We start from the raw sequence: 55,288 nt of genomic DNA, 5'->3' as shown, positions 1-55,288 counted from the left end.
ATCTCACGCGGGTGAACGAGTCCGTGGAGGGGCTGGACCGGCTGGTGTCGGACATATTGTCGGCGCATCTTGCGCAGATGAGCGTCCGGCAGAACGACGACATGCGGAAGATCTCCGCGTGGGCGGCCATGGCTGCGGTGCCCACGATGATCGCGGGGATCTACGGCATGAACTTCGACCACATGCCCGAGCTGCACTGGGTGTGGTCGTACCCGGCGGTGATCATCGTGATGGTCGGCCTGGTGGTGCTGCTGTACCGGCTGTTCAAGCGGCGGGGCTGGATGTGACGCGCGCGGTGAGCGGGTGCGTGGGGCGCGGTCAGGCGAACTCGGGGGCGGGGGCGCCGCCGAGTGCGTCGCGGTGCTCGGGCATGCGCAGGGACACCATCCGGTGCCAGCCCGCGAACCGCTCCCAGGCGTACACCGCGTGGATGCCGGCGGCGAGCAGCGCCGACCTCGCCCGGGACCAGCCGAGGATGCGGCCCATGTGCGCCATGACGGCGAGGCTGACGTCACGGTAGATGCGGATCTCCGCGAGGGCGCACGCGCGCAGGGAGCGCTGGATGAGCCGGCCGTGCCCGGCGGTCGCGAGGCGCAGCAGTTCCTCGTGCGCGTACGCCAGGTGGTTGTCCTCGTCGGCGGAGATCATCCGGACGGCCCTGCCGACGTCCGGGTGGTCGGCGAAGTACGTGCGCAGCATGGCCATCTGCTCCGCGGCGCGCTGTTCGGTGACCCTGCTGTGCGCGAGGTAGACGACGATGTCCTCCGCCGTGAGCGGCCGGTCGGCCCTGAGCCTGTCGTGCGACAGGCCGATGCCATGCTTCTCCAGCAGCATCGTGTAGTCGGTCTCGGGCGGCACCGGGACGGGGCGCAGGCCGCGCTTCTTCATGAGGGCGTTGAAGATGCGGCCGTGTTTGTCCTCGTCGGCTCCGTGCCGGGCGATCTTGGGGGCCATGGCGCGTTCGCCCGGAGGCACGAGGGCGGCGATCCGGCCGTTCTCCCAGCCCCCCTGCGACTCCCCGCCGGCCGCGATGGAGCAGAACAGCGCGAAGGACTCGTCGTTGTCGAGGATCTCCTGGAACAGACTCTTCGCCGAAACCATCTGAGGTACCTCTCTGCAGGACTCCGCAAAGAACGAGTCAAGTGCGGTGGGAGAGGTCCTGCAACACGGGTGTCGCACCGCTCCGCCGGACGGGTTACGGCACGGCTCACGGAAAGGGCCGTAACCCTGGGACGCCGGGCGCGTTGTTCCGGGTGACGGCCGTGGCGGGGAAGACCCCCGAGCCCCCACCACGGCCGTAGAGACTACGTCGGGCCTACGCCAGGCCGGCCCGCTCCAGGGCCTCGATGCCGGCGCGCAGCGCGGCGACGCGCTCGTCGAGGGTGAAGCCGGCGGGGTTGAGGTTCAGGGTGGTGACGCCGGCCGCCGCGTACGCCTTCATCCGGTCGGCGATCCGGTCCACGGAACCGAGCAGCGTGGTGGCGTCGATCAGCTCGTGCGGTACGGCGGCCGCGGCGCCCTGCTTGTCGCCGGAGAGGTACTTCTCCTGGACGTCGGCGGCGGCCTGCTCGTAGCCCATGCGCCGGGCGAGCTGGTTGTAGAAGTTCTGCTTGGCGCTGCCCATGCCGCCGACGTACAGCGCGGTGTAGGGCCGGAAGGCGTCGGCGAGCCGGGTCACGTCCTTGTCGTCGCCCAGGTGCAGCGGGAGGGTGGGCGCGACGTCGAAGCCGTCCATGGTCTTGCCGGCCTTCTCGCGTCCGGCGCGCAGATACCGGATCGCGGTCTCCTCCAGGTGGTCGGCGGAGGGGAAGATCAGCAGGGCGCCGTCGGCGATCTCTCCGGTCTGCTCCAGGTTCTTCGGGCCGATCGCGGCGATGTACAGCGGGATGTACTCGCGCTCCGGGTGCACGGTCAGCTTGATCGGCTTGCCCGGGCCCCCGGGCAGCGGCAGCGTCCAGTGCTCACCCTCGAACGACAGGCGCTCACGGCTCATCGCCCGGCGCACGATCTCGACGTACTCGCGGGTGCGGGACAACGGCTTGTCGAACTTGACGCCGTACCAGCCCTCGGAGACCTGCGGGCCGGAGACGCCGAGGCCGAGCCGGAAGCGGCCGCCGGACAGGGAGTCCAGGGTCGCGGCGGTCATGGCGGTCATCGCCGGCTGACGGGCCGGGATCTGGAAGATGGCCGAGCCGACGTCGATGCGCTCGGTCTGGGCGGCGACCCAGCTGAGCACGGTGGCCGCGTCCGAGCCGTAGGCCTCGGCGGCCCAGCACACCGCGTAGCCGAGCCGGTCGGCCTCCTGGGCGACGGCGAGGTTGTCCGCGTCCATCCCGGCGCCCCAGTAGCCGAGGTTGATCCCGAGCTGCATACCCGCTCCCTTACCGATCAGTAATGTCCCGTGTGCGCCGACCTTAGCGCGGGGCCCGCCGCCGGGGCAGGGTGGTGTGGTGAGCGTCGCCCCCGCGCGCCGCGCAGCCCCTGTGGAAAGCCCGGATTCTCGTTGTCCACAGGCAACCCACGGCGCATCCCTGGCCAGTAATCTCGGCGTCCATGGAGCAGAGGCATCTCGGCCGCACCGGCCTGCGTGTGTCCCGCGTCGGGCTCGGCACCCTGACCTGGGGCCGGGACACCGAGGAGCACGACGCCGCGGACCTGCTGAAGACGTTCTGGGAGGCGGGCGGCACCCTCGTCGACACCGCGGACGTGTACGGCGACGGGGAGGCCGAGTATCTGCTCGGGCGGCTCATAGAGGGGCTGGTTCCGCGCCGGGAGCTGGTCATCTCGACCAAGGCGGGGGGCGTGCCCGACCCGGACCGCCGGTTCGACGGCTCGCGCGGGCATCTGCTGGCCGCGCTGGACGCCTCGCTGGACCGGCTCGGCACGGACTACGTCGACCTGTGGCACGTGCACGCCTATGACCCGTACACGCCGCTGGAGGAGACCCTTCAGGCGCTCGACATCGCGGTGAGCAGCGGGCGGGCGCGCTATGCCGGCGTCTGCAACTTCTGCGGCTGGCAGCTCGCCAAGGCGGGCACCTGGCAGCTGGCGGCGCCGGGGACGCGGACCCGGCTGGCCGGGACGCAGATGGAGTACTCGCTGCTGCAGCGCGGGGTGGAGCGGGAAGTGCTGCCGGCCGCGCTGGACCTGGGGATCGGGCTGCTGCCGTCCTCGCCGCTGGGCCGCGGGGTGCTCACCGGCAAGTACCGGGGCGACGCCCTGCCGCCGGGCTCCCGCGGCGCCTCGGAGCATCTGGCGCCCTTCGTCGCGCCGTACCTCGACGACACCGCGAGCCGGATCGTGGACGCGGTGGCGACGGCCGCGGACGGGCTCGCCGTGACCCCGCTCCAGGTGGCCCTCGCATGGGTTCGCGACCGGCCCGGCGTGACCGCGCCGATCGTCGGCGCGCGCACGGCGCAGCAGCTCACGGCCGCATTGTCAGTGGAGGCGCTTAGTCTTCCTGACGAGATCTGCCGGGCGCTCGACGATGTGTCGGCGCCCGTGCACCGCTATCCCGATCACGACTGGAGCACGCTGTGAGCACGGAGCCGGAGACCACGGAGGACGCCGGGCCGGGGACGCCGGACACCGGGGCGGAGTCCGGCACTCCGCAGGAGGAGCCGGCCCGGGACACCGGGACCGAGGGCGCGGGGGACGCTGCCGAGGGCGTGCAGGGCGAGGGCGGTGCGGAGAGCGGCGGTGAGGAGGCCGGCGGCGGGGCCGCCGGCAAGGGCGCCGGTGAGCTGTCCGAGGCGGAGGCCGAGCTGCTGGCGCAGCGGCTCGAGCGGGAGCGGATCGAGCGGCGCAAGGCCGAGAAGCAGGGGCCCATCGAGAGCGGCACGAAGCTCAGCGGCACGGCGGCCGACCTGCTCGCCGCCGTACGGGCCGTGGAGAGCGGCCAGAAGCCCGCGCGGACCGCGTTCAGCGAACCGGCCGCCCCCCGCCGCCCGGCCCCGGAGCCGGTACGGCGGCCTGAGCCGGCCCCCGCTCAGCCCTCGCCAGCGGCTCCCACGTCCGCTTCCGCGCAGACCGTCGCCGCCGTGGGACGCGTGCTGGCCGACGGTGGCGCCCCCGAGGCGCTGGCCCCGCAGGCCGCCACGGTGCTCGGCGAGGGCGCGGCCGAGGTGCTGCGCGAGGACCCCTGGCAGTTGCTGCGGGTCACCGGGGTGCGTCCCGAGCAGGCCGACGGCTTCGCGCGGGCCCTGCTCGGCCCGGACTGCGGTCCGGACGACGCGCGGCGGAGCCGCGCGCTGACCGGCTGGCTGCTGGAACAGGCGGCCGTCGCCGGACACACCGCGCTGGAACTGACCGCGCTGACCACCGCGCTGGGGCAGCGCGGGGTGGCCGATCCGGACGCCGCCGTGCAGGACGCGCTGGCCGAGGGTGAGGCGCTGGCCTTCCAGGACGCCCTCGATGAGCAGCCGCCCGCCGTCGCCGGGGAGGAGGGCGACGAGGAGGAGGCCGAGCGCCCGGTGCGCGTCCTGATCGGCCTCGAGCGGTACGCGCTCGCGGAGGAGAGTCTCGCCGACTCTCTCGCCCGCGTGGCCAACTCCCCGGCCGAGGAGGACGGCGCCGACTGGGCGCAGGCCGCCGCGTCGGCGTCCGGCAGCGCGGCGGAGCTGATCCGCGCCGTCGCCGGGCACGGACTGGTGCTGCACACCGGCGGGGAGGCGGCGCGCTCGGAACCGGCTGCACTCGTCTCGGCCGCCCGCACCCTGGGTCTGCGGGCCGTCGCCGCCTGCCACACACCGGACGGCCGGCGCCGCTTCGCCGCGCTGCTCCCGGGCGACGATGCCGAGGCCGCTGCGGGTGTCGTCACCGTCGCCGGGCTGCTCTCCGGTGCCGAGGGCCCCGGCCGGGACGCCGACGGTGCGCTCGATCTTGATCTGCTGGTGGTGCTGGACGCTCCCCAACTCGACGTGGAGAGCGCGGCGATGGTGGTGGAGTCCCTGCCGGACGGGGCGCGGCTGGTGCTGAGCGGGGATCCGGCGGTGCTGTGGTCGGCCGGGCCCGGGCGGGTCTTCGCCGATCTGCTGGCCGCGCGGGTGTGCCCGCACATCGTCTCCCGCACGCCCGACCCCGGACCGATCGGCGAGCTGGTGTCCGGGATCGGCGTCGGCGAGCTGAACCAGGTCGAGGCGCCCGGCAAGGAGATCGTGATCGTGCCGGTGCGGGACGCGGGCGAGGCCGTGCACCGCACCGTGCAGCTGGTCGCGGACTCGGTGCCGCGGGCGCTCGGTGTGCCCCCGGAGCAGACGGTGGTGATCACCCCGGGCCATGGCGGCGCGGTCGGCACACGGGCGCTCAACGCCGCGCTCAAGGAGCGTCTGAACCCCGGACCCGGCCGGTTCGGCGGCTTCGACGCGGGCGACCGGATCGCCTACTCCCCCGGGCCGGGGCGCACGGTGCCGGGGCAGGTGACGGGGGCCGACGCCGACGGACTGCATCTGACGTGCGCGGGCGTCCCCGTCGTCGTACCGCGTGAGCGGGTGGAGCAGAGTGTGCGGCACGGCTGGGCACTGACCGCGCACCAGGCGGTGGGCAGCCGGTGGCCGGCGGCGGTCGTGGTGCTGCCGGGGGATGCGGCGCAGACCCTGAGCCGGCCGTGGGTCTACACGGCGTTCGGCCGCAGCGAGCGCCATCTGTCCGTGGTGCACGGGGTGGAACAGGCGCTCCCGAGAGCGGTCGCCGAGGTCCCGGCCAAGCCGCGCACCACCCGCCTGCCCCTGCTGCTGCGCACGCAGGTCCCGACGGCGGGCTGACCGGGCACCGGCCCTCCCCCGCCCCGGGGCGGGGGCGTACGGCCGGGCATGCGTACGGCCCGGGACATGTCGTCCCGGGCCGGTCGCAGGGTGTGCGGGGTGCTGTCAGCGGTCGGCGTCCAGGGGTTCCAGGTCGTCGTCCGCGTCCGCGGCGAGATCCGGGTGCGGGTCGTCGTCCTCGTCCGCGTCGAGGTCGTCGTCGAACACGGCGCTGACGTCGAAGCGGCAGACCGCCCGCTGCGGATCGATCTGCTCGAACGGCGCCTCCAGCCACTCGCCGGGCTCAGCCGGCTCGTCGGCGGCGACCACCCACAGCGTGGAGTCGCCCTCCTCCAGGCCGAACTCCTTGTGCCGGGAAGCGATCTCGTCCGGTTCGAACTCACCGAACAGGATGCCCAGCGCCCCGTGCACCGTCCCGGAGATTCCCTCGCCCGTGCTCTCCTCGTCCGCCGCCTCGATGCGCTGGGCCTGCGCCCGTAGCCGCTGCGGCTGTGCGACCGCGTAGTCGCGGCGGATCAGCACGCTGAGCGCGTTCGGCTCCTCGGGGCCCGTGTACGGCGGCAGCGAGTCGTCGGCCCCCGGGATCTCGAAGGGCGTGACCTCGTCGTAGCGGTCGTAGAGCAGCTCGTCGTACGCCTCGGCGGCCGCGGCCAGCTGGTTGAAGGCCTCGTAGACATCCGGGTCGTCCTCGCCGGACCTGCGTTCGACCGCGGCCAGGTGGCGGTCGAGCGCGGTCTTGACCGCCTCGGCGGCGGCGCGTACCTCGGCAGCGGTGGGCTGCGCAGCATCAGACATAGTGCAGACGCTATCCGTACCGGGCCCCAGCCCGCACAATAGATGCGATGCCGGAATACGAATTTGTCGACGTGTACGTACCGCGTGGGGTTTCCCGCAAGGAGACGACACGTCTGCTGACCGACCATGCCGAGTACGGACACTGGGAGTTGTACCGCCTGAGTCTGCTGCGCGACGGCAGCCGCAGGGTGCGGCTGCGGCGGCGGATCATCCGCCAGGTGCGCGCCACGTGGTGACGTGAGGCAGACGGAACGGGCCCCGCTGGTGCGGGGCCCGTTCCGTTCGTTGCCGCCGTGGCACCGAGCCGCTCAGATCGATGCGCGCGCCTTGCGGTACATCACCGCACCGACGAGCAGCGCGCCCGCGCCCGCGGGCAGAACGACGCCCATGGGCAGGTCGCTGCCGGTGTGGGCAAGCTGGGCCGAGCCCCCGGCACGGCTGACCGACTGAGTGCCGGGGTGGTTGGAGGCGCCGGTGACGCCGGGCGTCTCCTGCCCCGGAGTGGTCGGGGTGGCCGGCGTACCGGGGGTGCCCGGGGTGGCAGGAGTTCCAGGGGTGCCAGGGTTGCCTGGGGTGCCAGGAGTTCCAGGGGTGCCAGGCTTGCCCGGGGTGCCGGGAGTTCCAGGGGTGCCTGGGGTGCCAGGAGTTCCGGGGGTGCCCGGCGGGGTGTCCCCGCCGCCCGGAGGCGTGGCGGGGCCACTCCCGCCGCCGTTGGCGCAGTTGTTGTCCGTCGCCGGGTTGCCGACGCCGATGACGTCGACGCTGTTGCCGCAGACGTTCACCGGTACGTCGACCGGGACCTCGGCGTGGTTGCCGGAGCCGACACCGGGCGAGTCTCCGGTGTGTCCGCCTGCCTGCGCGCCCCCTGAGCCACCGGAACCGTCGTCGCCGCCGGAGCCGCCTTGCGCGCCCTGGTCGGCGCAGGAGTCGCCCATCGCCGGGTTGAGCACCCCGACGACGTTGACCGTGTTGCCGCACACGTTCACCGGGATGTGCACCGGCGCCTGGACCAAGTTGCCGGACAACACGCCCGGCGAGTTGGAGGCGAAGCCGCTCGCGCCCGAGTCGGCGTGGGCGTAACCGCCGGCGGCGGCGAGCACGCCGGTCGCTGCCGCCACCGTCATGAGGCCTTTGCGGGTGACCTGTCGCATTGCTGAATTCCTGCCTTCCGCGATGTCTCGTACATCAACTCGCAGATCAAGTCGCATCATTGAAATGCGCAAGAGACCGAACGACCCGGAGCGCATGGCGCGCGCTCCGCGGCCGACGGTGCGGACGTCCCTCAGAGGACCGACCCGCGAAGGACCAACCCCAAAAAGGGGAGGTCAGTTGTTGACGCAGGGGTTGCCGGAGGCGGGGTTCAGAAGCCCGACCACGCTGACAGTGTTGCCGCACACGTTCACCGGGACGTGCACCGGCGCCTGGATGACGTTGCCGGACACGACGCCCGGGGACTGCACGGCGGCACCCTGGGCACCGGACTCGGCGACGGCCAGGCCCGCGCCCGCGAGAACCAGCCCACCGGTGGCAGCCGCAGCAGCGACGACCTTCTTGATCATTATTCCTCCTCGTTGGCAAAAGCGATCCCAGCGTTGCGGATCGCATCACCTGTAACGAGGAAGGAGTAATGGGGCTACGAGCATATGGTCGCATTCACTCTTCTCGGTGGTTGCCGCACACACGCCCGAATTCAGCGAACGTCATTCAGGACGCGTCGATGAAACGGTCGAGCACCCGCACGCCGAACTTCAGCCCGTCCACCGGCACACGCTCGTCGACGCCGTGGAACATCCCGGCGAAGTCCAGCTCCGGCGGCAGCTTCAGCGGCGCGAAGCCGAAGCCGCGGATGCCGAGGTCGTCGAAGGACTTGGCGTCGGTGCCGCCGGAGAGCATGTACGGGATCGCCTTGGCAGCCGGGTCCTCGGCGACCAGCGCGGACTGCATGGCCTCCACCAGCGCGCCGTCGAAGGAGGTCTCGACGGCCTTGTCGGCGTGCACGTCCTCGCGGCGGACGTTCGGGCCGAGGAGCCGGTCGAGGTCGGCGAGGAACTCCTCCTCGTGACCGGGCAGGAAGCGGCCGTCGATGTGCGCCGTGGCCTCGCCGGGGATGACGTTGACCTTGTAACCGGCGTTCAGCTGGGTGGGGTTGGCGGTGTTGCTGAGGGTCGCGCCGATCAGCTTGGCGATGCCGCCCAGGCGGACGAGGGTGGACTCCATGTCCTCCGGGTCCAGCTCGGTGCCCAGGGCGTCGCCCAGCTCGTCGAGGAAGGCCCGGGTGGTCTTGGTCACCCGCACCGGGAACTTGTGCCGGCCGACCCGGGCCACGGCCTCGCTCAGCTCGGTGATCGCGTTGTCCCGGTGGATCATCGAACCGTGCCCGGCGGTGCCGGCCACGGTGAGCTTCATCCAGTGCATGCCCTTCTCGGCCGCCTGGATCAGATACAGCCGCCGCTGCTCGCTGACGGTGAAGGAGAAGCCGCCGACCTCGCTGATGGCCTCGGTGACGCCCTCGAAGAGGTCCGGGTGGTGGTCGACGAGGTGACGGGCGCCGTAGGTGCCGCCCGCCTCCTCGTCTGCGAGGAAGGCCACCACGATGTCGCGCGGGGGCCGGCGCCCGGAGCGCAGCCGGTCGCGCACGACGGCGAGCGTCATGGCGTCCATGTCCTTCATGTCGACGGCGCCGCGGCCCCAGACACAGCCGTCGGCGACCTCGCCGGAGAACGGGTCGTGGGTCCAGTCGGCGGCGTTGGCCGGGACGACGTCGAGGTGGCCGTGGATCAGCAGCGCGGGCCGGGACGGGTCCTCGCCCTCGATACGGGCCACCGTGGACGCGCGGCCGGGGTGGGACTCGAAGATCTTCGGCTCCAGGCCGACCTCGGCGAGCTTCTCGGCCACGTACTCGGCCGCCTTGCGTTCACCGGGGCCGGAGTGGTCGCCGTAGTTGCTGGTGTCGAACCGGATCAGCTCGCGGCAGAGGTCCACGACCTCGTCCTCGCCGGTGACGCCCCTGGCCGTGTCCGTCTCGCTCACGCTGCTTCCTCCCGGTGTCACTGCGGTGTCCCTGGTGTCCCTGCGAGTGTCCCCGCTGATGGGTCCCCCTCATCCTCCCCCCGCTCCCCTCCGCGGCCCAAGACCGGTCCCGGCCCGTCACACGCCGTTCACGTGACGACGGCCGCACCGGGGGGTGATCGGCCACCCCGGAAAGCCTGGTAATGTTTATGTCGTCGCCGCGAGGGAAACCCCGCACGACAGACACCTTGTCCGGGTGGCGGAATGGCAGACGCGCTAGCTTGAGGTGCTAGTGCCCTTTATCGGGCGTGGGGGTTCAAGTCCCCCCTCGGACACAGCGAGAAGGCCCCTGCTCAGCAGGGGCCTTCGGCGTTTTCCCGCCACCTCGGCGACCGGGCACAATGGCGGACATGACGACGCGTGCCTGCCCCTGCGGCCTGCCGGAGCCGTACCCCGCGTGCTGCGGCCGCTACCACCGCGGCGAGGCGGCTGCGCCGACCGCGGAGGCGCTGATGCGCTCGCGCTACAGCGCCTTCGTGAAGGGCGACACGGACTACCTGCTGCGCACCTGGCACCCGCGGACCCGGCCCGCGCGGCTGGATCCGGATCCCCGGATGCGCTGGACGGGCCTGGAGATCCTCGGCACGAGCGACGGCTCGGCGTTCCACTCCACCGGGACCGTGACGTTCCGCGCCTCCTACCGGGGCGGTGCGCTGCAGGAGCACAGCCGCTTCGAGCGGGTCGGCGGGGCCTGGGTGTACGTCGACGGGGACTTCCCCGACGCCCAGCCCCCTCTGGACGGGCCCTCCTGAGAACCTGCACTGCCCCTCAGGGCGCCAGGATGTCCAGTTCCTGCAGCGCGCCCACCGTGATCTCCCGGGTCAGCTGTTCCGCGCGCTCGGCGTCGCGGGCCCGGACCGCCTCCGCGACCCGGACGTGGAGCGTGACGGCGGCCGGGTCCGGGTCCTCGAACATGACCTCGTGCTCCGTACGGCCCGTGAGGACCTCCGCGACGACGTCGCCGAGGCGGGCGAACATCTCGTTGCCCGAGGCGTTGAGGATCACCCGGTGGAAGGCCACGTCGTGCAAGAGGTAGCCCTCCAGCTGGTGGCCTCGGGAGTTGGCGACCATGCCGAGGGCGCACTCGGTGAGTTCGGCGCACTGTTCGGCGGTGGCGTTGCGGGCGGCGAGGCCGGCCGCGACCGGTTCGACGGCCGAGCGCAGCACGGTCAGTGAGCGCAGCTGGTGCGGCCGGTCCGCGCCGGCCAGCCGCCAGCGGATGACCTGCGGGTCGTAGACGTTCCACTCGGCCTTCGGGCGCACGGTGACGCCCACCCGACGGCGTGACTCCACCAGGTGCATCGACTCCAGGACCCGTACCGCCTCGCGCATCACGGAGCGTGACACCTCGAAGCGCTGCGCGAGCTCGTCGGTGCGCAGCACGCTGCCCGGCGGGTACTCGCCCGCGGTGATGGCGGGGCCGAGGGTGTCCAGTACATGGCCGTGCAGCCCCCGGCCCGGAGTGGTCATGCACACAGAGTACGGGCCGGATCACGGGACCAAAAAGTCAGACTTATTTGTCACACACTCTTGAATTCGTCGTACCTAATGGGTTTCAGTAGCCCGGCATCAACGTGTCGACGAAGACAGCGAGGCAGCGATGAACACCCCCCACGTCGTCGTGGTCATGGGCGTGGCAGGCACCGGGAAGACGACCATCGGTCCCCTGCTGGCCGCCCGGCTCGGCGTCCCGTACGCCGAAGGCGACGACTTCCACCCCGCGGCCAACATCACCAAGATGTCGGCCGGAGTTCCGCTCACCGACGAGGACCGGTGGCCGTGGCTCGACGCCATCGGCGACTGGGCGGACGGCCGGGCGGGGCTCGGCGGGGTGGTCAGCTGCTCGGCGCTGAAGCGGTCGTACCGCGACCGGCTGCGGGCCGCCGCGCCCGGGCTGGTGTTCGTCCACCTGAGCGGTGACCGCGCCCTCATCGCCGACCGGATGTCACACCGCCAGGGTCACTTCATGCCCACGGCACTGCTCGACTCCCAGTTCGCCACGCTGCAGCCGCTCGGGGCGGACGAGGCGGGCGTCGAGGTGGACGTCGAGGGCAGCCCGGAGCAGATCACCGAGCGGGCCGTGTCCGCTCTGGCCACGCTGCCCGAGCCGACGACCCGGTAACCCCCCTCCCCCCCGGGGTCCTGTCCCGGCCCTTCCCCGAGGGCCGGGACGGGACCCCGTTCCCTCCCCCGTCCCCGTAACCGCAAGGGAAAACCCCGTGACCGGACTCAGCGTCGAGATGCTGGCAGCGGAAAAAGTCGAGCCGATCACCTCGGCCGGCCACGCCCAGCTGGGCATCGCCGTGCTGGCGGGCATCGCCGTCATCGTCCTGCTGATCACCAAGTTCAAGCTTCACGCGTTCCTGTCCCTGACGCTCGGCACGCTCGTCCTCGGCGCGGTCGCCGGGGCGCCGCTCGACAAGGCCATCACCAGCTTCACCACCGGGCTCGGCACCACGGTGGCCGGTGTGGGCGTCCTGATCGCCCTCGGCGCGATCCTCGGCAAGATGCTCGCCGACTCCGGCGGCGCCGATCAGATCGTGGACACCATCCTGGCCAAGGCCGGCGGGCGCGCGATGCCGTGGGCGATGGTGCTGATCGCCTCGGTGATCGGCCTGCCGCTGTTCTTCGAGGTCGGCGTCGTACTGCTGATCCCGGTCGTGCTGATGGTCGCCAGGCGCGGCAACTACTCCCTGATGCGGATCGGCATCCCGGCCCTGGCCGGCCTGTCGGTGATGCACGGCCTGGTCCCGCCGCACCCCGGTCCGCTGGTCGCGATCGACGCGGTGAAGGCCAACCTCGGCGTCACGCTGGCGCTCGGCGTGCTGATCGCCATCCCGACGGTGATCATCGCCGGTCCGCTGTTCTCCAAGGTCGCGGCCCGCTGGGTGGACGTCCAGGCGCCCGACCGGATGATCCCGCAGCGCGCCTCGCAGGAGTTGGAGACCCGGCCGGGCTTCGGCCCGACGCTGGCCACGATCCTGCTCCCGGTCGTTCTGATGCTCTCCAAGGCGCTGGTCGACATCACCGTCGACGACCCCGACAAGACCGTGCAGCGGATCTTCGACGTCGTCGGCTCGCCGCTGATCGCCCTGCTCGCCGCCGTCCTCGTCGGCATCTTCACGCTGCTGCGGCCCGCCGGGTTCGGCAAGGACCGCGTCTCACCGCTGGTCGAGAAGGGTCTCGCACCCATCGCCGGCATCCTGCTCATCGTCGGCGCGGGCGGTGGCTTCAAGCAGACGCTGATCGACACCGGCGTGGGCCAGATGATCCTGGACATCTCCAAGGACTGGAACATCCCGGCGCTGCTGCTGGCCTGGCTGATCGCGGTGGCGATCCGGCTGGCGACCGGCTCCGCGACCGTCGCCACCGTCTCGGCGGCCGGTCTGGTCGCGCCGCTCGCGGCCGGCATGTCGACCACGCACGCGGCCCTGCTCGTCCTCGCCATCGGTTCCGGCTCCCTGTTCTTCAGCCATGTCAACGACGCCGGCTTCTGGCTGGTGAAGGAGTACTTCGGACTGAGCGTCGGCCAGACCGTCAAGAGCTGGTCGATCATGGAGACGATCATCTCGGTGGTCGGGGGCGGCCTGGTGCTGCTGCTCTCCCTGGTCATATAGGAAGACAGCGATGACCGTGCACCCGCTGTGGCCTACGGCCGCCACAGCGGGTGTTCGCGTTCCGCCCACCCCCTGCTGACCAGGCCGGTGCGCAGTCCGCGGCGGGCCTCCGGGTCGCCCAGCGCCATGCCGATGTGGCCGGCCAGCACGACGCCGATGGTCAGAGCCAGCCAGTCGTGGACGAAGGTCGCGCTGGTACGCCACTTCAGCGGGGTGAGATGGGTGAACCACATCAGCAGCCCCGTGCCGAGCATCACCAGCGTGGCTCCGGCGATCCAGGCGGCGTAGACCTTCTGCCCGGCGTTGAACTTGCCCGCCGGACGCGAGGAAGGCCGCTTGTCGCGGCGGAGGGCGGCGCGCAGCCAGCGCCGGTCGTGCGGGCCGAAGCGGTTGAGCCGGCCGAGGTCGGCGCGGAAGGTCCTGGAGGCGAGGCCCAGCAGTACGGGCACCGGCAGCGCGAGGCCGGCGCACTCGTGGACCCGGACCACCAGCTCGCGGCGGCCGACGAGTTCGGCGAGCTGCGGGACGTACAGGCAGGCCGCGGTCACCACGCAGACGCCCATCAGCACGGCCGTGGTGCGGTGGATCCAGCGTTCGGCCGGGCCGAAGCGCCGCACCTGCCCCGTGGCGGGGGCCGCCGGGGCGTCAGCTCGTAGGCTCATCGTCACGTCCGTTCGAGCGGCCCACCCAGGCGTCGACGTCGTAGCCGCGCTCCTCCCAGTAGCCCGGCTGGACCTCATCGGTGACGGTGATGCCGGAGAGCCACTTGGCGGACTTGTAGAAGTACATGGGGGCGACGTAGAGGCGGACCGGGCCGCCGTGGGCGTGGCCCAGGTCCTTGTCCTGCATGCGCAGCGCCACCAGGACATCGGGGCGGCGGGCCTGGTCGAGGGTGAGGGACTCGCTGTAGGTACCGTCGAAGCAGGTCAAGCGGATCGCCCGGGCGCCCGGCCGCACTCCTGCCGCGTCCAGCAGCCGGGACAGGCGTACGCCCTGGAAGGCGGTGCCGGGGACGCGCCAGCCGGTGACGCACTGGACGTCCTTGACGAGCCGGGTCTGCGGCAGGGCCCGCAGCTCGGCGAGGGTGTAGCCGCGGGGGTGGTCGACCAGGCCGTCCACGGTGAGGCGGTAGTCCCGTGCGCCGCGGTGCGGGACCGAGGAGGCGACGGAGTAGTACCGGAAGCCGCCGCCGTTGGGCAGCAGTCCGGTCAGGCCGGTCGGGTCGCTGCTGAAGAGTGACTCCAGGCCGGGTTGCAGCGTCGGCGCGGCGAGCACGCCGAGCGCGCCCAGGCCCAGGGTGCCGAGCAGGACGCGGCGGCCGATCGGGCGGCCCTCCTCGTCGGGTGGTGGTCCGGGCGAGGGTGGTGGTTCGGGGTTCACCCCTTCATTCGAGCACCCGCGAACCCCAGGAGGAAGGGTTCACGGGTACGCGTCAGCTTTCCGTAATCACAGCTCGTCGGGTACGGCTGTGGCGGCCGCCTTGTCCAGCTGGAACGCCTCGTTGCCGAGGCCGATGCGGGCGTGCGCCCCAGGGTTGCGGGAGCGCAGCAGCAGGCCCTGCGCCAGGCCGGCGACCAGGGCGAGGCCGATGACGGCGGGCAGCGCCCGGCTGAGGGCGGAGCCGGGGCCGGCGCCGACCAGGACGTCGAAGTCCTTGACGGTGTAGCCGGCGAGCACCAGCAGGGCGAGGCCGGCCAGCGCGGAGGTGAGCAGCCGCCAGGCCTGGGCGCGGGCGGCGCCGCGGCGTACGAAGAAGACGATGACGGACAGGGAGGCGGCGGCCATCAGCAGGATCACGCCGAGCGCGCCGAGGTTGCCGCACCAGGTGAACAGGTGCAGGACGGGTGCGGTGGGGTCGCCCGTGGGCTTGCCGTCGGTGACGGCGAAGACGATCACGACGGCCGCGGACACGGCGGTCTGCAGCAGCGAGCCGGTGCCGGGTGCGCCGCTCGCGCCGCTCGTGCGGCCGAAGGCGCGCGGCAGCAGGCCCTCACGGCCCATGGCGAAGGCGTAGCGGGCGACGACGTTGTGGAAGCTGAGGGTGGCGGCGAACATGCCGGTCACGAACAGCACGTGCAGAACGTCGGTGAAGGTGGCGCCGAGCCGGGACTCGGTGAGGGTGAACAGCAGGCCGGCGCTCTCCTTCTGCGCGGTGGCGACGATCGCGGAGGGGCCGGTGGCGACGGTGAGCGCCCAGGAGCTGATCGCGAAGAACACGGCGACGGAGCCGACGGCGAGGAACATCACGCGCGGCACCAGCAGGTGTGGACGGCTGGTCTCCTCGGCGTAGACGGGGGCCTGCTCGAAGCCGGTGAAGGCGGCGATGCAGAAGCACAGGGCGGTGGAGACACCGGCGCCGGTGAGGGTGCCGGGGTCGAAGGCGTGCAGGGAGAGGCCCTCCTTGCCCGGGTCGGAGATCGCCGCGATGTCGAAGATCACGACGAGGGCGACCTCGACGACGAGGAGAACGCCGAGCACGCGCGCGTTGACGTCGATCTTCAGCCAGCCCAGCGCGCCGACGGCGGCGACCGCCAGCAGCGCCGGGATCCACCAGGCGACGGTGAGGTCGGCGTAGGTGGCGAGCAGCCCGGAGACCTCGAAGCCGAAGATGCCGTAGATGCCGACCTGGAGGGCGCTGTAGGCGACGAGGGCGAGCAGGGCGGCGCCGGCGCCGGCGGTGCCGCCGAGGCCGCGGGCGATGTAGGCGTAGAAGGCGCCCGCGTTGTGGACGTGCCGGCTCATCTCGGCGTAGCCGACGCTGAACAGGACCAGGACCGCGCCGAGCGCGACGAACAGCAGCGGCTGGCCGACGATGCCCATCACCGCGTACGTCGTCGGCATGACACCGGCGACGACCATGAGCGGCGCGGTCGCGGCGAGTACGGAGAGCAGCAGACCGGAGGTGCCGAGGCGGTCGGCGCGCAGGGCCCGGTCGGGGCCGAGGTAGGTGCTGATGCCGTCGGCGGAGGGTCTGCTGGTGCGGGAACTGCCGGTCGTCATGCGGGGTCCTTTCGGGGGCGGGGGCCTCGCGGGGCGGGGGCCTTGGGACGTCAGCCGGTTCCGAGGGCGCGGTCGCGGGCTGCCCGGAAGGCGGCGTAGGGGTCGCGGTCGGGGTAGGACCAGGGCGCCGGGGTGGGGTGCTCGCCGATGCGGTGGAAGAGGGCGGCGGCCTCGGCGCCGCGGCCCTCGCAGACCTTGGCGTGGGCGAGGTGGTTGAGGTCGACCAGGCGCCGGGGGTGGCCCTCGTGCTCCCACTCCAGCCACCAGTCGAAGGCGGCCTTCATCACCTGCCGGGCGCGGCGGTCGGTCCAGTGGCCCGAACCCTGCGGGTCTGCGGAGAGGCGGCCGGCGGTGGCGAGCACGCGGTAGCGCTCGGCGTGCGCGATGACCGGGAGCATCGCGAGCGGGGAGTCGGCGGGTGCCTGTTCGGCGGCCCAGGCGGCGAAGTCGTAGACCTCGTGCAGGGGGTCGGGGCCGACGTCGGCGCGGCGCTCGGCCAGCCGGGCGACCATCAGATGGTGGGCGTGGTGGTGGTCGGAGTGGCGGGCGCGCACGTGCTCGAACGTGCGGACGACCGCGGTGTCGTCCCCGTGGGTGCGTTCCAGCAGGAGCAGGGCCAGCCAGGGGGTGGGGTCGGCCGGGGCGAGCGCGGCGGCGGCGTGGCAGGCCTCGCGGGCGGCGGCGGGCTTGTCCTTGCCGCGCAGGGCGCGCTGGACGCGGGCGGCGGCGAGCAGCACGGCGGCGTCGACGGAGTCGGGTTCGGCGAGGAGCCAGTCCTTGGCCCAGGCGGTGCTGTAGGACTCGGCGGCCAGGACGACGACGCGGTGGCCGCGGCGGTCGTGGTCGTCACCGGTACGGGCCAGCAGCGAGCGCGCGGACTGCCACCGGCCCTGCGCCAGCGCGGCGCGGGCGGCGGTGAGTTCGGCGTCGTCGAGGGCGGCGTCGAAGGCGTGGGCGGCGCGTCTGCGGGCGCGGCCCAGGGGAGGCGGGGGTGGGGGCACCGCGGGGCTACCTCGTGTTCCGTGTTTCTGGTGCGTGATGGCGGTCCGCTGCCGGAGGGCTGGTCGGGCTCCTCCGCGGACGGCATGCACCTGCCACCGTGCGATCACGCACAGCCAACCGTCAGCGGGTGACGCACGTCAAGGGCCGACGGGCCGATGACACGCTTCAACTGACGCGTGCTTGGCGGGATTTGAGCGCTCAGCGGGCACATGGGCACGGTCGCCGCGGTCGCGGGCACCGGGGGTGGTGTGGCGTGGGCCATGGCGGCGCCGGGTGGCGCGGCCGAGCATGGCGCAGGGGCCGGACCGGGACCGGCCGGGCGGGGTGTCCGCAAGGGACCGTTCCGCGCACTCCGAGGGCGCCCTGGAGGCCAGGGCATTAGAGTCGGGCCTCACGACCCGTGACCCGACCGGACGATCGAGGGACGCAGTGTGTCGGTTCTGGTTCTTGTTCTCGCCGTGAGTGCCGCGTGCTGTGTGGGTTTCGGTTTCGTCCTGCAGCAGAGCGCCGCGCAGCGGGCCCCGCTCGGTGACTTCCTCTCTCCCCGGCTGCTGCTGGATCTGCTGCGGGTGCCCAGCTGGCTGGGCGGTCTCGCTCTGATGGTGGCCGGAATGGTCCTCGGCGCGATCGCGCTCGGCCGGGGCGAGGTGTCGCTGGTCGAGCCGCTGCTGGCGACCAATCTGCTCTTCGCGCTCGCCCTCTCCCGGCACCGCACCCGGCAGTCGCTGGGCCGGCAGGGGTGGGCGGGACTGACTCTGCTGGCGGGCGGGGTGAGCGCGTTCATCCTGGCGGGTGAGCCGCGCGGCGGCAGCGCGGTGACCGATCCCGTGCGTCACTGGGTGATCATCGGCGCGATGACCGGCTCGGCCCTGTTGCTGACCACCTGTGCCAAGCGGTCACGGCTCAACTGGGGTCCGGTTCTGCTCGCCCTCGCGGCCGGTCTGCTCTACGGCGTCCAGGACGCCCTGACGCGCGTCAGCGGGCAGCGCTTCTCCGACGGGGGCCTCGCCGAACTGCTCACCGGCTGGCAGCCGTACGGGGTGCTGGTGCTCGGGATCACCGGACTGGTCCTGGTGCAGAGCGCGTTCGAGACGGCTCCGCTGCGCAAGTCGCTGCCCGCGCTCACCGCCGCCCAGCCACTCGCCGGGATCGCCTGCGGCGTCGGCTTCCTCGGCGACCGGCTGCACACCGACACCGGGGCGCTGGCCTGGGAGGCGGCGGGCCTGGCGGCGATCGTCGCGGGCATCGTGCTGCTGGGCCGGCACCCGTGCCTGCCCCACGGCACGGCGGGCGGCGAACGGGTGGACGCACTCCAGCGCCGGTGACAGTCCCTGCGGACGGTTCGGCGGACAGTGGGGCGCTTGACGGACCGCCGGGGCGCTCGCGGGGACCGTGGGGGCGCTTCGGACCGCGCGGGCGCCCGACGGACCGCGCCGGGATCGAAAGCCTCCGCCCGCTGAGGGCTCTGCCGGGGGAAGACGAGAACCTGCCGTCGGCCCAAGAACCCCGCGGGAAGACGAGGACGTTGCCGCCTGCCCGAGCCCCCGCCGGGAGACGAGAACCTGCCGCCCTCTCAAGACCCCGCCGGGCTGCGCGCCGGGGTCGCCGGGGGGGGACGGGTGCCGGGTACTGCTGGGGTGTCGGCGGCCCTGCTTGGATGGCCTCATGAACCCTGCTGACGAGATCCTCGACATCGTCGACGAGAACGACCAGGTCGTCGGTCGGTCGCCGCGCGGCGAGGCGTACGCGCGCGGGCTGCGCCACCGGTGTGTCTTCATCCAGGCCCGGGACGCGGACGGCCGCGTCTTCGTCCACCGCCGGACCCCGACCAAGCTGGTCTTCCCCTCCCGGTACGACATGTTCGTCGGCGGAGTTGTCGGCGCGGGCGAGTCCTACGACGACGCCGCCCTGCGTGAGGCGGAGGAGGAGCTGGGCGTGACGGGGCTGCCCCGCCCGACGTACCTGTTCAAGTTCCTGTACGACGACGGGGCGGGGCAGAGCTGGTGGTCGGCGGTGTACGAGGTCCGCTGCGAGCTGCCGGTGCGGCCGCAGGCGGAGGAGGTCGCCTGGCACACCTTCCTCACGGAGGACGAACTGCGCGGGCGGCTCGCCGAGTGGGAGTGGGTACCGGACGGCATGGCGGCCTACGAGCGGCTGGCGGACCATCGCCCGGCGGGCTGAGCGGGTGGCACGGGCCGTGGGGATAGGGTCCTGACCGTGATCGAACTCGTGCGGAACGTCCGGTTGTGGTTCGCACCGGAGCGGGTGCGGGAGGAGGGCGGGACGCCCGACTACCGGTTCTCGCTGGCCAACGAGCGCACCTTCCTGGCCTGGCTGCGCACCGCGCTCGCGCTGATCGGCGGCGGGTTCGCGGTGGACCAGTTCCTGCCCGACCTGCGCTGGGGCTGGCGCGTGGGGCTCGCGCTCGCGCTGCTCGCGGCGGGCGTGCTGTGCGCGCTGCGGGCCGTCAACCACTGGGTGCGCTGCGAGCGGGCGATGCGGCGCGGGGAGGACCTGCCCGTGTCCCGGTTCCCCGTCGTGCTGAGCCTCGTCATCGCCGTGGTCGCGGTGGCGATGGTCGTCGTCGTGCTCATCGGGTGGGAGGGGTGAGCGGTGCTCGCCGTGCGGGCCAGGTGAGCGACGAGCGGGACCCGGGGCTGCAGCCCGAGCGGACCCGGCTCGCCTGGCGCCGTACGACGCTGGCGTGGACGGTCGCGGCCGTGCTCGCCGTGAAGGCCGCGGCGCACGGCGGCACTTCGGCGGCCGGTGTCGTCGCGGGGGCCCTGTGCTGCGTGCTGTGGGTGGCCTTCCTGCTCGTCGCCCATCACCGCATCCGCCTGCTGGCGGCGACGGGCCGCCCCCGGCCGATGCCGGCGCGGCTGGCCACGGCGGCGGTGCTGTGCACGGTGGCGATGGCGGTGTGCGCGACGGCACTGGTGCTGTGAGCGGGCGTCTGCACTGGTGCTGTGGGCGGGCGACGCCCTTCTTCGGCCCCGCGCGGGTGCCAGCCCTCTTCCGCTCTGCGCGGGCGTCAGCCCTCCGCGGCCACCGTCACCACGACCTTGCCGCGGGTGCGGCCCTCCTGGCTGTGCCGGTGGGCGTCCGCCGCGCGCTCCAGCGGGTAGGCCGCGTCGACGTGCACGGAGAGCGCACCCTGGTCGGCCAGCTCCGACAGTTTGCGCAAGTCCTCGGCGTCGGGCCGCACCCACGTGTAGCGGCCGCCGTAGGTCAGCACATCCGGGTCGGCGATCGAGGCGAGCCGGCCGCCGGCGCTCAGCAGGGCCACGGAGGCCTGGAGGGCGTCGCCGCCGACGGTGTCGAAGGCCGCGTCCACGCCCTCGGGGGCCAGCCCCCGCACCCGGTCGGCCAGTCCCTCGCCGTAGCTCACCGGTTCGCCGCCCAGCTTGCGCACGTAGTCGTGGTTGCGCTCGCTCGCCGTGCCGATCACGCGGGCGCCGAAGTGCCGGGCGAGCTGGACGGCGATCGAGCCGACGCCGCCGGCCGCGGCGTGCACCAGCACCGTCTCACCGCGCTTGACCCCGAGCGCCTTGACCAGCACCTGGTAGGCGGTCAGCCCGGCCAGCGGCAGCCCGGCGGCCTCCTCGAAGGAGAGGCTGCGCGGCTTGCGCGCGAGGGTGCGCACGGGCGCGGCCACGTACTCGGCGAACGTGCCGCGGCAGAGGAAGTCCTCGCGGACGTACCCGATGACCTCGTCGCCCTCCGCGTACTCGGTGACGGACACGCCGGGCCTGACGACCACGCCGGAGACGTCCCAGCCGGGCACCACCGGGAAGACGGTCTCGAACATGCCGTCCAGATAGCCCTCGCGGCACTTCCAGTCCACCGGGTTCACGGCCGCCGCCCGCACTCTCACCAGCACGGAGTCGGGGCCGACCTTGGGCTCGGGCACCTCCCCGTACTCCAGCACCTCGGGTCCGCCGTACCGGCTGTAGCTGATCGCCTTCATGGCACCGACCCTCCGGGGTCCCCGGGCGGCGCGCAAGCCCGGATGGACCACGCGGGCGTGGGTCCTCGGCGGGGAGCGTTGGCTATCGTGGCACCGATCACGTTGCGCTGGGACACTGGACGACATACCGACCGGTCGGCATGATGGAGGGAAGTCCCGTTCACCGGCCTGTAGGAGCGACGATGCGACCCGACCACCCGCCCGGCCTCGATCTCGACCGGTTGCGCGGTCTGCTGGAGCGCGAGCGGCCCGGCCTGGTGACCGGTCCCCTGACCGGCCGGCTGGTCGAGGGCGGACGGTCGAACCTCACGTATCTGGTCGGCGACGGCGAGCGGCAGTGGGTCGTGCGCCGGCCCCCGCTCGGCCACGTCCTGGCCACCGCGCACGACATGAAACGCGAGCACCGGGTGATCAGCGCCCTGCACCCGACGAAGGTGCCGGTGCCGGAGCCGCTGCTGCTGTGCGAGGACGAGGAGGTGCTCGGCTCGCCCTTCTACGTCATGGAGTTCGTGGAGGGCACCCCGTACCGCACCGCCGAACAGCTCGCGCTGCTCGGCCCGGAGCGCACCCGGCAGGCGGTGCTGTCGCTCGTCGACACCCTCGTCGACCTGCACGCCGTGGACCCCGACGAGGTCGGCCTCGGCGACTTCGGCCGCCCGGAAGGGTTCCTGGACCGGCAGTTGCGCCGCTGGGGCAAGCAGCTGGACGCCTCCCGCAACCGTGAGCTGCCCGGCATCGACGAGCTGCACGCCGCGCTCGGCCGGGAGCTGCCCCGCTCCCCCGCGCCGACGGTCGTGCACGGCGACTACCGGCTGGACAACGTCCTGATCGGCGCCGACGACACGATCAAGGCGGTCCTGGACTGGGAGATGTCCACGCTCGGCGACCCGCTCACCGACGTCGGCCTGCTGGTGATGTACAGCCAACCGCTGGGGATGCCGGACTCGCCCGTCTCCACCACCGCGCAGGCCCCGGGTCACCCGGCCCCGCGGGAGCTGATCGAACGGTACGCCGCCCGCTCGGGGCGCGACGTGTCGGCGGTGGACTGGTACACCGCGTTCGCGTGGTTCAAGCTCGCCGTGATCCTCGAGGGCATCCACTACCGCTACACCCTGGGCCAGACCGTCGGCCGCGGCTTCGACCGCATCGGCGAGCTGGTCCCGGTCTTCATCGAGCACGGACTGACGACTCTGCGGAAGGGCGAGTAGGCCATGGACTTCGCGTTCGACGCGCGTACCGAGGAACTGCGCGCCAAACTGCTCGCCTTCATGGACGAGCACGTCTACCCGGCCGAGGCGGTGGCCGAGGAGCAGCGGGCCGCGCTCGCCTCGCCGTGGGACACGCCGCAGGTCGTCGAGGACCTCAAGGCCGAGGCCCGCCGCCAGGGCCTGTGGAACCTCTTCCTGCCGGACACCGAGTACGGCGCCGGCCTGACCAACCTCCAGTACGCGCCGCTCGCCGAGATCACCGGCCGCTCCCCGCAGCTCGCGCCCACCGCGACCAACTGCGCCGCGCCGGACACCGGCAACATGGAGGTGCTCGCGCAGTTCGGCGACGAGCAGCAGAAGAAGCAGTGGCTGGAGCCGCTCCTCTCCGGGGAGATCCGCTCGGCGTTCGCGATGACCGAGCCGGACGTGGCCTCCTCCGACGCCACCAACATCACCACGCACATCCAGCGGGACGGCGACGAGTACGTCATCACGGGCCGCAAGTGGTACATCTCCGGCGCGATGAACCCGGACTGCAAGATCTTCATCGTGATGGGCAAGACCGATCCGGACGGCGCGGACATCCGCCGCCAGCAGTCCATGGTCCTGGTCCCGCGCGACACCCCCGGTGTCACCGTCAAGCGCGCGATGCAGGTCTTCGGGTACGAGGACCACTCGCACGGCGGCCACGCCGAGGTGATCTTCGACCACGCGCGCGTGCCGGTGACGAACCTGATCGGTGAGGAGGGCGGTGGCTTCGCGATCGCCCAGGCCCGGCTCGGCCCCGGCCGTATCCATCACTGCATGCGGCTGATCGGCATGGCCGAGCGGGCCATCGAGCTGATGTGCAGGCGGGCCGTCGGCCGCACCGCCTTCGGCAAGCCGCTGGCGCAGCAGGGCGTGATCCAGAACTGGATCGCCGATGCCCGGGTGACCGTGGAGCAGCTGCGGCTGCTGGTGCTGAAGACCGCCTGGCTGATGGACACCGTCGGCAACCGGGGCGCGCACGCGGAGATCCAGGCCATCAAGATCGCCACGCCGCGTGCGGTCGTCGGCATCCTGGACCGGGCGATCCAGCTGCACGGCGCGGGCGGGGTGAGCCAGGACTTCCCGCTGGCCGAGCTGTACGCCGGCGCCCGCACCCTGATGCTCGCCGACGGCCCGGACGAGGTGCACCAGCGCTCGCTGGCCCGGCGCGAGCTGAAGAAGTACGTCTAGTAACCGCCGGAGTAATGGTGGTCCTCGCGGGCCAGCGCGCGGAGGAACGTGAGGAGCCGGTGGACGAGAGGTCTGCGTGTCATGCGTCCAGCGTGGCGCGCGGAACTCCCACCGGTCCAACAGATGGTTTCGCTGGCGCCCATCTCTAGAATAGATGGATGGAGATCCGCCAGCTCCGCCACTTCATGGCGGTGGTGACCGAAGGCAGTTTCACGGCCGCCGCCCGGTCCGAACTCATCGTGCAGTCGGCGCTCAGCACCTCGGTCAGAAACCTCGAACGGGAGCTGGGCGCCGACCTGTTCGAGCGGACGGGCCGCCGCGTGGTGCTCACGGAGGCCGGGCGCGCCCTGCTCCCGCAGGCGCGTGCGCTGCTCGCCGGGGCCGAGGCCGCGCGGGACGCGGTCGCCGCGGTGTCGGGCCTCGCCGCCGGCCGGGTGTCCGTCGGCACCGTCCAAACGCTGACCTGCGTCGACCTGCCCGCCGAACTGGCCGCCTTTCACCAGGAGTTCCCCGGCGTGCAGGTGTCCGTCCGCGACGCTCCGGTCGGTGAACTGACCGACGCGCTGCGGGCCGGGGAACTGGACCTGGCGTTCCTGGCACCGGACGCGCGGGAGCTGCCCGAGGGGCTCGACGCGTACGCCGCCTGGCAGGAGGAGCTGGTGCTGATCACCGCGCCGGGGCATCCGCTCGCCCGGGCCGGCCGCACGCTCATCAAGGACCTCGCCGACGAGCCGTTCGTCGACTTCCGCGCCGGGACGGGCCTGGAGACGGCCGTACGGCGCCTGGCCGCCCACTGCGGCCTCGACCGTCGCATCACCTGTGACGTCACCCAGATGGGGCTGCTCGTGGATCTGGTGCGGGCCGGGATCGGGGTCGCCTTCGTGCCCCGGGCCATCGGGGAGCGGGCCGGGCTGCCGTGTGTGCGGATACGGCAGCCCGAGCCCGGCCGTACGGTCGTGCTGGCGGGGCGGGGGCAGCAGCCGCGCAATCCGGCGGCCGCGGCCCTCGTCCGTCACCTCACGAGAGAAGCGCCCGAGCCGGGGCGTCTCAGGGGCGCAGCGCCCGCAGCAGCAGGTCGGCCAGGTGGTCGGCGACCTCCTGCGGGGTGAGCGGGCCGTCGGGGCGGTACCACGTCGACAGGTGGTGGACCGAGCCGAAGTGGTAGTCCACGACGAGGTCGGCCGGGGTCGCCGTGGAGAAGACGCCCTCGCGCTGACCCTCCTCGATGAGCGCGCGGAAGCGTTCGTGGTAGCGGCGGCGTTCGGCGCGCACCTGCTTGTTCTTCTCCGGGCTGAGGTGGTGCATCGACCGGAAGAAGATCGACGCGTCGTCGAGGTTCTCGATGGTGGTCACCACGACGTCCGCCGCCGCGCCGCGCACACGCTCGTCCACCGGCGCGTCCAGCCCCGCGAAGTGGTCCAGACGCTCCTGCTGGACGCGCAGCACGCGCGCGTACACCTCCTGCAGCAGGTCGTCCTTGGAGCCGAAGTAGTGGTACAGCGCCCCCTTCGTGACGCCGGCCGCCTCGACGATCTCCTGCACCGAGGTGCGGTCGTAGCCCTGCTCGGCGAAGAGCCGGGTGGCGGCGGCCAGGAGCCGCTGCGGCACCGGGGTGCCGTCTTTGTCCGTCGTCCTGGGCACTGCCGCCACCTGCCTTTCCGTGTGTCTACTGGCTGTCTCGCGCGCGGGAACGCAGTTCCCGACGGAGGATCTTGCCACTTGCCGTCTTGGGCAAGTCGGGCAGGATATCGACCTGCCGAGGGTATTTGTAGGCAGCCAGTCTCTCCTTGCAGTACGCGGCGAGTTCACCCGGGTCGGTCTCGGCGCCCGGGCGCAGGCTGATGTAGGCCCGTACGGTCTCACCGCGGTAGCCGTCGGGCACACCGACCACGGCGGCCTCGCGGACCGCTGGATGGGTGTACAGCACGTCCTCGACCTCGCGCGGCCACACCTTGAACCCGGACGCGTTGATCATGTCCTTCTTGCGGTCGACGACGTACAGCCAGCCCTGTTCGTCCATGAAGCCGATGTCGCCGGTGCGCAGCTCGCCGCCGGGGAAGGTCTCGGCGGTGGCGTCGGGGCGGCGCCAGTAGCCGGGGACGACCTGCGGGCCGCGGACGGCGATCTCGCCCTGTTCGCCGAACGGCACGTCCGCGCCGCGCTCGTCGACGATCCGCACGACGGTGTCGGGGCCGGGCAGACCGACCGCGAGGGTGCCGGAGGCCGGGTCGACGGGCGCCTCGAGGCCGGGCGGCACGGAGGCGCAGGGAGCGGTGCACTCGGTGAGGCCGTAGCCGTTGCGGATGTACGGCCCGTAGCCCGCCCGGAACTTCTCCACCAGGGCCGGCGGCAGCGGGGCGCCGCCGGAGGAGATGACGGTGAAGGACGCGAAGTGCTCCCGGGTGCAGGAGGGGTGGGCGGCCAGCGCCATGAACGCGGTGGCCGGGCCGACGGTGTAGTGCGGGCGGTGCGCGGCGAACGCGTCGAGGACGACGCCCGCCTCGAAGCGGTAGGCCAGCACCAGAGTGCCCGCGCTGTTCAGGCAGGCGCCGAACTCGCAGACCATGCCGGTGATGTGAAACAGCGGCGCCAGCGCGAAGTAGACGGGCTGCTCGGGCAGAGCGAGCCCGCTGCTCTGCCGCTCGGCGTTGTACATGATGTTGCCGTGCGTGTTGGTGGCGCCCTTGGGGGTGCCGCTGGTGCCCGATGTGTAACTGATCAGGGCGATGCCGTCGGGCACGGGGTCGCGGCCGTCGGGCGCCCGGTGGCCGGCGCGGGCGACCGCGGTCAGGTCGTCGGCGTCCGGGGCCTGCGGCCGCCGCTCGAAGGAGAGCACGCGCGCGTCGTTCTGCGTCTGGAAGTCCAGCTCGCAGGCCGTCAGCGCGATCCGCACAGGCGAGTCGGCCGCCGTGTCGCGCAGATACGTCTCCCACGCGCGGTCGGCGCACACCAGGGCGCTCACCTCGGCGTCCCGCAGGATGTGGGACACCTCGCCCGACTTGTACATCGGGTTGACGGGGACGACGACCGCCCCGGCCTTCCAGGCGCCCAGCACGGCGAGCACGAAGTGCGGGGAGTTCTGCAGCAGGACCGCCACCCGCTCGCCCGGCTCCAGGCCGCGCGCGGCGAGGTGCCCGGCGACGGAGTCGCTGAGCGCGTCGGCCTCGCGGTAGGTGAGCCGGCCGTCGAAGTAGGCGAGGAAGGTGCGCTCCGGCGTCTCGGCGACGGCCCGGCGCAGGGCGTGCACGAGGGAGTCGGCGGGCTGGACCGGGGCCTTCTGGGCGTCGGTGAGGAGGGCCAGCCAGGGTTTGTCCGCGTACCGCGAGCCGGTCACAGGGACTCCTCCCACTTGCGCTGAAGGTGGTTCATGTTCGTCAGCCAGCGGTCGGGGTCGGTGGCCCGGGCCTGGTAGTACCCGGCGACCTCGGGGTGCGGCAGGATCAGGAAGCGGTCCTCCTCGATGCCCTTGAACAGTGCGTCGGCCACGTCGTCCGGTTCGATCGCGGTCGGCTTCAGGACCAGGTCGCCGGCGCTGCCGGTGGCGGACAGCATGTCGGTGCGCACGCCCTGCGGGCAGATGGCGTGCACCTTGATCCCCCGGTGGCGGTAGGTCAGCGACAGCCACTCGGCGAAGGCGTAGGCGCCGTGCTTGGTGACGCTGTAGGGGGCGGCGCCGATCATGGTGAGCAGTCCGGCGGCCGAAACGGTGGAGACGAAGCGGCCGCTGCCGCGCTCCAGCCAGCCCGGGAGGAGGGCGCGGGCCGCGCGGACGTGCGCCATGACGTTGACGTCCCAGGCGAGCTCCCAGACGCTCTCCTCGGCCGCCTCCGAGCCGCCGGAGCCGACGCCGGCGTTGGCGCAGTAGACGTCGACCGTGCCGAGGGCGTCCAGGGCCGCCTCGACGATCGCGGAGGCGTCGCCCGGCAGGGCGGTGCCGCCGATCTCGTCGGCGACGGCCTGCGCCTTCCCGGCGTCCAGGTCGTTCACGACGACGCGGGCCCCCTCGGCGGCGAAGCGGCGGGCCAGCGCGGCCCCGATCCCGCCTCCGGCCCCCGTGACGACCACTCCAGCACCCTGAACGGCTTCCACCATCGGTCTCCTTCGACGCGACGCGATACGGCTCCCGCCTTGCGAACGGCCACACTAACCAGTCGGTATGTTGCGGCGGAAGACCTGTTCGCGTCGGCTTCGTTCCTCGCGGGCCGTCGGAGCGCTAGCGTGCGTGGGCATGACACGCCGGGTCACGGAGGTCGTCGTATGAAGCTGTCCAGACGAAGCGTGCTCGCGAGCGCCGCCGCGGTGGCGGCGTCGGCGGCCCCGGCGCAGGCGGCTCCGCCGGGCGCAGGCCGCCGGCTGCGCACGGGCTTCGAGCGCCTCGCCGACGACGGCTACGCACTGCTGGCCGGCCGGCGGGTCGGGATCGTCACGAACCCGACCGGCGTCACCCGCGACGCCCGCCACATCGTCGACGTCCTGCACGCCGATCCTCGCGTCGACCTGCGGGCGGTCTTCGGCCCCGAGCACGGCTTCCGCGGCACCGCGCAGGCCGGCGGCTCCGAGGGCCGCTACGACGACCCGGCGACCGGTCTGCCGGTGTACGACACCTACCTCAAGAGCGGCGGGCCGCTCGCCGACGTGTTCACCGCCTCCGGCGTGGACACGGTCGTCTTCGACATCCAGGACGCGGGCGCCCGCTTCTACACGTACATCTGGACGCTCTACGACTGCATGGAGGCCGCCGCCGCGGCGGGCAAGCGGTTCGTGGTGCTGGACCGGCCCAACCCGGTCACCGGACGCGCCGCCCTCGGCCCGGTGCTGCACAAGGAGTTCGCGACCTTCGTCGGCCGGCAGCCGATCGCGCAGGCGCACGGCATGACGGTCGCGGAGCTGGCCCGGCTGTTCAACGGGGAGTTCCTGAGCACGCCGGTGCCGCTGGAGACGGTGACGATGACCGGCTGGAAGCGGACGGAGTTCTACGACGCCTCGGGCCTGCCGTGGGTGCCGCCGAGCCCGAACATGCCGACGCCGGACACCGCGCTCGTCTACTCCGGCACCTGCCTGTTCGAGGGCACCAACCTGTCCGAGGGGCGCGGCACGACCCGTCCCTTCGAACTGCTGGGCGCGGAAGGCGTCGACGGGCGCTGGGCGGCGGCCGCGAACGCGCTCGGCCTGCCCGGAGTGCGCTTCCGGGAGGCGTACTTCGCGCCGACCTTCTCCAAGTTCCAGGGCAAGACGATCGGTGGCGTGCAGATCCATGTGAACGACCGGGCGGCCTACGACCCGGTGCGCACCGGAATCGCCCTGCTGGTGACCGCCAAGCAGGTCTGGAGCGGCTTCGCCTGGCGCTCCGACAACTGGATCGACAAGCTGACCGGTTCCACCGCGGTGCGCACGGCGATCGACGCGGGCGCGGACACGGACGAGGTCGTCAGGGGCTGGCAGGGCGAGCTGGCGGCCTTCCGGCGGGTGCGGGAGCGGTATCTGCTGTACCGGTGACCAAGCCGTACCCGTGACGAAGGGCGCGCCGAAACACCCGTACCCGGGGAAGACCCGTCGTACCGGTGCTGCCGCGACGTATGGCCAATCTCCCCCGCTCGCAGGACGATGCGCCACAACGCGCAGCACGTCGGGGGACGAAGGAGTCCGTCATGGCAGAGCCGGCGATGAGTGTGACGCCGTACTGGGAGCTGACCTTCGACGCGGACGGCGACGTCGACCGCGCGGAGCGGGACCGGCTGCTGGCCGAGGTGGCCGGGCGCCACGTGCGCGACCTGGTGGTGTTCGCCCACGGCTGGAACGAGGACCGCTCGGCCGCAACCCGGATCTACAGCCGCTTCTTCGCACCCTTCCCCGAGCTGACGCCGGGCGCGCGGATCGGGTACGTGGGGGTGATCTGGCCGTCGATGCGGTTCTCCGACGAGCCGATCCCCGACTTCCCGCGGGCACTCGCCGCCGAGCCGACGCGCGGCCCGGCGCTCGACAAGGACACCCGGCACGCGCTGCTGGAGAGCTTCCCCGGGCGGGCGCCGGTCGTCGAGCAGATCGGGCGGCTGCTGGAGCAGCAGCCGGGCGAGGAGGCCGAACTGGCCGAGTTCGGGCGGCTGGTGCGGCTGCTGGTGGAGGTCGTGGCGCCCGGCCCGCAGGCGCTGTTCGCCGCCGACACGGTGGCGGAGGGCGTGCCGCAGGACGAGCCGGCGATGTTCACGCGGCCGACTGCGGAGGTGTGCGGCGAATTCACGGGGGCGCTGGCGGGCACGGAGGGTTTTGGACTGCCCAACCCCTGGGACGGGGCCCATGAGCTGCTGCGGCAGGCGGCGTACTACGCGATGAAGCGGCGCGCGGGGACCGTCGGCGAGCGCGGGCTCGGGCGGGTCGTCGGCGAGCTGGCCGCCGCCGTGCCCGGGGTGCGGGTGCATCTGGTGGGTCACAGCTTCGGCGCTCGGCTGGTGTCGTTCGCACTGCGCGGACTGCCCGACGGGGTGCGCGCGGTGGCCTCGGTGACGCTGCTGCAGGGCGCCTTCTCGCACTACGCGTTCGCCTCCCGGCTGCCGTACGACCCGCGCGCGGGAGGGGTGCTCCAGGGCCAGCAGCACCGGGTGGACGGCCCGGTGGTGTGCTGTCACTCGCGGCACGACACGGCGCTCGGCACGTTCTACCCGCTGGCGTCGAGGATGGCGGGTGACGCGCAGGGGGCGGTGGAGGAGTTCGGCGTCGGGCAGCTGCTCGGCGTGAAGTGGGGCGCGATGGGCTACGACGGGGTGCAGGCGGTGCCCGGCACGCGCGCGATGACGCTCGCCGAAGCGCTGCGCGGGCCGCTTCCCGCGTCGGGCTGTGTGAACGTGGACGCGGCGGCTGTGGTCTGCCACGGCGGCCCGCCGGCCGGGGCGCACGGCGACATCCTGCACCCCGAGCTGGCGCGGGTCGTGGCGGCGGCGGGCCGGATCGCCCGGCCCGCCGCCTGAACGTCACCGGTGTGAGGTGAACTCCACCACCTGCTGGTAGGTCGGCCGGTTCTGCCAGCTGATCCTCCCGTGCTTGATGCCGCCCAGCGTGCGCTGGACGATCGCGTCCGCGCACCACTGGTCGCCCGCGGAGCACTGGTCGTCGCCCGGGTAGACCTGGGCGGCGGACTTGCCGGCGGCCTCCTTCAGCGTGCTGACGAGCAGGTCGCGGCAGGCTGCGAGGTTGCCGCCGCCGCAGAACTTGTGCGCCAGCGGGCCCCGCACCGGCTCCCCGAGCACCGCGCGGACGTCCTTGTCGACATAGCTCCACCAGCCGTACTGGAAGGAGCTTCCGGCGTGCGCCCCGGTGGGGCCGTGGCCGGCCGACGGGGCCTCGTCGATCGGCAGGTTGCGGCTGATGGCGGTGTACAGGCCGGTGCCGAGGCCCGGCTCGAACTCGGCCTTCACCAGCAGCGGCCACCACGCGTCCAGGACGCGGATCGCGTCGGCGTCGGCGTACGTCTTCGACCCGGCCGAGGTCTCGGTGCGCCGGGCGCCCGCGGCGAGCCAGCCCTGCAGCTTCTCGACGGCCGCCGCGGCCGTCGGGTCGGTCACCGGGGCGCTGTTGATGACCTTCAGCAGGTCCGCCGCGACGTCCTCCGCGCGCAGGTCGGTCAGGCCCGCCTCGGCCATCGCCCGCGTCAGGGACGCGCGGGTGACGCCGCCGGCCGCGACCAGCTTCTTCACCCGGTCGTCGAGGAGGTTGCCGCGGTGCACGGACCCCTCGCCCCAGGGTGCGGCCGCGTAGTCCTCGGCCTGCTTGTTGTTCCAGGAGATGTAGTAGTCCTGGTCGACGGAGTTGGGGTGCGCGGACGGCGGGGTGTAGGAGGCGGTGTTGTACGCCGGGTCCCAGTCGCGCCACTCGTACGCGGCCCGCGCCCACACCGGGAAGTCGGCGTCGACGCCGCCCGCACGGACCGGGTTGTCGCCGCTGTTGTAGTACGCGGTGTGCGCGGCGTCGGCGTAGAACCAGTTGAAGGTGTAGTTGATGTGCTGCACCGCGCTCTGGAAGTCCTTCGGCCCCTTGACGTAGTCCGGGTCGTTGAGCATCTGGAAGCCGATGATGGAGTCGGCCTCGTGCAGGTAGGACGAGCGCAGAGTGGTGTAGGCGACCTTCTTGCCGCCCACGGTGGCCCGGTACTGCACGGGGCCGTACTTGGTGCGCCACACCCGCATCGCGTAGGAGCCGGCCGCGGTGCCGTCGGCGACGGTCGGCTTCCACGCGTTCTTCCGCTCGACCTGGTCCATCGGCGTGCAGGTGCCGCGGTAGAGGTAGTGGTGGTCGTCCTGGCACAGCTCGACGGCGTAGGTGTCGATGATGTCCTGGCCGGACGTGGTGGCGCTCCAGGCGTAGTCCTGGCCGCGGCCGAGTTCGACGTACATGCTCAGCCCGGCGAAGGAGGCGCCGCGGGCGCTCAGGCCCGGGCCCTGGATCTCCTGGAGCATCAGCAGCTGGGGCGCGAAGTAGCCGGTCTGCGGGCCGAACACGGCCACGGGGTGACCACTCGCGGTGTGCGCGCCGCTGACGACGAGGGCGTTGGACATACCGCGCCGGGCCGAGGACACCGCGCTGCTCGCGGCCGTCCTGGACGTCGTGCGCGCGCCGGCCGTGGCCGCGCTGCCGGTGCGGTCGAAGACGAGCGGTTCCTCGGTGACCGAACCGGCGTCCGGCAGGGCCTCGCCCTGCGGGTCCTCGGGCCGGGTGGCGTAGGGGAAGCGCTCGCCGTCGTGCAGGGTGAGGACGGCCTCGGGGTCGTTGCGCTCGCGGAAGGACTCCCAGACCCGGGTGCCCTCCGTCACGCCGTACTTCTGCTGGGCGGCGAGCAGGGAGAGGGCGTTGTTCACCTCACCGCCGCCGCCGGAACCGAACAGCGAGCCGATCACGGAGGCCAGCGCGACCATGTCGGTGACCTTGAAGTGCTCGATGGTGCCGGCGTTGGTGATGGAGTCCTTGTGGCCGGTCAGGACGTACTCGCCGGGGAAGTAGCGGCCGCTGTCGGAGGCGTCGATGTAGGCGTTGACGCCGTCGAGGTAGGCGCCCACGTCGGCCAGCGCCTGCTGCCCGCGGGCGCTGGCGGTGGCGACGGCCCGGTCGATCTGGGCCTGCAGTTCGGCCTCGGTGTAGGGAGCGTTGCGCCAGAACTGTTGTTCCAGGCCCTGGTTGGAGGGCGCGCCGCCCGCGAAGGAGGTCAGCTGACCGCGTCCGACGTGCCGGAAGACGTCCATCAGCCACAGCCGGTCCTGGGCCGCGGCGTAGCCGGCGCCGAACTCGGTGCCGTAGCGGGTGGTGCCGGTGATGTGCGGCACGCCCGTCTTCTTGTCGCGGACGATCGTGACGTCGCCGCGGCCCGCGGGTTTGAGCGCGGACGCGACCTGGTCGGCGGCCACGCCGAAGGAGGCGTCGTTGAAGAAGGTGTTGATCTTGTCGGTGGTCAGCGACGGGTAGCCGCCGGCCAGGTTCGCGTAGGGGCCGAGCTGGTCCTCGGCGTGGCCCGGCTGGGTGCCGAAGGCCTGGTTGAGCAGGATCTGGGCGAGGGTGGCGTTGCCGTTCTCACCGGGCGGCAGGATGTCCGAACACTGCCCCGTGCAGTGGTCGTTGGCGGCGGTAGCCTCGGTGGCTGCCGCCGCGGTTTGGGAAAAGGGTGACAAAAGCCCGGCAACAAGGACGCATACCGAGGCGGTCTTCAGGAACCCGGGGAATCTGCGGGGAGTTCTCAGTCTGTCCAGCGGGCTTCGTGCGGTGCGCCAAGACATGGGCGGCTCCTACCGACGTGGGGGCTGGCCGGATGTTACCGGCGGTATCCCCGCGTTTGAAGATGAACATGCGTCAAGTTTGGAGGTCAACTCCTGTTGGTGCGGGGGAAGTCGGGCGTCAAGCGGGGGGCGCTTATGGACGGCATCGGAAAACGGATGGAGCCGAATCGCGTGTCGATACGTCTATTCGGCGACGTCCGCACGACGACGCCGACGTGACCGAAGTACAGGTGCAGGTGTGACGGAGGTGCAAGGCGATGGCCGGTTTCCGGAGTCTGGCGAGACAGGTACGTGATCCGCGGAGCGATCTGGCGCTACGCCGCTACTCGTTGCGCAAGTGCCTCGAACGGTTCGCGCCCTACGGGCACAGGGCGACCTGGGACCACTTGTGCACCCGGTGGGGGTTCGGACCCGAGGACAGGTCGGCCGACCCGGCGCGGCTCGTGGCCGCGCTGGGCGAGCTGGAGGAGGCGCGGTCGGTGTGGCTCGCCTATGAGGTGGAGTTCGCCGAGCGGCGCAGGAAGGAGAAGCACGACGGGCTGCGCAGGCCGGGCAGCGTGGACGACTGGCACCGGATGACCTGGGGCGGATTCGGGGTCGCCTGGTGCGACGACCCACGGGTGCATCCGCGCGAGCCGCTGGCGGAGGTGCTGCGCCGGATCATCGCGGCGCTGGAGCGCGAGCCGGGCGCGACCTGCCCGGTGTGCGACGGCTCCCGCCTGGTGTGGCGCTACGGCCTGGACCACGAGCCCTCCGCGGGGCCGGTTTGTGTTCACTGCGGGATCCTGGTGCCGCGGCCGGTGCTCACTCCGGAGGCGTTGGCGTACGCGCGGAGCGGGAGGGTGCTGGTGTCGGCGTGACCCGGCGTGCATGCCTGCGGCGGCGTGGCCCGGCGTGAATGCCTTCGGCGGCCCGTGCGGGTGCGTCGTGGTTGCCCGCGCCGTTCCCCGCACCCCTTGGGTGCTGCGGCGGCCCGTCGCTGTCCGGTGGCCGGTTGCTGTGGCGCCTGCGGTGCGTTGCGAGTCGGGGCCGGGGCGGACACCCCCCGCCCCGGCACCTTCCCGCTGTACGCGGGTGCGCCGACGCCGTGGCGCGCAGGACGTTAGCAGGCGGTAATCCGTTCGATCCAGCGGTTTGGCTCGTGGAGAGTCAGAGGTGATGAACACCGCTGATCGAGCAGGGAGTTACCGATGTCGACGCTCCGCGTCACCGCCGAAGTGCTGACCGTGCACGAGCATCCCGACGCCGACGCGCTGGAGCTGGCCCAGGTGGGCCTGTACCGCGCGGTGGTCGCCAAGGGCGCGTATCGCACGGGTGAGGCCGCCGTCTACATCCCCGAGCAGGCCGTGCTGCCCGCGGACCTGATCGAGGAGCTGGGGCTGACCGGGCGTCTGGCGGGTGGCGCGGCGAACCGGGTCAAGGCGGTGCGGCTGCGCGGGGAGTTGTCGCAGGGCATCGTGTGCCGGCCGAAGGCGCTGGCCGGTGTCGACCTGGCGCAGGCCGCGAAGGACGGCACCGACTTCGCGGCGCTGCTCGGCATCACCAAGTGGGTGCCGCCGGTGCCGCCCACGATGGACGGTGAGGTGGAGTCCGCGCCCGAGCTGCTGCCGTGGGTCGACATCGAGAACATCCAGCGGTACCCGGACGTCTTCGCGCCGGGCGAGCCGGTGGTGCTCACGGAGAAACTGCACGGGTCCGCGTGCCTGGTGACGTATGTGGCCGACGACGACCGCGTGTACGTGTCGTCCAAGGGCTTCGGCGCCAAGTCGCTGGCGCTGAAGGAGGACGCGCGCAACCTGTACTGGCGGGCCGTGCGGGCGCACGGTGTCGCCGAGGCGGCGGCCCGGCTCGCGCGGCGGCTGGGCGCGCGCCGGGTCGGTATCTTCGGCGAGGTCTACGGGGCGGGCGTACAGGACCTGGCGTACGGGGCCGACGGGCGCCGGGACCACGCGCTGGGGTACGCCGTGTTCGACGTGTCCGCGGAGATCGACGGGTCGGTGCGGTGGCTGGACGCGGCCACGCTGCTCGACGGGGAGCTGCCGCTGGTGCCGCGGCTGTACGAGGGGCCGTTCGCCATCGAGCGGGTGCTGGAGTGGGCCAGTGGGCGGGAGACCGTCTCCGGGCGCGGGCTGCATCTGCGGGAGGGCGTGGTCGTACGGCCCGCCCGCGAGCGGTACAGCCCGGTGACCGGGGGCCGGGCGATCGCCAAGGCGGTGAGCCCGGCGTATCTGACCCGCAAGGGCGGCACCGAGTTCGAGTAGGGCCCGGGCGGGAGCCGGAGCGTCAGCGCTTCGGCTCCGCCATGAGCCGGGATCCGGTCAGGCGCTCACCGAACACGTCGTCGGGGTTGGACAGCACGCAGTTCTCCAGGGACAGGCAGCCGCAGCCGATGCAGTCGGTGAGGTGGTCGCGCAGCCGGTTGAGCTGCTTGATGCGCTCGTCCAGTTCCGAGCGCCAGGTCTCCGACAGCCGCGCCCAGTCCTCGCGGGTCGGCGTGCGCTCCTCGGGGAGCTGGGCGAGGGCGTCACGGATCGTGGCCAGCGGGATGCCGACGCGCTGGGCGGCGCGGATGAAGGCGACCCGGCGCAGGGTGTCGCGGGTGTAGCGGCGCTGGTTGCCCGAGGTGCGGCGACTGCTGATCAGCCCCTTGGCCTCGTAGAAGTGCAGGGCTGAGACGGCGGCGCCGCTGCGGGCGGACAGCTGCCCGACGGTGAGCTCATGGATCTTCTCGGGAATCTGAGGCACTCCTCGAAGCCTACCGACCGCACCGCGGGGACTGTGCGCCGTTGACAGCGGCCGCTCGCGCGACCATGCTAAGCAGTTGCTTAGACATTGTGGGGTCGATTCCCCGACAGGCGACGCGAGAGGCCGGACCATGGCAGAGCCGAGGATCTTCACGTCCACCGACGAGCTCAAGGCGGCGGTGGGCGAGCAGCTGGGGTACACCGACTGGCTGGAGATCGACCAGAAGCGGATCGATCTGTTCGCTGACGCCACCGGCGACCACCAGTGGATCCACGTCGACCCGGAGAAGGCCGCCTCCGGCCCGTTCGGGACCACCATCGCGCACGGCTACCTCACCCTGTCGCTGCTGCCCCTCTTCGGCCCCCAGCTGATCGCGGTCGAGGGCGTGAAGATGGGCGTCAACTACGGCACCAACAAGGTCCGCTTCCCCGCCCCCGTCCCGGTCGGCTCCCGGCTACGCGCCACGGCGGCGATCACGGGCGTGGAGGACGTGCCGGGCGGGGTGCAGGTGAGCATCGCCTTCACCGTGGAGCGCGAGGGCGGCGACAAGCCGGTGTGCGTCGCGGAGTCGGTGGCCCGGTACTACGTCTAGAGCCCGCGCGGCGCGGCCTACTTGGCTCCCACCATCCGGAGCACGAGGTCGGCGTAGAGCGCGCCGACCTCCTCCGGCGTGCGGGGGCCGTCCACGTTGAACCAGCGCGCGACGTCGATGCACAGCGAGAGCACGGCGAGGGTGGTGCCGTGCACGTCCAGCACGTCGAACTCGCCGCTCGCCACGCCCTCCTCGATGATGCCCCGCACCTCGGCGTCGACCTGGCGGCGCAGCGCGAGGATCTCGGCGCGGGCCTCGGGGCCGAGCGCGTCGAGTTCGTACTGCACGACCCGGGCGGTGGTGCGCCGGCCCGCGTGCCAGCGGACGAACGAGCTGACGCCCTCGGCGAGCCGCTCGGTCGCACTGCCCTCGCCGCGGGCCGCCGTGCGCAGAATGCTCAGCGCGCGGTCGTGGCCGATGCGGCTGATGCGGTGGAGGAGCTCCTCCTTGGTCTTGTAGTGGATGTAGAGCGCTGCCGGGCTCATGCCGGCGCGGCCCGCGATGTCGCGGGTGGTCGTCGCGTGGTAGCCCCGCTCGGCGAAGGCATCCACGGCGGCGACCAGCAGCCGCCGGGCCGCTTCAGGGGTGACCTCGTCCCACGGCTCACTCTCGCCGCCGGCCGTCTCCTCCGCCGTACTCATCTGCTGCTCGCCCCTTCCGGTGACAGGGACACCACCATACCGCCGAAGCTGAGCGGCCGCTTAGAGCAGGCGGCGGATCGGGGCGGAAAGACTCGCGGCCCGGCGCCGGGCTGCGACGTCAGAGCTTTTCGAAGGGGTCGTGGTCGGCGAGCAGTTTCTCCAGCCGGGCCTGGTCGACGCGGCTGACGATCTGCCCGGCCTCCTGCCGGTCCCGGATCACCTTGGCCAGGGTGAAGGCGGAGGTGACGAGGTAGAGGACGGCGATGGCGAGGAAGCCGCGCACCCAGGCGTCGGCGTTCAGCCGGAAGATGCCGACGGCGGTGGCGGCCATGGCCACGGCGAAGGAGGCGACGGCCTGGCCGTAGAAGGCTGCCGTGCTCTGCTGCTTGACCGGTGTGTCACTCATGGGACAAGCCTCGGCGGACGTGGCGCCCGCCACATCCGCCGAGATACTCAGGACGTACTCAAAGCCGCTCAGAACGCCGACACGCCGGTCAGCGCCCGCCCGATCACCAGCTTCTGGATCTGGCTGGTGCCCTCGTAGAGGGTCATCACACGAGCGTCGCGCAGCAGCTTGCCCGCCGGGTACTCGTCGATGTAGCCGTAGCCGCCGAAGACCTGCAGGGCGTTGTTGGCGGCGCGCACCGCGGCCTCGGAGGCGAACAGTTTTGCCTTGGAGGACTCCACGGCGAACGGCTGCCCGCGGTCGATGAGGTCGGCGACGCGCCAGGTCAGCAGCCGGGCCGCGTCGACGTCGACGGCGATGTCGCTGATCAGCTCCTGCACCAGCTGATGGCGGGCGATGGTCTTGCCGAACTGCTCGCGCTCACCGGCGTAGCGCACGGCGACGTCCAGCGCGGCCTGGGCGATGCCGACGCAGCCGGCCGCCACCGACATCCGGCCCTTGGCGAGGGCGGACATGGCGACCTTGAAGCCCTGCCCCTCCTCGCCCAGCATCGCCGACGCCGGGACGCGCACGTCCTCGAGGACCAGCTCGGCGGTGGCCTGGCCGCGCAGGCCGAGCTTGCCGTGGATGGTGCGGCGGGTCAGGCCGGGCGTGTCGGTGGGGACGAGGAAGGCGGTCACGCCCTTGTGGCCGGGGGCGTCGGTGGAGCGGGCGAAGAGCAGCACGACGTCGGCCCAGGTGCCGTTGGTGATGAACATCTTGGTGCCGTTGAGGACGTAGTCGCCGCCGTCGCGCACCGCCCGGGTGGCGAGGTTGCCCGCGTCGGAGCCGGTGCCGGGCTCCGTGAGGCCGAAGCAGCCGACGAGTTCGCCGGCGGTGAGCCCGGGCAGCCACCGCCGCTTGTGCTCCTCGCTCCCCCAGGCGGCGATCGTCTTGGCGACCAGGCCGAGGGAGACGGAGACGATCCCGCGCACGGAGGAGTCACCGCGGCCCAGCTCCTCGGTGACCAGGCAGTACGCGAGGTGGTCGCCGCCGGAGCCGCCGTACTCCTCGTCGATCGTCAGGCCCAGGAAGCCGAGCTCGCCGAGCTTCTTCACGATGGCCCGGTCGACCTCCTCGGCTCGGTCCCACGCGACGACGTTGGGGGCGATCTCCCGCTCCACGAAGTCCCGCGCGAGCCGGCGGACTGCCACCTGCTCCTCGCTCAGCTCCAGGTTCACCACGCGATCACCCCACAGACAAAGGACCTTGAAAACTGCACATTTAAATTAGCACTGCTAGTTTCGATGTGCAGCCCTACTATGTGCGCCATGGCCCGACCGCGCAAGCCCCTGCTGAGCACCGACCGCATCGTCGACACGGCGCGGGAACTCGTCGACACCGAGGGGCTCGCGGCGGTCTCCACCCGCCGCCTCGCCGCCGAGCTGGGAGTGAGCGGGCCGTCGCTGTACAACCACTTCCGCACCAAGGACGAGATCCTGGAGGCGGTCGCGGACTCGGTGAGCGCCCAGGTCGACCTGTCGATGTTCGAGGACGGCAGGGACTGGCGGACCGCGCTGCACGACTGGGCCGTCTCCTACCGGGCCGCCCTGCGCGACCATCCGAACATCGTCCCGGTCCTGGCCCGCGGCCCCGGCCGCCGCCCGGCGGGCCTGCGGCTCGCCGACGCGGTCTACGGCGCCATGGTGGACGCGGGCTGGCCACCGGCCCAGGCGACCAGCATCGGCGCGCTGATGCGGTACTTCATCATGGGCTCCGCGCTCGGCTCGTTCGCGGCCGGCTTCGTCGAGGACCCGAGCGCCTACGACCCCGCCGACTACCCGCACCTCGGCCAGGCCCATCTGCTCGCCGAGCAGCAGGAGAAGATCGACGAGCGGGCCTTCGAGACCGGTCTGACGGCACTGCTCGACGGACTGGCCCAGCAGTACGCGCTGCTGTAACGACACTTCGGTGGGCGCCGAAGCATCGGTGCCTCATGCTGGAGCGCATGACCACCAGGGATCCCCAAGCCCCGGGCCTGGCCCGGCTGGCCGCGCTGATCGCGGACGAGACCCGGGCCGCCTGCCTGCTCGCGCTGCTCGACGGACGGGCGTGGACCGCGGGTGAGCTGGCCCGGCACGCCGGGGTCGCCGCGTCCACGCTCAGCGAGCACCTCGGCAAGCTCGTCGCGGGCGGCCTGCTCGCCGAGGAACGCCAGGGCCGCCACCGGTACGTACGGCTCGCCGACGCCCGGGTCGCGCAGCTCGTGGAGGACCTGGCCGGGCAGGTCGCGCAGGACGCCGTCGTACGGCCGCGGTCGCTGCGCGCGGTGAGCGCCGGGTCGGCCATGGCCCGCGGGCGCACCTGCTACGACCATCTCGCCGGCCGGCTCGGCATCGCGGTCACGGACGCCCTCACCGCGCGCGGACTGCTGCGGCAGGACACGGGATTCGCGCTCACGGACGCGGGGGTGACCTGGTTCGGATGCGCCGGCATCGGCCTGAAGCGCTCGGCGCGCCGTCCGCTCGCCCGGGCCTGCCTCGACTGGACCGAGCGCCGGCCGCACCTGGCCGGAATCGCGGGCGCCGCCCTGTGCCGGCACGCCCTGGACGCCGGCTGGTGCGTACGGATCGGCTCCGAGCGGGCGGTGAAGGTGACGGCGAGCGGCGAGCGCGCCTTGTCGGAACTGCTGGGCATCGAGCCCGCCGCGCTGCGCTGACCGTCCCTCCTGCACGGCACCCACCGTCAGGCCCGAAAACCGCGAGCCCCCTCACCTCGGTCCTCCTAGCCTCGGGAGCATGATGAGCACCTCCCCGTCCCGCCGCACCGAACTGCTCGCCACGGGCGCGGCCACGGTGACCGTGGTCCTGTGGGCCTCCGCCTTCGTCTCCATCCGCAGCGCGGGCGCCGCCTACTCCCCCGGCGCCCTGGCCCTCGGGCGCCTGCTGTCGGGCGCGCCGGCGCTCGGCCTGATCTGCCTGATACGGCGCGAGGGGTGGCCACCGCGGGCCGCCTGGCGCGGGATCGTGATTTCCGGGGTGCTGTGGTTCGGCTTGTACATGGTCGTGCTGAACTGGGGCGAGCAGCAGGTGGACGCCGGTACGGCCGCCCTGGTGGTGAACATCGGGCCGATCCTGATCGCGCTGCTCGGCTCCCGGCTGCTCGGCGACCCGATGCCGCCGCGGCTGCTGGCGGGGATGGCGGTGTCCTTCGCGGGCGCGGTGACCGTGGGTCTGTCGATGTCCGGCGGCGGTGGCTCCTCGGTGCTCGGAGTGGCGTTGTGCCTGCTGGCCGCCATCGCCTACGCGGGCGGTGTCGTCGCGCAGAAGCCGGCGCTGGGGAAGGCGACCCCGCTGCAGGCGACCACGTTCGGTTCTCTGATCGGTGCGGTGGTGTGCCTGCCGTTCGCCGGGCAGCTGGTGCACGAGGCGGCCGGCGCCCCGGTGTCGGCCACGCTGAACATGGTCTACCTGGGCGTGTTCCCGACCGCGCTGGCCTTCACGACGTGGGCGTACGCGCTGGCCCGGACGACGGCGAGCCGGATGGGCGCGACGACGTACGCGGTGCCCGCGCTGGTGGTGCTGATGTCGTGGCTGGCGCTCGGTGAGGTGCCGGGGCTGTTCACGCTGGTGGGCGGTGTGCTGTGCCTGGCCGGAGTGGCGGTCTCCCGCTCCCGGTCGCGGGCCGCCCGGGTCGTGACGGCAGGGTCGTCACGACCCGAGAAGGCCCGCGAGTCAGCGTGAACGCGCGCGTGAGGCGAGCACCTTGATGGACAGCAGGGCGATGACCGACAGGCCGATGATGTAGCCGGCGACGGACATCGAGGTGCCGGTCGCCTCCAGCAGCAGCACCATCACGAAGGGCGCCAGACCACCGCCGGCCACCGCGGCGATCTGGTAGCCGAGGGAGGCACCGGTGTAGCGCATCTCCGGCGTGAACAGTTCGGCGAAGAGGGCGGCCTGCGGGCCGTACATGATGCTGAGGAAGCAGCTGGCGACGAAGGTACCGACGGCGAGCCACAGCAGCGAACCGGTGTCGATCAGCAGGAACAGCGGTACGGCCCACAGAGCGATGCCGACCGCGCCGAAGGCGTAGATCCGGATGCGGCCGACCCGGTCGGACAGCGCGGCGGAGGCGGGGATCAGCACCAGCTGGGTGAGGCTGACGCACAGGGAGACGGTGAGCACGGCGCCGCGGTTCATGTGCAGTTCGCGGGTCGTGTAGTCGAGGACGCCGGTGATGAGGATGTAGAAGGTCGCGGTGTTCACGGCGAAGGAGCCGCCGGCCAGCAGCACCGTGCCGAGGTGGTGGCGCAGGATCGCGCGCAGCGGTGAGGCGGTCTCGGTCTTCTCCCGTTGGGCGAGCGCCTGTTCGGCCTGCCGGAACTCGGGAGTCTCCTCGACGCGGGTGTGGATGTACCAGGCGAGGACCAGCACGAGCAGGCCCGCCAGGAACGGGATGCGCCAGGCCCAGGACGCGAAGGCGGCGTCGGAGGTGAAGGCGCCGGCCAGCAGGAAGACGGTGTTGGCGGTCACCACGCCGATGGGGACGCCGAGTTGGACGACGCTGCCGTAGATGCCGCGCTTGCCCTCGGGGGCGTACTCGGTGGCGAGCAGCATGGCTCCGCCCCACTGCGCGCCCACGGCCACGCCCTGCACGACGCGCAGGACGACCAGCAGGACGGGGGCGGCGACACCGATCGTGTCGTACGTCGGGAGCAGGCCGATGCCGGTCGTGGCCAGGCCCATGAGGGTGAGCGCGAGGACCAGCATGGGCTTGCGGCCCCGCTTGTCGCCGAGGTGTCCGGCGACGATGCCGCCGAGGGGGCGGGCGAGGAAGCCGACGGCGAAGGTGGCGAAGGAGGCGAGGACCCCGGCGGAGGGGCTGCCGGCGGGGAAGTAGAGGTCGCCGAGGACGAGCGCGGCGGCGATGCCGAAGACGAAGTAGTCGTACCACTCCACCGCCGAGGCGAGGGCCGCGGCGGTGGCGACGCGGCGGCGGTTGCCGGTGGCGGGTGCGGTGGTGGTGAGCGGCTGAGCGGAAGGTGCCGTGTCCATGCGTGCACACTCCGGTGGGTGCGGGGGACGGAATGGGGGGCGGCTCGAATTCCCGGGACCGTACTGACCGGACGGTATGGCCGTCAACGGGTCGCGCACCCCGACTTTTACCTGTACGTGGCACTCGTTCCGGCAGCGCGCACGCCGGCGTCCCCGGCCGCCGCCGACGGCCGGGGACGGGGTGCGCGCGGGGTCAGAACACGACCAGGGCGCGGCCTCCCTTGCCCGCGAGCATGTTCTCGAAGGCCGCCGGGATGCCGTCCAGCGCGATGCGTTCGGTCACCAGCGCCGACAGGTCCAGGCGGCCGGCCCGCACATGTTCGGCGAGCACCGGCAGGTCGGCGGCCGGGTCGCAGTTGCCGTAGACGCAGCCGGACAGCGTGCGGCCCCAGTGGAAGATCTCCAGGGCGCTGAAGGTGACCTGCTGGTCCTTGCCGCCGATGCCGACGACCGTGGTGCGGCCGCCGCGCCGGGTGGAGTCCCAGGCGGCCCGGATCGACACCGCGCGGCCCACGCACTCCACGGCCGCGTCGACGCCCTGCTTGCCGGTCAGGGCGCGGATCTCACGGGCGGTGTCCTCGGAGGCGACGACGTAGTGCGTGGCGCCCGCGGCGCGGGCCAGCTCCTCCTTCTCGGGCGAGACGTCGACCGCGACGATCGTCGACGCCCCGGCGATCCGGGCGGACTGGAGGGTGGCCAGCCCCACTCCCCCGACGCCGAACACGGCGACGCTCTCGCCCGGCCGCACCTGCGCGGAGTGGTGGACGGCGCCGTAGCCGGTGAGGACCGCGCAGCCCAGCAGGGCCGCGTCAGTGAGCGGGACGCCCGCCGGCAGCGGCAGCACGCAGGAGGCGGCGACGACGGTCTCCTCGGCGAAGGCGGCGACGTTGAGCCCGGGGTGCAGCTCGGTGCCGTCGGCGGTGCGGGCGTGGATGTCCGCGGCACCGTTGAGGGCGTTGGCGCACAGCCACACCTCGCCGCGCGCACACGCGGGACAGCCTCCGCAGGCCGGGGCCCAGTTGAGGACGACTCCGTCACCGGGCGACACATGCGTGACACCCTCGCCGACGGCGACGACCGTGCCGGCGCCCTCGTGGCCGAGCACGGCGGGCACCGGCACGCGCATGGTGCCGTTGGACAGCGACAGGTCGGAGTGGCAGACACCGGCGGCGGCGAGACGGACCCGGACCTGACCGGGGCCGGGGTCGGGCAGCTGGATGTCCGTGATCTCCAGCGGGGCACCCACGGCGGGCAGGACGGCAGCGCGAACCACGTGAACTCTCCTAGAACTGCAGGGACTTGGTCTGGAGGTACTCGGTGAGGCCGTGGGCCCCCAGCTCGCGGCCGACGCCGGACTGCTTGTAGCCGCCGAAGGGGGCGAGGGGGTTGAAGCGGCCGCCGTTGATGTCGACCTGGCCGGTGTCCATGCGGCGCGCGAAGGCCACCGCCTCCGCCTCGTCGCCCGCCCACACCGCGCCGGCCAGGCCGTAGACCGTGCCGTTGGCGATGCGCAGGGCGTCGTCCTCGTCGTCGTAGCACAGAATCGACAGGACCGGGCCGAAGATCTCCTCCTGCGCGATCGTCATGTCGGGGGTGACGTCGGCGAAGACGGTGGGGCTGACGAAGCAGCCGCGCTCGCGCGGGGATTCGGGGCCGCCGACGACGAGCCGGGCGCCCTCGGTGATGCCCTTCTCGATGTAGCCGAGCACCCGCTCCTGCTGCTTGGCGTTGACGAGCGGCCCGATGCGGTCGCCGTACTTCGCGGCGGCGGCAGCGGCGAGCGCGACGGCCTCGTCGTACTGGTCGCGGTGGACCAGCATGCGCGTCCAGGCGCTGCACGTCTGCCCGGAGTTGGACATCACGTTGGCCACCCCGACGTTGACGGCCTTGGCGAGGTCGGCGGAGGGCAGGACGACGTTGGCGGACTTGCCGCCCAGCTCCAGGGCGACCTTCTTGATCGCGGCACCGGCCAGCGCGCCGATACGGCGGCCGACGGCGGTGGAGCCGGTGAAGGAGACCATGTCGACGCCGGGGTGCTCGGCGAGGGCCTGGCCGGCGACCGGGCCGAGGCCGGTGACCAGGTTGAACACACCGGCCGGGAGTCCCGCCTCGTGCACCGCCTCGGCGAACAGCTGGGCGGTCAGCGGGGTGTCCTCGGCGGGCTTGAGGACGACCGTGCAGCCGGCGGCGAGGGCCGGGGCGACCTTGGCGACGATCTGGTGCAGCGGGTAGTTCCACGGCGTGATCGCGCCGACGACGCCGATCGGCTCGTGGTACACGGTGGAGTTGCCGGCCTTCTCCTCGAAGGGGTACGTCGCGGCCAGCTCCGCGTAGGAACCGGCGACGGCGATCGGCACGGCCGCGTGCACGTTCTGCGAGAAGGGCAGCGGGGAGCCGAGTTCGGCGGTGACCGTCTCGGCGATCTCGTCCTTGCGCGCCGCGAGTGCGTCCCGCAGGGCGGCCAGGCGTGCGGCGCGCTCGGCGGGCGGGGTGGCGGCCCAGGCCGGCAGGGCGGCGCGCGCGGCCCGTACGGCGTTGTCGACGTCCGCGGCGTCGCCGGCCGGGACCTGTGCGATGACCTGCTGGTCGGCCGGGTTCACCACCTCGATCACGCCGTCGCCGGCGGCGGGGCGCCAGGCGCCGTCGAGGTACATGCCGTCGTGTGCCTTCATCGTGTTCCTCCGCGCGGGTCTCGTCGTCCGACACACAAACTAGCGGCGATAGTTTTACTGCGCCAGACGCCGCCTTGTGACATCACGTCGTGGGAGTCGGCGTGGGTGCCTGCGGCGGCCTGTGCGGCGTTCGTTGTGGCTGGTCACGCGGTTCCCCGCGCCCCTTCGTGCCTGCGGCGGCCCGTTGCGGTGCGTCGTGGCGTGCCCAGCGCCCGCGGTTCGTCGTGAGCCGGGGCCGGGGTGGGGGTGGCCGTCCTCGGTCCGGCCGCCCGTTCCCGAGGAGGGGAGCCCTGCGCCGGTGCCGGCCGCTGCGGGCGGACGCCCCCCCACCCGGTCCCCTTCCCGCCGTACGCGGGTGCGGGCTGCCTGAGCCCGTCGTACTGGTGGGGTTCCTACTCGTCGAGGTCCGGGAGGTCGGAGGGGGACGGGCAGATGCGTTCGCCGTGCTGGTCGAAGACGAAGAGGTGGGCCAGGTCGACCAGGAGCGGGACCTGCATGCCGTGGCGCAGCCGCAGGTCGGGCGTGGTGCGGACGACCAGGTCGCCGGGGACGCGGGCGGTCGGCGCGGGGTCGGTCTCGGGCTCGGCCGGGTGGTCCAGGACCACGACCGGCCCGGCCCGCAGCGCCCCCGCCCGCTCGCGCAGCCGCTCCAGGACGGATCCCTCACGCCGGCGCCGCCGCGCCGGACGCGACGCCGGGCGCGGGGCCTCCAGCTCCGGTACGACGGCGGGGCGGGAGCCGGTGTTGAAGTGGACCAGGCTCTCGTGGCCCTGGAACTCGACGTGTTCCACGAGCCCGGTGAGCGGCACCTCCCCGGGCCGGGCGGCGCTGTGCTTGGCGATGCGCACGGCCTCCGAACGCAGGCCCACGATGACCTCGCGGCCCTGCTGGACACGGAGCAACTGGTGGTCCAGGGACAGCGGCTCCGGCAGCCGCAGGAACTGCTTGCCCAGGCTGATCGTCATCGCACCGTCGAGCGGGGCGCGCACCAGACCGCGCAGCAGATTGATGCGCGGGGTGCCGATGAACGCGGCGACGAAGATGTTGCGCGGCAGGGCGTACACGTCGCGCGGGCTGCCGACCTGCTGGAGCACACCGCCGCGCAGGACGGCGACCCGGTCGCCGAGGGACATGGCCTCGCCCTGGTCGTGGGTGACGTACACCGTGGTGACGCCCAGTTCCCGGGTGAGCGTGGAGATCTCGGCGCGCAGGTGGTTGCGGAGCTTGGCGTCGAGGTTGGACAGCGGTTCGTCCATGAGGAACGCCGACGGGTGGCGGGCGATGGCCCGCCCCATCGCGACGCGCTGCCGTTCGCCGCCGGAGAGCTGGGCGGGGAAGCGGTCGAGGAGTTCCTCGATGCCGAGCATCCGGGCGGTGGCGTCCACCCGGGGGCTCGGGTCGGCGCCGGGGGACTCGATCCGCAGCGGGAAGCCGATGTTGTCGCGGCTGGTCATGCTCGGGTACAGGGCGAAGTTCTGGAACACCATCGCGATGTCCCGGGCGGACGGCGGCAGGTCGTTGGCCCACTCGCCGTCGAGCAGCAGCGTGCCGTCGGTGATCTCCTCCAGGCCGGCGATCATGCGCAGCACGGTGGACTTGCCGCATCCGGAGGGGCCGAGCAGGACGAGGAACTCGCCGGGCGCGATGTCCAGCGTGAGCCGGTCCACCACGCGGGCGCCTTTGGCGTAGACCTTGCTGATGTCGTGCAGGGAGATGGCGCGTGTCATGAGTGTCGTCCCTGAGGCCAGACGGGGGCGCAGGTGCTCCGCGGTCGGACGCCCCGTCCGGGATGCACGGGGCGTGTGAGTCACGGAAGTTAACGGAACGCACTCGGCCGAGGGAAGACACCGGGCGGCATCACGCGCTCCCGTCCAGCAGATGAGAAAGCGGAAGGGAGCATTCAGATTCGCCGGGGGCCGGGGTTGCCGCACCGGCCGACCCGCGGCACGGGTGGGACGCCGTCACCGCAGGTCACTTGATGCCGGTCAGATGGGCGAAGACGACCACATTGCTGGTGTACCCGGTGCGCCGGCTGAACAGGCCCCCGCAGGTGATCACGCGCAGCTCAGGGCGCCGGGACGGGCCGTACACCTCCTTGTCCGGGAAGCCGGACTTGTCGAACACCCGCACCCGGTCCACGGTGTAGACGGCGGTACGGCCGTCCGCGCGCCGCACCTCGATGGTCCTGCCGGGCTTGACCAGGGCGAGCCCGGCGAAGACGGCGGGGCCCTTGGTGGTGTCGCGGTGCCCGACGGCGATCGCGGTGCCCGGCTCACCGGGCGTGGGCCCGCCCTGGTACCAGCCGACGAGTTTGGGCCGGTCGACCGGGGGCGTCTGCAGTTCCCGGTCCCCGTCCAGCCGCAGTCCGGTGACCGGTGCGTCGATCCCGAGCGACGGGACGCGGAACGTGGTGGGCCGGGATCGGGGCAGCGGGCCGGTCGGGGGTGTGGGGCGGGCCCGGACGCGGGCCACCTTGTGACTGGGCCGGGGCCGCAGGGCCGGAGGACTGCTGCGGGGCCGGGGCTGCAGGGCCGCTGAGCTGCTGCGGGGCCGGGCCGTCCCGGCGCCCTCCCGGTCCACGTGGGGTGCGTCGGCGCCAACGGGCCGCGCGCCGGCGACCGCCACCACGCCCGGTGCGCCCGCCTGGGTCGGCGCGGCCGACTGGTCGTCTCCCGAGCACCGGATCCCCACCGTCGCCAGGACGACCGTCAGCACGGCCGTCCTGGCGAGGCGGTAGGCACGGGTCCGGTACCAGGGCCTGCGGGTGCGCCTAGGCCGCACCATGGTTGCGCCGGCGCATCATCCGGAAGTACACGGCGGCGCCGATGGCGACCACGCCGACGCCCGCCGACGCGGTCACCGGCGTGTAGGCGGCCGCCGTGTCGACGAGCCCGCCGCCGCCCGCGTGCACGCCACCGCGCGGCCCGTTCTGGTCGCGGCCCCAGGCCGCGTCACCGCGCTGCTCGCGGTCCTCGATCCGGCCGGGGCCGGGCGCCCGGTTGCCCCTCTCGGGGCACCTGACACGGAACACCTTCTCCTTGAGTGTGCCGGCGGTCCAGGTCAGCTTGTACTGGCCGTCCGCCAGCCCGAGGACCTCGGTGTGTCCGGCACCGCCGGCCAGTGGGATGGTGCCCGTGGTGGTGGCGGCGGTGGGCAGCGGCGGCTGCGGCACGATCGTGTAGGCGACGCTCGGCAGCCCGTCGAAGTTGACCGCGTCGAGATAGAACCTGCAGACCACGGAGTCTTCCCGGGAGCCGTCGTAGCGCGTTTCGTGGTCGCGCCCGCGCTCGCGATGGATCCGGATGTCGCCGTTCTCGCCCTGAGCCACCGCGGCGGGCGCCGCGACCCATGACGCGCCGGACGCCGCCAGGGCGGTGAGGACGACGGCGGCGGCGCCTGCGCGGGAGCCGAAGGGACGTGGAAGTGTCAGGGTGGGCATGGGGTTCCTCCGAGTCAGGACGATTTTCATACAATCGCTCTTTCGTCCTGGACTCTGCGACACGTGATCGACGGCTCCTGGCACCGCACCCGGCGCGTCGTCAGATATCGCTCGTACGGCGCAGCCCGGACCGCTTCCGCCCCTTCCCGCCGGTCTCCCCGGCTCCGTCACCCCCGGCCTCCCCGCCCCCGCCGGACCGGCCACCACCGTCCGGCGCCCGCAGCGCGACCCCCGCCGACACCAGCAGCAACGCCCCGAGCATCACGAACGGCGCCGCCACCCCGGCGACCCCGGCGACCAGGCCCGCCGCGGCGGGCGCGGCCACCTGGCCCAGCCGGTTGCCCGTCAGCCGCAGGGCGAGCGCGGTGGAGCGCGCGTCGCCGGGCGCCGCCTGCACGACGGTCGTCATGGACAGCGGCTGCCCCACCCCGAGGCAGAACCCGAGCACGACGAGCGTCACGCCGAGCGCCCACACCGGCAGCGGCAGCGCGATCCCGGCGCACAGCACGCCCGCCAGCAGACAGGTCACCGTCAGCAGCAGCGTGCGGCCGAGCAGCCGCAGCAGCGGTGTGAGCACCAGACGGCAGGCGATGGTGGCCGCCGCCCGCAGCGAGAGCAGGACGCCGATGACGCTCGGCGCGATGCCGCGGTGCTCGCCGACCACCGGGAGGTAGGCGGTGAGGACGTCGGTCGCGGACAGCACCGCGAGGCTGACGAGGATGCCCGCCGGAACGCCCCGCGTGCGCAGGATGCCCCGCACCGGCACCGGCTCCCCCCGCTCGATACGGGACGTGGGCGCGGTACGCCGGTGCTCGATGCGCCACAACGACGTGAACGCGGCCGCCGCACCCGCGCCCGCGACGAGCAGCGCGCGGGCGCTGCCGCCGGCCATGTCCGCGCCGCCGATCAGGGCGCCGGCGGCGACCGGGCCGACGAGCTGGCCGAGGGAGGCCCCGATGGTGAAGTGGCCGAAGTTGCGGTCCTGTTCGTGCGGGGCGGACTGGCGGGCGACGAGCGACTGGGCGCCGATGACGAAGCAGAGGTGGCCGAGGCCCATCACCCCGCTCCACACCGCCATCGCCCACAGCGACCCGGCGAGCCCGCTGAGGGCGCAGCCGCCGGCGATCAGGACCACGCCGGCCGGCAGCAGCGGTGCGCACCGGCCGTGGTCGGTGCGGCGGCCGAGCGGTACGGCGGCGAAGAGCGGCAGCAGCGCGTACACGCCCGCGATGACGCCGACCGCCCGCTCGTCGGCGCCCAGTGCGAGGGCCCGGTAGGAGACGGCGGGCCGGGCCATCGACACCGCCCCCTGCGCGAAGCCGAAGGCGATGACGAGGCGGAGCAGCCAGCCGCGGTTCCCACCGGGCGCCATGGGTTCTTCCTCCGTGAGGGGTCAGATGATGCCGAACAGGACGGCCGCGCCGAGCACCACCAGCGAGGTCAGCGCGGCCCACTTCACGACGAACCGGGTGTGGTCGCCGAACTCGACCTTGGCCATGCCGACCAGGACGTAGACGGCCGGGACGAGCGGGCTGGACATGTGCAGCGGCTGGCCGATGATCGAGGCGCGGGCGACCTCCACCGCGGAGACCCCGTGCGCCTGTCCCGCCTCGGCGAGGACCGGCAGGATGCCGAAGTAGAAGCCGTCGTTGGACATGAAGTACGTCAGCGGGATGCTCAACAGGCCGGTGACGAAGGCCATGTGCGGGCCCATGCCGTCGGGGATGTTGTGCACCAGCCACTTGGCCATGTGGTCGACCATGCCGGTGCCCTGCAGGACGCCGGTGAACACGGCGGCGGCGAAGACCATGCCGGAGACGTTGAGGACGTTCTCGGCGTGCGCGGCGATCCGGGCCTTCTGGTCGGGCATGTGCGGGAAGTTGACGGTCAGCGCGAGCGCGGCGCCGAGCAGGAACAGCACCGGGATCGGCAGCAACTCCATGATCATGGCGGTGAGCAGCGCGACCGTGAGGAGTGCGTTGAACCAGTACAGCTTGGGGCGCAGGGTGGCGCGGTGCGGGTCGAGGCCCTGGAAGCCGTCAAACTCCTCGGGAAGGTCCACGCCGCCGCCCGGGCCACCGGTGACGGCCTTGGTGCCCTTGGTGCCCTTGCCGGTGCCGGTGCCCGCGCCCACGAGGACCGTCTCCGGCTCGGCGGGCTCCTCGACCAGCACCTCGTCCAGCGTCAGCACGCCGAGCCGCTTGCGCTCGCGGCGGCCGAGGACGTAGGCGAGGGCGAAGACGAACAGCAGGCCCATGGCCAGGGCCGGGATCATCGGTACGAAGATGTCACTGGCGTCGAGCTTCAGCGCGGTCGCCGCGCGGGCGGTGGGGCCGCCCCACGGCAGCGTGTTCATCACGCCGTTGGCCATGGCGGCCACGCCGGTCATCACGACCAGGCTCATCTTCAGGCGCTTGTACAGCGGGTACATCGCCGAGACGGTGATCATGAAGGTGGTCGAGCCGTCGCCGTCCAGCGAGACGATCGCCGCGAGCACGGCGGTGCCCACGACGATCCGCAGCGGGTCTGCTTTGCAGAACTTGAGAATCCCGCGCACGATCGGGTCGAAGAGACCGACGTCGATCATCACACCGAAGTAGACGATCGCGAACATCAGCATCGCCGCGGTGGGGGCGAGGCCGGTGACTCCGTCGATGACGTAGTCGCCGAGCTTGGCGCCCTTGCCCACGAAGACACAGAACAGTGCCGGTATGAGCACGAGCGCCGCGATCGGCGACATCTTCTTCAGCATGATCAGGACCAGGAAGGTCGCGATCATGGCGAAGCCGAGGATGGTCAGCATGAGTGGATACCTAACGTTCGCCCTTGAACATCCCACCAGGGGCCGGCGGTGCGGACGACGTTAGGTCGCGTCAAACAGCGTTAACAAGACGTTGACACGCGAGCAATAAGCGCAAAACTCCAGGTCACAGCTTTGCTCAGGTCAGCTGGGTGAGCTTTTCGGTCACGGCGGACACCTCGACGGGCACGCCGTTGAGGACCGCGTTGCCGGACAGCGGGTCGAGCAGGCTGCCGTCGAGGAGCTGGTTGACGTTGGCGCCGGGGTCGGCGGCGGCGTGGCTCTGCCGGGTGCCGGGGCGGTCGTGTCCCCAGCCGTGCGGCAGGCTGACGACGCCGGGGCGGACCGCGTCGGTGACCTCGGCGGGCGCGGTGACCTCTCCCCCGGCGCCCTTGATGCGCACGGCCGCTCCGTCCCGCAGTCCCAGGCGTTCGGCGTCCTCGGGGTTCAGGTGCAGGGTGCAGCGGTTGGAGCCGCCGGTCAGGGCCGGGATGTTGTGCATCCAGCTGTTGTTGGACCGCAGATGGCGCCGGCCGACCAGGACCAGCCCGGTGGCGCGCTCGCGCAGGGCCGCCCGGAGCCGGGGCAGGTCGCCGGCGATCGGCGCGGGCAGCAACTCGACCTTGCCGCTGACCGTCTTCAGCGGCTGCGGCAGGCGGGGCCGCAGCGGGCCGAGATCAATGCCGTGCGGGTGGGCGAGCAGCTTCTCCAGGGTCAGCCCCTCGGGCTGTGCGCCGAAGCCGTCGCCGTAGGGGCCGAGGCGCAGCATCAGGTCGAGCCGGCGCTCGGGGCCGTTGTCGCCGGTGAGCAGTGCGGCCAGTTCCTTCGGGTCGCCGCCGTGCACGGGCGAGTGCGGGTCGCGGACCGCCTTGGTGAGGGTCTGGTCGATCACCATCGCGTCCACCGCGGACGGCTCGGCGCCGTGCATGCCGCTCGCGGCCAGGATCAGCCGGGCGAGGATCTCGGTCTCGGCCATCCGGTCCTGCTCCAGCGGGACGGCGGGACGGGTGTAACGGACCTGGTTGCGCACGGCGAGGGTGTTGAAGGCGAAGTCGTGGTGCGGGCTCTGCGCGGGCGGGGGCGGCGGCAGGACGACGTCGGCGTGGCGCGAGGTCTCGTTGAGGTACGGGTCGACGCTGATCACGAAGTCCAGCGAGGCGAGGGCCTTGTCGAGACGGTCGCCGTCGGGGGCCGACAGGACCGGGTTGGCGGCGATCGCGATCAGCGCGCGGACGGGTGCGCCGTCCTCGGTCGCGGTGTCGATCTCCTCGGACAGCGCGGACAGCGGCAACTCGCCCTTGGCTTCCGGGTGCTTGCTGACGCGGGAGTGCCAGCGGCCCAGCTCGAAGCCGCGGCCGGGACCGGCCGGGCGGGGCGCCTTGTCGGTGGCGGCCTGCGGGAAGAGGGCACCGCCGGGGCGGTCGAGGTTGCCGGTGAGGATGTTGAGGACGTCGACGAGCCAGCTGCCGAGCGTGCCGAACGGGACGGTGCAACTGCCGATGCGGCCGTATACGGCGGCGGACTCGGCCGCGGCCAGTTCGCGGGCCAGGGTGCGGATGACGCCGGCGTCGATGTCGCAGGCGGCGGCCGCGGCTTCCGGCGTGAAGTCCCTTGTCGCGTCCCTGAGTTCCTCGACGCCCTGGACATGGGCGGTCAACTCGCCGAGCTGCACGAGCCCTTCCTCGAAGAGGACGTGGGCCATCGCCGCGAGCAGCAGGGCGTCGGTGCCGGGGCGGATGGCGAGGTGCCGGTCGGCGAGCCGGGCGGTGCGGGTGCGGCGCGGGTCGATCACCGTGAGCGTTCCGCCGCGGGCCTTGAGGGCCTTGAGCCGGCCGGGGAAGTCGGGGGCGGTGCACAGACTGCCGTTGGACTCCAGCGGGTTGGCGCCGAGGAGCAGGAGGTGGTCGGTGCGGTCCAGGTCGGGGACGGGGATCAGGTTGGCGTCGCCGTAGAGGAGGCCGCTGGAGACGTGCTTGGGCATCTGGTCGACGGTGGACGCGGTGAACAGGCTGCGGGTGCCGAGGGCGGCGATCAGGACCGGCGGGTAGAGACCGCCGGCCATGGTGTGCACGTTGGGGTTGCCGAGGACGACGCCGACGGCGTTCGGTCCGTGCCGCTCGACGACGGGCCGGATGCCCGCGGCGACGGCGTCGAAGGCTTCCTGCCAGGTGGCTTCCCGCAGTTCGCCGTCCCGGCGGACCAGCGGGGTGCGCAGCCGGTCGGGGTCGGAGTCCACGGCACCGAAGGAGGCGCCCTTGGGGCAGATGAACCCCTTGCTGAACACGTCGTCGCGGTCGCCGCGGGCGCCGGTGACCTGGGTGCCCTCGATGGTCAGGGTCAGCCCGCAGGTGGCCTCGCACAGGGGGCAGATTCGCAGGGCGGTGCGGGGCACGGGTCCTCCCGGGGGTGCGGCGCGGCGGCACGGCGTCGCGACGTTACGGCGTCACGGCTGACGCGCGGACGCGGCCGAGCATACCGAGCGGTATGCTCGAAGGGGAGGGGCGCGGTGGGGGACTTCTCGGGGGGTCTGTTCTTCGTCTGCGGGTTTCGTTGTGGTTGCTCGCACAGTTCCCCGCGCCCCTCATGTGCCTGCGGCGGCCCGTTGCTGTCCGGTGGCCGGTTGCGGTAGCGCCTGCGGCCGTCTGCGGGTCGGGGCACAGCGCCGCTCAGTCCAGGACCCGCCCCAGGTACGCCCGCAGCAGTTCCCGGGTTTCCGTGATGATTCCCTCATCGCCCTGGGGGTTCATCCGGAACGCCAGGTGGACCAGCGCGTCGGCCGTCTCCACGGCTACCAGGAAGGTGCGGCGCAGTGACTCGTCCGGTTCGCGGCCCAGAAAGCCCGCCAGCAGGTCCGTCAGCCGGCCGGCGACCCGCAGGTTGGGCTCGGCGTGCGCGGTGCCGATGGGTATCTGGTTGCCGAAGTCGACGAGGGAGAAGCCGGGTGCCGTGCGCTTCATGGCCAGGTACTCGTCCAGCACCGCGTCCGTCGCCGCGCGCCAGTCGCCCCGGGCGACACCCTTGAGCCGTTCGACGGCCCGCTCGGTGTAGCGGTCGAGGTTGCGCTGCGCGAGCGCGTCGGCCATCTGCCGTTTGTTGCCGAAGAACCGGTAGACCGAGCCGATGGGCACGCCGGCGCGCAGCGCGACCGCACGGGTGCTCAGAGCGTCGTAGCCGACCTCGTCGAGCAGGTCGGCGCATGCGTCGAGGATCCTGGTCAGCCGTTCGGCACTGCGCCGCTGGACGGGCGCACGGCGAAGGGATGTCGCGTCGGGCACGGGCATCATGATGCCTTTCCGCCGGGGTCCGGTGAACCTCGCCCCCCGGTACGCACGGAAGCGCCGCCACCGCTCATCGCGGGGCGCCGGAACCCGTCGCGTCTCACCGCCGCACCGCGTCCCGCTCCAGGGGACCCGGGGCACCTCCCGACGCCGTGACGTCCGCCGTGCTCTGCACCGCCTTGCCGCCGACCGCCCAGACCGTGCCGTCGTCGGCGTAGAGGCGGACCGTGACGTGGTGCAGGCCGTGCGGGACCAGGCGGGCCGGCAGGCGGTACGTGGGCGTACG

General features: G+C 72.6%; 53 protein-coding genes and 1 tRNA gene (2 of these 54 cut by a window edge). 23 read left to right on the top strand and 31 right to left on the bottom strand.

Annotated elements, in window-relative coordinates; all coding sequences use genetic code 11:
• Nucleotides 1-287, top strand: the 3' end of a protein-coding gene (corA, locus tag ACF1GV_RS36860) for a magnesium/cobalt transporter CorA (protein WP_391690109.1). It extends 709 nt beyond the left edge of the window; 287 of the gene's 996 nt are visible here — the last part of the coding sequence; its start codon lies off the left edge, out of view; its stop codon occupies nt 285-287.
• Between the two features lie 31 nt (nt 288-318).
• Here corA and ACF1GV_RS36855 read toward each other — a convergent pair whose 3' ends face one another.
• Complete coding sequence (locus ACF1GV_RS36855; protein WP_391690106.1) at nt 319-1,101, bottom strand: ferritin-like domain-containing protein; 783 nt, start codon at nt 1,099-1,101, stop codon at nt 319-321.
• A 214-nt stretch (nt 1,102-1,315) separates the two neighbouring features.
• The gene (locus ACF1GV_RS36850; protein WP_391690103.1) at nt 1,316-2,371 is read right to left on the bottom strand and encodes an LLM class F420-dependent oxidoreductase; all 1,056 of its coding nucleotides are present in this window, start codon (nt 2,369-2,371) and stop codon (nt 1,316-1,318) included.
• Nucleotides 2,372-2,553: 182 nt separating this feature from the next.
• Here ACF1GV_RS36850 and ACF1GV_RS36845 point away from each other — a divergent pair, with 182 nt between their 5' ends.
• Nucleotides 2,554-3,540, top strand: a complete 987-nt coding sequence (locus ACF1GV_RS36845) for an aldo/keto reductase (RefSeq protein ID WP_391690100.1) — start codon at nt 2,554-2,556, stop codon at nt 3,538-3,540.
• Nucleotides 3,537-5,762: a helix-hairpin-helix domain-containing protein gene (locus ACF1GV_RS36840; protein WP_391690097.1), complete on the top strand. Its 2,226-nt coding sequence runs from the start codon at nt 3,537-3,539 to the stop codon at nt 5,760-5,762. Before ACF1GV_RS36845 ends, ACF1GV_RS36840 begins: the two co-directional genes overlap by 4 nt.
• A 105-nt stretch (nt 5,763-5,867) precedes the next feature.
• Here ACF1GV_RS36840 and ACF1GV_RS36835 read toward each other — a convergent pair whose 3' ends face one another.
• Nucleotides 5,868-6,557 carry a hypothetical protein gene (locus ACF1GV_RS36835; protein ID WP_391690094.1) on the bottom strand — a complete coding sequence of 230 codons (690 nt, stop codon included), beginning with the start codon at nt 6,555-6,557 and terminating at the stop codon, nt 5,868-5,870.
• Between the two features lie 47 nt (nt 6,558-6,604).
• On the opposite strand from ACF1GV_RS36835, the gene ACF1GV_RS36830 reads away from it, so the two are divergent.
• The gene (locus ACF1GV_RS36830) at nt 6,605-6,793 is read left to right on the top strand and encodes a DUF5703 family protein (RefSeq protein ID WP_027758838.1); all 189 of its coding nucleotides are present in this window, start codon (nt 6,605-6,607) and stop codon (nt 6,791-6,793) included.
• 72 nt (nt 6,794-6,865) lie between these two features.
• Here the strand turns inward: ACF1GV_RS36830 and ACF1GV_RS36825 are convergent, their stop codons facing one another.
• The 3 genes from ACF1GV_RS36825 to ACF1GV_RS36815 form a co-directional block, all read right to left on the bottom strand.
• A complete protein-coding gene (locus ACF1GV_RS36825) occupies nt 6,866-7,708 on the bottom strand; it encodes a chaplin (RefSeq protein ID WP_391690091.1) in 843 nt (280 codons plus the stop codon).
• Nucleotides 7,709-7,882: 174 nt separating this feature from the next.
• A complete protein-coding gene (locus ACF1GV_RS36820) occupies nt 7,883-8,116 on the bottom strand; it encodes a chaplin (protein WP_391690088.1) in 234 nt (77 codons plus the stop codon).
• A gap of 145 nt (nt 8,117-8,261) precedes the next feature.
• Nucleotides 8,262-9,587, bottom strand: a complete 1,326-nt coding sequence (locus tag ACF1GV_RS36815) for a M20/M25/M40 family metallo-hydrolase (RefSeq protein WP_391690085.1) — start codon at nt 9,585-9,587, stop codon at nt 8,262-8,264.
• Nucleotides 9,588-9,816: 229 nt separating this feature from the next.
• On the opposite strand from ACF1GV_RS36815, the gene ACF1GV_RS36810 reads away from it, so the two are divergent.
• Both ACF1GV_RS36810 and ACF1GV_RS36805 read left to right on the top strand, forming a co-directional pair.
• Nucleotides 9,817-9,901, top strand: a tRNA-Leu gene (locus ACF1GV_RS36810).
• Between the two features lie 75 nt (nt 9,902-9,976).
• Nucleotides 9,977-10,378, top strand: a complete 402-nt coding sequence (locus ACF1GV_RS36805; RefSeq protein WP_391690083.1) for a YchJ family protein — start codon at nt 9,977-9,979, stop codon at nt 10,376-10,378.
• Between the two features lie 16 nt (nt 10,379-10,394).
• Here ACF1GV_RS36805 and ACF1GV_RS36800 read toward each other — a convergent pair whose 3' ends face one another.
• Nucleotides 10,395-11,096: a FadR/GntR family transcriptional regulator gene (locus tag ACF1GV_RS36800; protein ID WP_391690080.1), complete on the bottom strand. Its 702-nt coding sequence runs from the start codon at nt 11,094-11,096 to the stop codon at nt 10,395-10,397.
• Nucleotides 11,097-11,226: 130 nt separating this feature from the next.
• Here ACF1GV_RS36800 and ACF1GV_RS36795 point away from each other — a divergent pair, with 130 nt between their 5' ends.
• Nucleotides 11,227-11,748, top strand: a complete 522-nt coding sequence (locus ACF1GV_RS36795) for a gluconokinase (protein WP_363266827.1) — start codon at nt 11,227-11,229, stop codon at nt 11,746-11,748.
• Between the two features lie 97 nt (nt 11,749-11,845).
• Entirely contained in the window at nt 11,846-13,243 is a 1,398-nt protein-coding gene (locus tag ACF1GV_RS36790) for a GntP family permease (RefSeq protein WP_391690076.1), read from the top strand.
• A gap of 32 nt (nt 13,244-13,275) precedes the next feature.
• On the opposite strand, the gene ACF1GV_RS36785 is transcribed toward ACF1GV_RS36790, so the two are convergent.
• The 4 genes from ACF1GV_RS36785 to ACF1GV_RS36770 all read right to left on the bottom strand — a co-directional run bounded on the left by ACF1GV_RS36785 (nt 13,276) and on the right by ACF1GV_RS36770 (nt 17,244).
• Complete coding sequence (locus tag ACF1GV_RS36785) at nt 13,276-13,905, bottom strand: cytochrome b/b6 domain-containing protein (RefSeq protein ID WP_363266830.1); 630 nt, start codon at nt 13,903-13,905, stop codon at nt 13,276-13,278.
• Nucleotides 13,889-14,623 (bottom strand): molybdopterin-dependent oxidoreductase, encoded by a 735-nt coding sequence (locus ACF1GV_RS36780; protein ID WP_391690072.1) that lies wholly within the window; start codon nt 14,621-14,623, stop codon nt 13,889-13,891. The genes ACF1GV_RS36785 and ACF1GV_RS36780 overlap by 17 nt, the downstream gene beginning before the upstream one ends.
• A gap of 66 nt (nt 14,624-14,689) precedes the next feature.
• A complete protein-coding gene (locus ACF1GV_RS36775) occupies nt 14,690-16,243 on the bottom strand; it encodes an APC family permease (protein ID WP_391690069.1) in 1,554 nt (517 codons plus the stop codon).
• A gap of 50 nt (nt 16,244-16,293) precedes the next feature.
• A complete protein-coding gene (locus ACF1GV_RS36770; protein WP_391690066.1) occupies nt 16,294-17,244 on the bottom strand; it encodes a hypothetical protein in 951 nt (316 codons plus the stop codon).
• A gap of 432 nt (nt 17,245-17,676) precedes the next feature.
• Between ACF1GV_RS36770 and ACF1GV_RS36765 the strand changes: the two genes are divergently transcribed.
• From ACF1GV_RS36765 to ACF1GV_RS36750, 4 genes are all read left to right on the top strand, one after another.
• Complete coding sequence (locus tag ACF1GV_RS36765; RefSeq protein ID WP_391690063.1) at nt 17,677-18,570, top strand: DMT family transporter; 894 nt, start codon at nt 17,677-17,679, stop codon at nt 18,568-18,570.
• Between the two features lie 340 nt (nt 18,571-18,910).
• On the top strand, nt 18,911-19,426 hold the full coding sequence (locus ACF1GV_RS36760; protein WP_391690060.1) for an NUDIX hydrolase: 516 nt from the start codon (nt 18,911-18,913) through the stop codon (nt 19,424-19,426).
• 36 nt (nt 19,427-19,462) lie between these two features.
• Nucleotides 19,463-19,855 carry a DUF202 domain-containing protein gene (locus ACF1GV_RS36755; protein ID WP_363266837.1) on the top strand — a complete coding sequence of 131 codons (393 nt, stop codon included), beginning with the start codon at nt 19,463-19,465 and terminating at the stop codon, nt 19,853-19,855.
• Complete coding sequence (locus tag ACF1GV_RS36750; protein ID WP_363266839.1) at nt 19,852-20,190, top strand: DUF202 domain-containing protein; 339 nt, start codon at nt 19,852-19,854, stop codon at nt 20,188-20,190. Before ACF1GV_RS36755 ends, ACF1GV_RS36750 begins: the two co-directional genes overlap by 4 nt.
• Nucleotides 20,191-20,276: 86 nt before the next feature.
• On the opposite strand, the gene ACF1GV_RS36745 is transcribed toward ACF1GV_RS36750, so the two are convergent.
• On the bottom strand, nt 20,277-21,212 hold the full coding sequence (locus ACF1GV_RS36745; RefSeq protein ID WP_391690056.1) for an NADP-dependent oxidoreductase: 936 nt from the start codon (nt 21,210-21,212) through the stop codon (nt 20,277-20,279).
• 182 nt (nt 21,213-21,394) lie between these two features.
• Between ACF1GV_RS36745 and ACF1GV_RS36740 the strand changes: the two genes are divergently transcribed.
• From ACF1GV_RS36740 to ACF1GV_RS36730, 3 genes are all read left to right on the top strand, one after another.
• Nucleotides 21,395-22,420, top strand: a complete 1,026-nt coding sequence (locus tag ACF1GV_RS36740; RefSeq protein WP_391690053.1) for a phosphotransferase family protein — start codon at nt 21,395-21,397, stop codon at nt 22,418-22,420.
• 3 nt (nt 22,421-22,423) lie between these two features.
• Complete coding sequence (locus ACF1GV_RS36735) at nt 22,424-23,638, top strand: acyl-CoA dehydrogenase (RefSeq protein ID WP_391690051.1); 1,215 nt, start codon at nt 22,424-22,426, stop codon at nt 23,636-23,638.
• A 158-nt stretch (nt 23,639-23,796) separates the two neighbouring features.
• Nucleotides 23,797-24,747 carry a LysR family transcriptional regulator gene (locus ACF1GV_RS36730; RefSeq protein WP_391690048.1) on the top strand — a complete coding sequence of 317 codons (951 nt, stop codon included), beginning with the start codon at nt 23,797-23,799 and terminating at the stop codon, nt 24,745-24,747.
• Here ACF1GV_RS36730 and ACF1GV_RS36725 read toward each other — a convergent pair.
• The 3 genes from ACF1GV_RS36725 to ACF1GV_RS36715 are packed head-to-tail and all read right to left on the bottom strand — an operon-like array spanning nt 24,686 to nt 27,730.
• On the bottom strand, nt 24,686-25,279 hold the full coding sequence (locus ACF1GV_RS36725) for a TetR/AcrR family transcriptional regulator (RefSeq protein WP_363266845.1): 594 nt from the start codon (nt 25,277-25,279) through the stop codon (nt 24,686-24,688). The two genes, ACF1GV_RS36730 and ACF1GV_RS36725, sit on opposite strands and share 62 nt — an antisense overlap.
• A gap of 25 nt (nt 25,280-25,304) precedes the next feature.
• Nucleotides 25,305-26,972 carry a class I adenylate-forming enzyme family protein gene (locus ACF1GV_RS36720; protein ID WP_391690045.1) on the bottom strand — a complete coding sequence of 556 codons (1,668 nt, stop codon included), beginning with the start codon at nt 26,970-26,972 and terminating at the stop codon, nt 25,305-25,307.
• Nucleotides 26,969-27,730: an SDR family oxidoreductase gene (locus ACF1GV_RS36715; RefSeq protein ID WP_391690042.1), complete on the bottom strand. Its 762-nt coding sequence runs from the start codon at nt 27,728-27,730 to the stop codon at nt 26,969-26,971. The genes ACF1GV_RS36720 and ACF1GV_RS36715 overlap by 4 nt, the downstream gene beginning before the upstream one ends.
• Nucleotides 27,731-27,895: 165 nt before the next feature.
• Here ACF1GV_RS36715 and ACF1GV_RS36710 point away from each other — a divergent pair, with 165 nt between their 5' ends.
• Both ACF1GV_RS36710 and ACF1GV_RS36705 read left to right on the top strand, forming a co-directional pair.
• Complete coding sequence (locus ACF1GV_RS36710; RefSeq protein ID WP_391690039.1) at nt 27,896-29,134, top strand: exo-beta-N-acetylmuramidase NamZ domain-containing protein; 1,239 nt, start codon at nt 27,896-27,898, stop codon at nt 29,132-29,134.
• Between the two features lie 152 nt (nt 29,135-29,286).
• The gene (locus ACF1GV_RS36705; RefSeq protein WP_391690036.1) at nt 29,287-30,600 is read left to right on the top strand and encodes a serine-threonine protein kinase; all 1,314 of its coding nucleotides are present in this window, start codon (nt 29,287-29,289) and stop codon (nt 30,598-30,600) included.
• A 3-nt stretch (nt 30,601-30,603) separates the two neighbouring features.
• Here ACF1GV_RS36705 and ACF1GV_RS36700 read toward each other — a convergent pair whose 3' ends face one another.
• Nucleotides 30,604-33,393, bottom strand: a complete 2,790-nt coding sequence (locus ACF1GV_RS36700) for a penicillin acylase family protein (protein ID WP_391690033.1) — start codon at nt 33,391-33,393, stop codon at nt 30,604-30,606.
• A gap of 257 nt (nt 33,394-33,650) precedes the next feature.
• On the opposite strand from ACF1GV_RS36700, the gene ACF1GV_RS36695 reads away from it, so the two are divergent.
• Together ACF1GV_RS36695 and ACF1GV_RS36690 are read left to right on the top strand one after the other, a co-directional pair.
• On the top strand, nt 33,651-34,253 hold the full coding sequence (locus tag ACF1GV_RS36695) for a hypothetical protein (protein WP_391690030.1): 603 nt from the start codon (nt 33,651-33,653) through the stop codon (nt 34,251-34,253).
• A 330-nt stretch (nt 34,254-34,583) separates the two neighbouring features.
• The gene (locus ACF1GV_RS36690; protein WP_391690027.1) at nt 34,584-35,654 is read left to right on the top strand and encodes an RNA ligase (ATP); all 1,071 of its coding nucleotides are present in this window, start codon (nt 34,584-34,586) and stop codon (nt 35,652-35,654) included.
• 22 nt (nt 35,655-35,676) lie between these two features.
• Here ACF1GV_RS36690 and soxR read toward each other — a convergent pair whose 3' ends face one another.
• A complete protein-coding gene (gene soxR, locus ACF1GV_RS36685; protein WP_363266854.1) occupies nt 35,677-36,138 on the bottom strand; it encodes a redox-sensitive transcriptional activator SoxR in 462 nt (153 codons plus the stop codon).
• Between the two features lie 130 nt (nt 36,139-36,268).
• Between soxR and ACF1GV_RS36680 the strand changes: the two genes are divergently transcribed.
• Nucleotides 36,269-36,730 (top strand): MaoC family dehydratase, encoded by a 462-nt coding sequence (locus ACF1GV_RS36680; RefSeq protein WP_391690024.1) that lies wholly within the window; start codon nt 36,269-36,271, stop codon nt 36,728-36,730.
• Nucleotides 36,731-36,747: 17 nt separating this feature from the next.
• On the opposite strand, the gene ACF1GV_RS36675 is transcribed toward ACF1GV_RS36680, so the two are convergent.
• The 3 genes from ACF1GV_RS36675 to ACF1GV_RS36665 all read right to left on the bottom strand — a co-directional run bounded on the left by ACF1GV_RS36675 (nt 36,748) and on the right by ACF1GV_RS36665 (nt 38,997).
• Nucleotides 36,748-37,371 (bottom strand): TetR/AcrR family transcriptional regulator, encoded by a 624-nt coding sequence (locus ACF1GV_RS36675; protein ID WP_391690021.1) that lies wholly within the window; start codon nt 37,369-37,371, stop codon nt 36,748-36,750.
• Nucleotides 37,372-37,489: 118 nt separating this feature from the next.
• Nucleotides 37,490-37,777 (bottom strand): YiaA/YiaB family inner membrane protein, encoded by a 288-nt coding sequence (locus tag ACF1GV_RS36670; RefSeq protein ID WP_329261717.1) that lies wholly within the window; start codon nt 37,775-37,777, stop codon nt 37,490-37,492.
• A gap of 68 nt (nt 37,778-37,845) precedes the next feature.
• A complete protein-coding gene (locus ACF1GV_RS36665; protein WP_391690154.1) occupies nt 37,846-38,997 on the bottom strand; it encodes an acyl-CoA dehydrogenase family protein in 1,152 nt (383 codons plus the stop codon).
• A gap of 90 nt (nt 38,998-39,087) precedes the next feature.
• On the opposite strand from ACF1GV_RS36665, the gene ACF1GV_RS36660 reads away from it, so the two are divergent.
• The 3 genes from ACF1GV_RS36660 (at nt 39,088) to ACF1GV_RS36650 (ending at nt 41,499) form a co-directional block, all read left to right on the top strand.
• Nucleotides 39,088-39,717, top strand: a complete 630-nt coding sequence (locus ACF1GV_RS36660) for a TetR/AcrR family transcriptional regulator (RefSeq protein WP_363266858.1) — start codon at nt 39,088-39,090, stop codon at nt 39,715-39,717.
• Nucleotides 39,718-39,764: 47 nt separating this feature from the next.
• Nucleotides 39,765-40,475, top strand: coding sequence for an ArsR/SmtB family transcription factor (locus ACF1GV_RS36655; RefSeq protein WP_391690016.1), 711 nt, complete (start codon nt 39,765-39,767; stop codon nt 40,473-40,475).
• 79 nt (nt 40,476-40,554) lie between these two features.
• Complete coding sequence (locus tag ACF1GV_RS36650; RefSeq protein WP_391690014.1) at nt 40,555-41,499, top strand: DMT family transporter; 945 nt, start codon at nt 40,555-40,557, stop codon at nt 41,497-41,499.
• Here ACF1GV_RS36650 and ACF1GV_RS36645 read toward each other — a convergent pair.
• The 11 genes from ACF1GV_RS36645 to ACF1GV_RS36595 all read right to left on the bottom strand — a co-directional run.
• Complete coding sequence (locus ACF1GV_RS36645) at nt 41,491-42,813, bottom strand: MFS transporter (RefSeq protein ID WP_391690011.1); 1,323 nt, start codon at nt 42,811-42,813, stop codon at nt 41,491-41,493. The genes ACF1GV_RS36650 and ACF1GV_RS36645 overlap by 9 nt on opposite strands.
• 193 nt (nt 42,814-43,006) lie before the next feature.
• Nucleotides 43,007-44,086: a Zn-dependent alcohol dehydrogenase gene (locus ACF1GV_RS36640; RefSeq protein WP_391690009.1), complete on the bottom strand. Its 1,080-nt coding sequence runs from the start codon at nt 44,084-44,086 to the stop codon at nt 43,007-43,009.
• A gap of 10 nt (nt 44,087-44,096) precedes the next feature.
• A complete protein-coding gene (locus tag ACF1GV_RS36635) occupies nt 44,097-45,485 on the bottom strand; it encodes an aldehyde dehydrogenase family protein (protein WP_391690006.1) in 1,389 nt (462 codons plus the stop codon).
• A gap of 392 nt (nt 45,486-45,877) precedes the next feature.
• On the bottom strand, nt 45,878-47,212 hold the full coding sequence (locus ACF1GV_RS36630; RefSeq protein ID WP_391690004.1) for an ABC transporter ATP-binding protein: 1,335 nt from the start codon (nt 47,210-47,212) through the stop codon (nt 45,878-45,880).
• 244 nt (nt 47,213-47,456) lie between these two features.
• Nucleotides 47,457-48,269, bottom strand: coding sequence for a class F sortase (locus ACF1GV_RS36625; RefSeq protein WP_391690002.1), 813 nt, complete (start codon nt 48,267-48,269; stop codon nt 47,457-47,459).
• Nucleotides 48,256-48,924 (bottom strand): hypothetical protein, encoded by a 669-nt coding sequence (locus tag ACF1GV_RS36620; RefSeq protein ID WP_391689999.1) that lies wholly within the window; start codon nt 48,922-48,924, stop codon nt 48,256-48,258. The genes ACF1GV_RS36625 and ACF1GV_RS36620 overlap by 14 nt, the downstream gene beginning before the upstream one ends.
• Before the next feature lie 100 nt (nt 48,925-49,024).
• Nucleotides 49,025-50,296 carry an MFS transporter gene (locus ACF1GV_RS36615; protein ID WP_391689996.1) on the bottom strand — a complete coding sequence of 424 codons (1,272 nt, stop codon included), beginning with the start codon at nt 50,294-50,296 and terminating at the stop codon, nt 49,025-49,027.
• Between the two features lie 21 nt (nt 50,297-50,317).
• Entirely contained in the window at nt 50,318-51,727 is a 1,410-nt protein-coding gene (locus tag ACF1GV_RS36610) for a CitMHS family transporter (protein ID WP_391689993.1), read from the bottom strand.
• Between the two features lie 136 nt (nt 51,728-51,863).
• Nucleotides 51,864-54,116 carry a molybdopterin oxidoreductase family protein gene (locus ACF1GV_RS36605; protein WP_391689991.1) on the bottom strand — a complete coding sequence of 751 codons (2,253 nt, stop codon included), beginning with the start codon at nt 54,114-54,116 and terminating at the stop codon, nt 51,864-51,866.
• A 274-nt stretch (nt 54,117-54,390) separates the two neighbouring features.
• The gene (locus ACF1GV_RS36600; protein ID WP_363266870.1) at nt 54,391-55,008 is read right to left on the bottom strand and encodes a TetR/AcrR family transcriptional regulator; all 618 of its coding nucleotides are present in this window, start codon (nt 55,006-55,008) and stop codon (nt 54,391-54,393) included.
• Nucleotides 55,009-55,102: 94 nt separating this feature from the next.
• Nucleotides 55,103-55,288 carry the final stretch of a hypothetical protein gene (locus ACF1GV_RS36595; protein ID WP_391689988.1) on the bottom strand. It continues 360 nt past the right edge of the window, so the window shows 186 of its 546 coding nt (coding positions 361-546); its start codon lies beyond the right edge, outside the window — the gene reads right to left on this strand; the stop codon is at nt 55,103-55,105.

The sequence above is a fragment of the Streptomyces sp. NPDC014006 genome, assembly GCF_043088925.1.
Taxonomy (GTDB): Bacteria; Actinomycetota; Actinomycetes; order Streptomycetales; family Streptomycetaceae; genus Streptomyces.
This window is presented reverse-complemented; position numbering and strand designations above follow the sequence as displayed.

Bases quoted from the DNA above. Each gene is read 5' to 3' on its own strand.
- ACF1GV_RS36855 (WP_391690106.1), bottom strand. From the start codon at position 1,101: ATGGTTTCGGCGAAGAGTCTGTTCCAGGAGATCCTCGACAACGACGAG.
- ACF1GV_RS36850 (WP_391690103.1), bottom strand. From the start codon at position 2,371: ATGCAGCTCGGGATCAACCTCGGCTACTGGGGCGCCGGGATGGACGCG.
- ACF1GV_RS36845 (WP_391690100.1), top strand. From the start codon at position 2,554: ATGGAGCAGAGGCATCTCGGCCGCACCGGCCTGCGTGTGTCCCGCGTC.
- ACF1GV_RS36835 (WP_391690094.1), bottom strand. From the start codon at position 6,557: ATGTCTGATGCTGCGCAGCCCACCGCTGCCGAGGTACGCGCCGCCGCC.
- ACF1GV_RS36830 (WP_027758838.1), top strand. From the start codon at position 6,605: ATGCCGGAATACGAATTTGTCGACGTGTACGTACCGCGTGGGGTTTCC.
- ACF1GV_RS36825 (WP_391690091.1), bottom strand. From the start codon at position 7,708: ATGCGACAGGTCACCCGCAAAGGCCTCATGACGGTGGCGGCAGCGACC.
- ACF1GV_RS36820 (WP_391690088.1), bottom strand. From the start codon at position 8,116: ATGATCAAGAAGGTCGTCGCTGCTGCGGCTGCCACCGGTGGGCTGGTT.
- ACF1GV_RS36805 (WP_391690083.1), top strand. From the start codon at position 9,977: ATGACGACGCGTGCCTGCCCCTGCGGCCTGCCGGAGCCGTACCCCGCG.
- ACF1GV_RS36800 (WP_391690080.1), bottom strand. From the start codon at position 11,096: ATGACCACTCCGGGCCGGGGGCTGCACGGCCATGTACTGGACACCCTC.
- ACF1GV_RS36795 (WP_363266827.1), top strand. From the start codon at position 11,227: ATGAACACCCCCCACGTCGTCGTGGTCATGGGCGTGGCAGGCACCGGG.
- ACF1GV_RS36785 (WP_363266830.1), bottom strand. From the start codon at position 13,905: ATGAGCCTACGAGCTGACGCCCCGGCGGCCCCCGCCACGGGGCAGGTG.
- ACF1GV_RS36775 (WP_391690069.1), bottom strand. From the start codon at position 16,243: ATGACGACCGGCAGTTCCCGCACCAGCAGACCCTCCGCCGACGGCATC.
- ACF1GV_RS36760 (WP_391690060.1), top strand. From the start codon at position 18,911: ATGAACCCTGCTGACGAGATCCTCGACATCGTCGACGAGAACGACCAG.
- ACF1GV_RS36745 (WP_391690056.1), bottom strand. From the start codon at position 21,212: ATGAAGGCGATCAGCTACAGCCGGTACGGCGGACCCGAGGTGCTGGAG.
- ACF1GV_RS36740 (WP_391690053.1), top strand. From the start codon at position 21,395: ATGCGACCCGACCACCCGCCCGGCCTCGATCTCGACCGGTTGCGCGGT.
- ACF1GV_RS36735 (WP_391690051.1), top strand. From the start codon at position 22,424: ATGGACTTCGCGTTCGACGCGCGTACCGAGGAACTGCGCGCCAAACTG.
- ACF1GV_RS36730 (WP_391690048.1), top strand. From the start codon at position 23,797: ATGGAGATCCGCCAGCTCCGCCACTTCATGGCGGTGGTGACCGAAGGC.
- ACF1GV_RS36715 (WP_391690042.1), bottom strand. From the start codon at position 27,730: ATGGTGGAAGCCGTTCAGGGTGCTGGAGTGGTCGTCACGGGGGCCGGA.
- ACF1GV_RS36710 (WP_391690039.1), top strand. From the start codon at position 27,896: ATGAAGCTGTCCAGACGAAGCGTGCTCGCGAGCGCCGCCGCGGTGGCG.
- ACF1GV_RS36705 (WP_391690036.1), top strand. From the start codon at position 29,287: ATGGCAGAGCCGGCGATGAGTGTGACGCCGTACTGGGAGCTGACCTTC.
- ACF1GV_RS36700 (WP_391690033.1), bottom strand. From the start codon at position 33,393: ATGTCTTGGCGCACCGCACGAAGCCCGCTGGACAGACTGAGAACTCCC.
- ACF1GV_RS36695 (WP_391690030.1), top strand. From the start codon at position 33,651: ATGGCCGGTTTCCGGAGTCTGGCGAGACAGGTACGTGATCCGCGGAGC.
- ACF1GV_RS36690 (WP_391690027.1), top strand. From the start codon at position 34,584: ATGTCGACGCTCCGCGTCACCGCCGAAGTGCTGACCGTGCACGAGCAT.
- ACF1GV_RS36680 (WP_391690024.1), top strand. From the start codon at position 36,269: ATGGCAGAGCCGAGGATCTTCACGTCCACCGACGAGCTCAAGGCGGCG.
- ACF1GV_RS36675 (WP_391690021.1), bottom strand. From the start codon at position 37,371: ATGAGTACGGCGGAGGAGACGGCCGGCGGCGAGAGTGAGCCGTGGGAC.
- ACF1GV_RS36670 (WP_329261717.1), bottom strand. From the start codon at position 37,777: ATGAGTGACACACCGGTCAAGCAGCAGAGCACGGCAGCCTTCTACGGC.
- ACF1GV_RS36660 (WP_363266858.1), top strand. From the start codon at position 39,088: ATGGCCCGACCGCGCAAGCCCCTGCTGAGCACCGACCGCATCGTCGAC.
- ACF1GV_RS36655 (WP_391690016.1), top strand. From the start codon at position 39,765: ATGACCACCAGGGATCCCCAAGCCCCGGGCCTGGCCCGGCTGGCCGCG.
- ACF1GV_RS36650 (WP_391690014.1), top strand. From the start codon at position 40,555: ATGATGAGCACCTCCCCGTCCCGCCGCACCGAACTGCTCGCCACGGGC.
- ACF1GV_RS36645 (WP_391690011.1), bottom strand. From the start codon at position 42,813: ATGGACACGGCACCTTCCGCTCAGCCGCTCACCACCACCGCACCCGCC.
- ACF1GV_RS36635 (WP_391690006.1), bottom strand. From the start codon at position 45,485: ATGAAGGCACACGACGGCATGTACCTCGACGGCGCCTGGCGCCCCGCC.
- ACF1GV_RS36630 (WP_391690004.1), bottom strand. From the start codon at position 47,212: ATGACACGCGCCATCTCCCTGCACGACATCAGCAAGGTCTACGCCAAA.
- ACF1GV_RS36625 (WP_391690002.1), bottom strand. From the start codon at position 48,269: ATGGTGCGGCCTAGGCGCACCCGCAGGCCCTGGTACCGGACCCGTGCC.
- ACF1GV_RS36620 (WP_391689999.1), bottom strand. From the start codon at position 48,924: ATGCCCACCCTGACACTTCCACGTCCCTTCGGCTCCCGCGCAGGCGCC.
- ACF1GV_RS36615 (WP_391689996.1), bottom strand. From the start codon at position 50,296: ATGGCGCCCGGTGGGAACCGCGGCTGGCTGCTCCGCCTCGTCATCGCC.
- ACF1GV_RS36610 (WP_391689993.1), bottom strand. From the start codon at position 51,727: ATGCTGACCATCCTCGGCTTCGCCATGATCGCGACCTTCCTGGTCCTG.
- ACF1GV_RS36600 (WP_363266870.1), bottom strand. From the start codon at position 55,008: ATGATGCCCGTGCCCGACGCGACATCCCTTCGCCGTGCGCCCGTCCAG.